Below are 56,451 nucleotides of genomic sequence, written 5' to 3' on the forward strand. Positions count from 1 at the left end.
ATCCAGGCGCGGGCAGTTGCGCGGAATTCGGCCTCTTGCGGGGTGTCGTCGAAGTTCATGGTGCTGTTCTCTCTGTCATTCCGGGGCGCGCGCAGCGCGAACCCGGAATCTCGATGCTATTCACTCATCTCCGGATTCCGGGTTCGCCGCGTTGCGGCGCCCCGGAATGACGACAACATCAAGCCGCGTTCTTCTTGCGCATGCGGTCGATCAGCTGGTCTTCCCAATAGGACAGGCTGCCGAGGGCCAGCGCCATCGCGTTCGCCCGGCGGTAGTACATGTGGCAGTCGAACTCCCAGGTGAAACCCATGCCGCCGTGCACCTGGATGTTGTTCTTGGCGCAGTGCTGGAACGCCTGCGTGGCGCTGATGCGCGCGGCGGCGGCGGCTTCCGGCAATTCGGATGCATTGGTCGAAAGCGCCCAGGCGCCGTAATAGCTGTTGGAGCGCGCCAGCGTCGCCGAGACGTACATGTCGGCGAGCATGTGCTTCACCGCCTGGAACGAGCCGATCTGGCGGCCGAAGGCGATGCGGTCGAGAGCGTAGTCGCGGCCCATCTCCAGCGCGCGGTCGGAGCCGCCAACCTGCTCGAAGGCGCACAGCACGGCGGCACGGTCGAGCACCTGGGTGAGGATGCTCCAGCCCTCGCCGGCAGCGCCCAGCGGCTCGGCCTTGCAGTCCTTGAAAGTGATCTCCGCCTGGCCACGCGTCGGATCGAGGTTGGTCAGGCCTTTCACCTCGACGCCGCCGCCCTTGAGATCGACCAGGAATAGCGAGATGTCGCTCTCACGCCCGCTCGAACCCGTGCGAGCTGCAACGACGGCGAAGTCGGCGATCGCGCCATCGGCCACAGGCTTCTTGACGCCGTTAAGCACGCCATTCGCAGCAGCGAGCTTGATGGCCTTCGGCGACGGATTGCCCTTGCCCTCGAACAGCGCCAGCGTCCCGATCGCCTCGCCCGAGGCAATTGCCGGCAGCCATTTTTTCTTCTGCGCGTCGCTGCCGGCGATCAGCAGCGCTTCGGCGGCGAGATAGACGGTCGAGGAGAACGGCACCGGCGCGTTGGCCCGGCCCATCTCTTCCGCGATCACGCAAAGCTCGAGATGGCCGGCGCCGGCACCGCCGAATTCCTCGGGGATTGCGACGCCGAGAAATCCCATTTCGGCGAGCCCCTTCCACAGCTCCTTGTCGTAGGGCGCCTTGCCGTCGAGCACGACGCGCACCGCCTTGGGCGGGCATTTTTCGGTGAGGAATTTGCGCGCCTGATCGCGAAGCTGCTTCTGGTCGTCGGAGAAGTCGAAGTTCATGGCGGGCTACCTTTGTTTATTCGTTGTCATTTATTGCCGTCATTCCGGGGCGCGCGGAGCGCGAGCCCGGAATCCATATCCACCAGCCGGGGTTATGGATTCCGGGCCTGCGCCTCTCGGCGCATCCCGGAATGACGAATGGAGAGAGGAGTGTTTCATCGCAGCACGACCACATCCTGATCCGGCTTGTCCGCATAGAGCCGCTCCACCAGCGCGGCGCGGCGCTCCAGGCCGGCGCGCTGGTTGATGTAGCCCTTGTCGGTCAGCTCATTGCCGTCGATCGAAGGCGGCTCGACCATCAGCATGGCGCGCGCGATGATGCGGCTGCTGGCGCCTTCGCACTCCTTATTGTGCGTCTCCAGACCGCGCCTGAAGCAGGCGATCACCTCGGGATGCTTCACGGCATCCTCAAAGCTGAGATCGGGATTGCCGACGAGCTGGCGGCAGGCATGCAGGTTCGGCCAGGCGAGCAGGCCGATGAAGGCGCGATCCTGCCCCGCGACCAGCGCGTCATGCACGACAGGCGTCGTGGCTGCGATGGTGTCGGTGCGGAGCGAGCCGACATGGACGAAGGTCCCAGTCGTGAGCTTGAAGTCTTCGACGACGCGCCCGGCAAAGATGATGCCCTTCACCGGATCGGCATCGTCGACAAAAATGCCGGCATCGCCGATGCAGTAGAAGCCTTCCTCGTCGAACATCTTCCTGGTCAGCTCCGGCTGGCCGAAATAGCCGGGCGTGACGTTGACACCGCGCAGACGCAGCTCGTATTTCGAGCCGCACGGCACCATCTTCAATTCGACGCCGGGGAACGGCAGGCCGATCAGGCCAACGCGCTCGGTGTCCCAATAGGTGCCGGTCGAGGTCGGCGCAGTCTCGGTCGAGCCCCAGCCGGTGTAGAACACGATCCGTTCGCCGGTGGTCTTCACCGCGAGGTCCTGCATGCGGTCGTAGAGATCATCAGGCAGCCGCGCGCCGCCATAGGCCATGATCGACAGGTTCTTGAAGAAGGAGCGGCAGAGCGCATCGTCCTTCTCCATGGCAGCGGCAAGCGCGGCGTAGCCGGCCGGCACGTTGGCGTAATAGGTCGGCGAGATCTCGCGCAGATTGCGCAGCGTCTCCTCGAACTGGCCCGGCATCGGCCGGCCGTCGTCGATATAGAGCGTGCCGCCATCGACCAGGATGGGATGGAACGCCGCATTGCCGCCCATCGTGTGGTTCCACGGCATCCAGTCCAGCATGGTCGATATCGGACCGCCCGGATCGCGCGGCCGCACCTGCATCATCATCGCCGCATTGGCGCACATCATCGCTTGCGTGTTGATGACGGCTTTTGGCATGCCGGTCGAACCTGACGTGAACAGCAGCTTGCCGACGGTGTCGGGCGTGATCCTGGCAATCGACTCCTCGACGGCGGCGGTCACCGGCGTTGCCGCAAGCTCGGCAAAGCTGACGCTCTTGATACCCTCGCAGGGCCGCAAGACGTGAACGACGGTGACGCCGGTGAGGTCGATCGCCCTCAGTGCCTTCTCGAAGGTCGGGCCGTCCTGCACCATCACCACGGCCGGCTTGATCAGGTCGAACAAATATTTCAGCTTGACGTGATCGTGGCTCATCAACGAATAGGCCGGCGACACGGGAGCCGCCGGAACGCGCGTCTGCATCGCGGCCTGCGTCATCAGCGCATGCTCGATCGAGTTGCCGGACAGGATCGTGACCGGGCGGCCATCGAGACCGAGATTGAGCAGGCCTTGCGTCAGTGCATCCACGGTGCGCTTGGCTTCGCCGTAAGAGACCTTCCGCCATTCGCGGTTCGGTCCGCCGCGCTGGGCGAGCCAGATGCGCTCGGGTGCTTGCGTCGCCCATTTCGCCAGCGAGGCCGGGATGTGCTTCTCGTAAGGTTGCAGCGGAATGCGCGACTTCAGCACCACCGTGCCGTCGCCGCGGCGCTCGACGTCGATGTCGCGTGCCAGCCACTCGACCTTGCGAAAGGCGGGCTTCGTCATCACCGCCGCCGCGCTGCCACTCATTTTGCGTCTCCCGGAATTACTGTCCTTTGCGGATCTTCGTCGTTCAGCGCCTGATATAGACAGGCTTTCGCTTCTCAAGGAAGGCCCTGATGCCTTCCGAAAATTCCTCGGATCGGCTGCACAGGACCTGATTGCGGTCCTCCATCGCGATCGCGGCTTCCAGCGATCCGGCATCGACGCTCATGTTGAGACATTCTTTCGAGAGGCGAAGCCCCACGGGCGAGGCCGTGATCATCGCATCGATGTAAGGCTCGGCAGCGTCATCGAGCTTGTCTTCGTCTACGACCTCTGAGACGAGACCGACCGCGAGCGCCCGCTCGGCGCCGATGAAGCGTCCCGTGAGGATCAGCTCGGAGGCGACGGAGACACCGACGAGGCGCGGCAGGAAATAGCTGGTGCCGATGTCGCAGCCGCCGAGGCCGAGCTTGATGAAGGCGCAGTTCATCCGCGCCGATTTCGTCGCGACCCGGATGTCGGAGGCGAGCGCCAGCGCAAAGCCGCCGCCCGCCGCCGCGCCCTGCACCAGCGCCAGGATCGGCTGCGGACAGCGCCGCATCAGCATCACGATGTCGGCAATGCGGCGCTGCGAGTCCAGCGACTCGGTGACGCCGGGCGGCTCCTGCTGCCCGGCACGGCGCGCCATCGCGGCCTTGAGATCGAGGCCCGCGCAAAAATTCTTGCCGGCGCCCTTCAGCACCACCACGCGCGTATCGCGGTTGCGCTGCAGCCCCTGGAAGTAGGCGTTGAGCGCATCGATCAGCGCTGGATCGAGCGCGTTGAGGCTGTCAGGACGATTGAGCGTCACCCGGTCGACGCCGTCGTTGTGCTCGATCAGCAGCGGTTGGGACATGCGCGATCTCCTTCATCCGCAACGATGGTGCCGATTGCTGCGCCCTCTCCGCTTGTGGGAGAGGGCATGTACGTCGCTCGACGCGCATTCGCTCGGGTGAGGGGTCTGCCTCCACAGATGAGATCGCGGAGCGAACCCCTCATCCGTCGCGCTACGCGCGCCACCTTCTCCCACAAGGGGAGAAGGGAAGAGAGCTCTACCGCGGCGCCATGCGGATGGCGCCGTCGAGGCGGATGGTCTCGCCGTTGAGCATCGGGTTCTCGACGATGTGCACCGCGAGCATGCCGTATTCATTGGCGTCGCCGAGACGCGCGGGATGCGGCACCTGGGCGCCAAGGCTCTTGCGAGCCTCTTCGTTCAGGCCCATCAGCAGCGGCGTCAGGAACAGGCCGGGCGCGATGGTGTTGACGCGGATCTTCTGGCTGGCGAGGTCGCGCGCGGCAGGCAGCGTGAGGCCGACGACGCCGCCCTTGGAGGCCGCATAGGCGATCTGGCCGATCTGGCCTTCATAGGCGGCAACAGAAGCGGTGTTGACGATGACGCCGCGCTCTTCGCCGATCGGCTCGGCGGTGACGAGGCGCTCGGCAAACAGCCGCAGGCAATTGAAGGTGCCGATCAGGTTGACGTTGATGATGCGCGCGAACTTTTCCAGCGGATAAACGCCGTCGCGGCCGACGATGCGCTGCGAGCCGCCGATGCCGGCGCAGTTCATCAGCACGCGGGCAACGCCATGCGCGGCTTCCGCCTTGGCGATCGCCGCCTTGATCTGCTCCTCGCTGGTGACGTCGGCATGCAGCGCGACGCCCTTCACCTCGGCCGCGACCTTCTCTGCGTTTTCCTTGCTCTGGTCGATCACGCCGATCTTGGCGCCCTTGGCGGCCATGGCGCGGGCGGTCGCGGCACCAAGGCCCGAACCACCGCCGGTGATGAGAACGGCTACGTCTTTCAGCTGCATCGCAAATACCTTTCCTTGGGCGTTTCTTCTCTAGACTTGAAGAGTCGGCCGGATCATCCGGCCGCGGCGGCTTCCCCGGCTTGCGTGAGGATGCCGCCGCAGATCAGCGTTTCCATGTGCTTGATGTATTGCCGGCAGACTTCGTCGGTGACCGGGCCGACGCCGGTCGCGCGAGACATCGCGTGCCGGCCGAAGAACAGATGATCGCAGGCGCCGATCAGGCTGGTGTAGAACAGCACCGGATCGGTCTGGCGGAATTCGCCGCGGCTGACGCCTTCGGCGAGCAGGCGGCGGTGAAAATCCAGCAGCGGGGCGACGAAGAATTTCGAGACTTCGTCGGCAGAGCCGGCAACGCTCTCGTGCAGGAGATAGTGGATCAGCCGGTTCATGTAGGGGAACCGGTGATAGGCCCGGATGATGCCGCCGATATGCAGCTTCAGCTTCGCGGTCGGCGTGATCGGCTGCGCCAGCAGATATTCGAGGTTGGACAGCTCCGTTCCCGCATCGCGCTCGAGCAGCGCCAGCAGCAGGCCGTCCTTGTTGCCGAAATGATATTTGACCAGCGCGGCGTTGGCGCCCGACTTCTGGGCGATGTCGGAGAGCGAAATCTCGATCGAGGAACGTTCGATCATCAGCTCGCTTGCGGCCACGAGCAATTTCTCTGCCGTGGAATTCTTTCCGCTGGGGAGCTTGGTCGGTACGCTGGTAGCCACGGAGTTCCCTGTTCTCGCCGCTTGAAGCGGGGCGCAGATAAGCCCAAGCAGCGCCTCATCACAAGAGTTAATTGATCGATTGACTAAATGACGTTGCACCCTTTTAATCCGCCCCGACAACCCAACCCGATCCAGAAAAATCCAGGGAGAAACCGAAATGGCCGAGGCTTACATCGTCGCCGCTGCGCGCACCGCCGGCGGGCGCAAGGGGGGCCGCCTCGCCGGCTGGCATCCGGCCGATCTCGCCGCAAAAGTGCTGGACGAGCTGGTCGATCGCGCCAAGGTCGACCCGGCCTTGGTCGAGGACGTGATCATGGGCTGCGTGATGCAGGTCGGCGAACAGTCCAACAATGTCGCGCGCAATGCGATCATGGCCTCGAAGCTGCCGGAGAGCGTGCCGGGCACCTCGATCGACCGCCAGTGCGGCTCCTCGCAGCAGGCGTTGCACTTCGCAGCCCAAGCCGTGATGTCCGGCACGATGGACGTCGTGATCGCGGCCGGCGTGGAATCGATGACGCGCGTGCCGATGGGCCTGTCATCGCAGCTCCCGGCCAAGAACGGCTTTGGCAATTACAAGAGCCCGGGCATCGAGGCGAGGTATCCGAACATCGTGTTCAGCCAGTTCACCGGCGCCGAGATGATGGCCGAGAAGTACGGCTTGTCGAAGAATGAGCTCGACGAATACTCCTTCAACAGCCACCAGCGCGCGATCGCGGCGACGCAAGCCGGTCACTTCAAGAAGGAGATCGTGCCGCTCGAGATCACGCGCGCCGACGGCTCCAAGGATACCCACCACATCGACGAGGGCATCCGCTTCGACGCCACGCTCGAAGGCATCAAGGGCGTCAAGCTGATCGCCGAGAACGGCAAGCTTTCCGCGGCCAGCGCCAGCCAGATCTGCGACGGCGCTTCCGGCGTCATGGTGGTGAACGAGCGCGGCCTGAAGCAGCTCGGCGTCAAGCCGCTCGCGCGCATCCATCACATGACCATGACCGGCGGCGATCCCGTGATCATGCTCGACGCGCCGCTACACGCCACCAAGCGCGCGCTGGAGAAGGCCGGCATGACGATCGGCGACATCGACCTGTTCGAGGTCAACGAGGCCTTCGCCTCGGTGCCGACCGCGTGGCTCAAGACCACCGGCGCCGATCCGGAGCGTCTCAACGTCAATGGCGGGGCCATCGCGCTCGGCCATCCGCTCGGCGGCTCCGGCACCAAGCTGATGACCACGCTTATCCACGCGCTGCACCAGCGCGGCAAGCGCTACGGCCTGCAGACCATGTGCGAAGGCGGCGGCATGGCCAATGTGACGATCGTGGAGCGGCTGTAAGCTGCTTCGACACAGACGGTGTCGTCCCGGACAAGCGCGCCTAAAGCGCGCGCCGATCCGGGATCCATAGCCACAGAAGGCTGTGGTTATGCCGCGCTGGAGCTCGATCTCGTTTCAACAACCGACGCCTGTGGTTATGGATCCGGGCCTTCGCCGGGATGACACCTTTCTTGTTGAGAGACCTACGCTCATGACCCACCCCTCCATCCACGCCCGCACCACGCCGAACAAGATCGCTTACCAGATGGCGGGCACCGGCAAGGCGATCACCTATCGCGAACTCGACGAGCTCTCGAACCAGGGCGCACACCTGTTCCGCTCGCTCGGCCTGAAGGCCGGCGATCACATTGCACTGTTGATGGAGAACCGGCTTGCCTTCATGGAGCTCTGCTGGGCCGCGCAGCGCAGCGGGCTCTATTACACCGCGATCAGCCGCTATCTGAAGCAGGACGAGATCGACTACATCATCGCCGATTGCGGCGCCAAGGTCGTGATCACCACGCCGAAATGCGCCGACCAGATCAAGGCCCTGATCAAGGGCACGCCCGGCGAGCCGGTCTTCTACATGATGGACGAACCGCTGCCCGGCTTCCGCTCCTACGACAAGGAAGCCGCCGCGCAGCCGACGACGCCGATCTCCGACGAGGTCGCCGGCTACGACATGCTGTATTCGTCCGGCACCACCGGCCGGCCCAAGGGAATCAAGAAGGCGTTCGAGGGCAACAAGATCGACGTGCCGAACGCCTTCCTGCGCGTGCTCTGCGCCGACATGTGCGGCATGAATGCGGCGAGCACGTATCTCTCGCCAGCGCCGCTCTATCACGCGGCGCCCCTGCGCTTCAACATGATGGCGATCGTGCTCGGCGGCACCTCCATCATCATGGAGCATTTCGACGCCGAAGAATTCTTGAAGCTGGTCGAAAAGTATGAGGTCACGCAGTCGCAGCTCGTGCCGACCATGTTCGTGCGGATGCTTAAGCTGCCGGCCGAGGTGCGCTACCGGTACAACGTCTCGACGCTCAAGGGCGCAATCCACGCCGCAGCCCCCTGCCCGGTCGACGTCAAAGCCAAAATGATCGAATGGTGGGGACCGATCCTGATCGAGTATTACGCCGGCTCGGAAGGCAACGGCGTCACCGTCTGCAACTCGCAGCAATGGCTGGAGCATCGCGGCAGCGTCGGCCGCGCCGTGGTCGGCAAGATCAAGATTCTCGACGAAAACGACGAGGAGCAACCGACCGGCGAAATCGGCACGGTCTATTTCGCCGACGCGCCTGCTTTCGCCTATCACAACGACCCCGAGAAGACGAAGAAGGCCTACAACGCCAAGGGCTGGTCGACGCTCGGTGACGTCGGCTATCTCGACAAGGACGGCTTCCTGTTTCTCACCGACCGCAAGTCCTACATGATCATCTCCGGCGGGGTGAACATCTACCCGCAGGAGACCGAGGACGTGCTCATCACCCACCCCGATGTCGCCGACGTCGCCGTGTTCGGCGTGCCGAACGAGGAGATGGGCGAGGAGGTGAAGGCGGTGGTGCAGCCGCACGACATGACGCGTGCGGGCAAGGCGCTGGAAGCCGACCTGATCGCGTTCTGCAAGGGTCGCCTCTCCGCGATCAAGTGCCCGCGTTCGATCGATTTCGAGGCGGAGCTGCCGCGCACGCCGACGGGCAAGCTGGTGAAGCGGCACTTGCGCGACAGGTATTGGCCAAAGACAACAGCGAAGATCTAGCACTCTCTCTTCCCCTCCCCCTCCAAGGGAGGGTGGCGGCATCCTCAATCAAACAGGCTCGGCGTGTGGTTCACCAGCGCGCCTTCGATCTCGAGCATCTTCAGTTTGGTGACGACGCCGCCATTGGCCGAGAAGCCGCCGGGCTTGTTGCCGGCCGCCAGCACGCGATGGCAGGGCACGACGATCGGGCACGGGTTGCGGCCGAGCGCCTGCCCGACGTCGCGCGACAGCTGGACGCCGCCGAGCTGCTTGGCGATGTCGCCATAGGTGATGGTCTTGCCGGGCGGGATGGTACGGGCGATCTCGTAGACGCCGCGGTTGAAATCGGGCACGCCGTCGAGATCGAGCGGGATGTCGGTGAGGTCATCCGGCTCGCCTGCGAGCAGATTCGTGATGCGGTCGATCGCCTGCTGCACCTCGGCGGTCGGCTCGGCTTCGCTGGCATCAGCGTGGCGCTGGCTGATGCGGGTGCGGATCTTCTGCTCGCCGCCCATCGGCAGCTGCGTGCCGTTGATGCCGCGCGGGCCCCAGGCGACGGCGCAGAGGCCGATCCTGGTATCGAACAGTGCAAAATGCTGGTCGGTCATGGCTTGGTTCCTGGCTGCGTCCTCAACGCATGCCCCCAATGTGAACTCTGACCAAATCTAGGCTTGGAAATAGTTGCGATCCACCCGGTTTCCGGGAATCTTGCACAGGAGTTCCAATTTCTCGCGAGCCCGGAATGCAACGCCTCCACGTCAACGGATACGACATGGCCTATATAGACGTGGGTGAAGACCGAGGCCGCCCCCCGTTGGTCTGCGTGCACGGCTCGCTCAATGACTTCCGCATCTGGGGCTGCGTGCTCGGGCCGCTGACGCAGCGGCATCGGGTGATCGCCGTCAGCCTGCGCCATTTCTTCCCCGACCGCTGGGACGGCGTCGGCGATACCTATTCGATCGCCCAGCATGTCCGGGACGTCATCGCCTTCATCGAGAAGCTCGACGTCGGCCCGGTCGATCTGATGGGCCATTCCCGCGGCGGACACATCTGCTTTCGCGTGGCGCAGGCGCGCCCCGATCTGTTGCGGCGGCTGATCCTGGCCGAGCCCGGCGGAGAGCTCGATGCGAGCCTCGATCCCGATTATGCCGGCGGTCCCTCGCCGCTCTTGGCGCGATTCACGGCCTCGGCGGAGAAGATCGCGGCGGGCGATGTCGACGGCGGCCTCGCCGTGTTCGTCGACACGCTGGAGGGCGCCGGCACCTGGCCGCGGCTGCCGGCGATGGTGAAGCAGAATCTGCGCGACAACGCCATGACGTTGATCGGCCAGGTCCGCGACAACCGCCCGCCCTTCTCGAAGGCGGATGCGGAATCGATTCTGATGCCGACGCTGTTCATCCTGGGCGCGCGGACCAAGGGCCTGCTGCCGAAGGTGCTGCATGCGCTGGCCGCGCACGTGCCCTACTCCAAGACGGCGATCATCCCGAACGCGACGCATCCGATGTTCGAGCAGGCGCCGCAAAAATACTCCGAAGTCGTTCTGGACTTTCTGGCGAGCTGATCATGCAGAGCTTTCGCGTCAACGGTTACAACATGGCCTATCTCGAAGTCGGGGATGGTCCGCCGCTGGTCTGCGTGCATGGCACGCTCGGGGATTTCCGCACCTGGTATTCGGTGCTCGGCCCGCTGTCGAAGAGCCATCGGGTGATCTCGGTCAGCCTGCGGCATTTCTTTCCCGAGCATTGGGACGCCGTCGGCGACGACTACAGGATGGCGCAGCACGTCGCCGACGTGATCGCCTTCATCGACCAGGTCAGGCCCGCACCCGTCGACCTGATGGGCCATTCGCGCGGCGGCCACATCGCGTTCCGCGTCGCACAGGCACGACCTGATCTGTTGCGCAAACTGGTGCTGGCCGAGCCCGGTGGCGATCTCGACGCCAGCCTGCCGGTGCCTGAAGGCACGCCGGCGCACCCGCCGCTCGCGGCACGCACGGCGCGCTCGGTCGAGATGATCCGCGCCGGCGACATCGAGGGCGCGCTGCAGAATTTCTACGAGGGCATCGAAGGCGACGGCTCCTGGCGCCGCGTGCCGGCGGCGGCCAAGCAGCAATTGCGCGACAATACGCTCACCTTCCTCGGCCAGATCAACGAGCAGCGCCGGCCCTACACGCTCGCGGATGCGCAGGCGATCAGGACGCCGACACTCCTGGTCGGCGGCGGCGCGACGACGGGAAGCCTGTCGGTGATGTGGCGCGTGCTCGCGGAGCACATCGCAGGAGCCAGGACGGCGGTGATCGCGAATGCCGGCCACTGGATGTTCGAGCAGGCGCCGCTGGAGTATGGCGAGGTGGTGAACGCGTTCCTGGCGGAATAGGTGAGTGTAAGGAACGCACCGTCGTTGATCCCCCTCGCCCCGCTTGTGGGGAGAGGGTGGGGTGAGGGGAAGCCTCCGCGCAGACGGGGAGAGTGAAACTCGCGGAAGCTCTCCCTCACCCGGGATTTGCTACGCAAATTCCGGCCTCTCCCCGCACGCGGGGAGAGGCGAAGAGACTCACACCTTCCACACGCCGACCGGCATCTTGATCGTCGCGTTGAGGCGGTTCCAGACGTTGATGGTCGCGATCGAGAGGATCAGCGTTGCAAGCTCGCGCTCGTCGAAATGCTTGGCGGCCTTATTCCAGATCGTGTCGGACACCGGATCCTCACGGTCGGCGAGACGGGTGACCGCCTCGGTCAGAGCCAGCGCGGCGCGCTCGGCTTCGGTGAAATAAGGCGCGTCGCGCCAGGCCGAGACGGCGAACAGGCGCTCGTCGGTCTCGCCGGCCTTGCGGGCGATCTTCGGGTGCATGTCGACGCAGACGCTGCAACCATTGATCTGGCTGGCGCGCAGGTGCACCAGTTCCAGGAGCTTTTCCGGCAGGCCCTTTTTGGTCAAATTGCCGAGAGATTGCAGAACATTCATGGCCTCGGGCAGGACCATGACGGGGTGATTCATGCGGGCGTGCATCGTTGTCGTCTCCATCTGTCGAATTTCGAAGGTTCCGGTCACATTGGCCGGATTGGCTTCGTCATGGGCATGACGGATCGCGATGAGGGAATGTGACTGATGACCCAAAAAAACTTTGAAGAAGATTTTCTCAGCCAGCAGTTCGAGGCCAACAGGGATCATCTACGCGCGGTCGCTTACCGGATGCTGGGTTCCCGCGGCGAGATCGACGATGCCGTGCAGGAGGCCTGGCTGCGGCTCAGCCGGAGCGATACGTCCGATGTCGCGAATCTGCGGGGCTGGCTGACCACCGTGGTCGCGCGCATCTGCCTCGACATGCTGCGCGCACGAAAGTCGCGCCGGGAGGACCCGATGGGCCCGCATGTACCGGAGCCGGTCGACGAGACGCGGGAGCGCGAAGCGGAGATGGCCGATTCCGTCGGCGCGGCACTCCTGATCGTGCTGGAAACATTGCAGCCGGCCGAGCGGCTCGCCTTCGTGCTGCATGACATGTTCGCAGTGCCCTTCGAAGAGATCGCGCCGATCGTCGGGCGCTCCGTCGATGCCTCGCGCCAGCTTGCCAGCCGTGCGCGGCGGCGCGTGCAGGGCGCGCCGGTGCCCGAGACGGACCTGTCGCGTCAACGCAAGATCGTCGATGCCTTCCTCGCGGCTTCGCGCGAAGGCAATTTCGAGGGACTGCTTGCCGTGCTCGATCCCGATGTCGTCTTTCGCGCCGACCAGGCCGCGGTGCGGCTCGGTACGCTGCCGGAGATCCGCGGCGCGGATGCGGTCGCGAAGCTCTACAAGGGCCGCGCCCAGGCCGCGCGCACGGCACTGGTCGATGGCGAGATCGGTGTTGCGGTCATCCTCGGCGGGCAATTGCGCATCGCGCTGCGCGTGACCTTCAGCGGCGACCGGATCGCGGCGATCGAGGCGGTGGCCGATGCAGAAGCGATCGCGGCGATCGAGGTGGAGGTGCTGGAGCGCTAGGCCGGCCGGATGCTGATCGAGCGGGGCAAGAAGAGGTAGGCGCCCAGCCGGGTAAAAGCCGTTAGCGCGAAAACAACCCCATGCACAGTAGGCGGCCCCAGCGATATCAATGGCTTAGATCCCCCCCCGAAAACAGCCACTGACGCCGCGTCGGGCCGCGCTTGACCGCTTCGGCCTCCCGGAGTACCTTCGAATATGGAATTCCGTATTCCATCTAAGTGCTGTTGGAGCCGCCGGCGTGATCCCTCTCGACCCGCTCCCGAACCTGATCGACCAGGTCTACGCACGGATCCTGGAGGCGATCTCCGATCGCACGTTGCAGCCCGGCCAGCGCATCCGGCAGAACGAGCTCGCCGACAAGCTCGGCGTGTCGCGCCAGCCGGTGTCGCATGCGCTGCATCTGCTGCATCGGCAGGGCCTCGTCGCCGAAAGCGGCCGGCGCGGCTTTGAGGTCACCCAGCTCGATCCCGCGCGCATCCGCCAGCTCTACGAGGTGCGCGGCGCCATCGATGCGCTCGCCGCGAGGCTCGCCGCGATGCGCGCCGCAAGCGACGCGGCAGGACGCGCGCGGCTCGAGGCGGCGCTCGCCGCCGGGCGCCGCATCGATCGCAAGACGCCGCTTGCCGAGCTCATCGTGCTCGACGTCGATTTTCATCGCGCGATCTATCAGCTCGCCGGCAATCCCGTGATCGAGGAGACGATCGCGCCGCAATGGCCGCATATGCGCCGCTCGATGGCGACCGTGCTGTCGGAGCTCGATTATCGCGACAGCGCCTGGGCCGAGCATGCCGATATCGCAGCTCACATTCTCGCAGGCGACGCGAAGGCCGCCGAACGCGCCGCGCTGGCGCATGCGCAGACGGCGGGACGGATGACCGAGGAGAGGTTGCGGGCGACGGACGAGGCGGCGGCGTAGCTAAACGCTGTCATTCCGGGGCACGCGAAGCGTGAACCCGGAATCCATTGGGCCACAGAGACTGCGGATAGATGGATTCCGGGTTCGATGCTGCGCATCGCCCCGGAATGACAAGAACAAAACAACGGGAGGACGACCCATGAGACTGTCTCAGGAGCAATTGGAGTTCTTCCACCGCGAGGGCTGGCTGTTCCTGCCCGAATTGTTCAGCCAGGAGGAGGTCGATCTGCTCGCGCGCGAGGCGGTCGGCATTTACGACGCCAACCGGCCGGAGGTCTGGCGCGAGAAGAGCGGCGCGCCGCGCACGGCGTTTGCCGCGCACCTTTACAACGAGGCCTTCCGCATTCTGGGCGCGCATCCGCGCATGATCGACCCGGTCGAGCAATTGTTCGGCGAGCCTGTCTACATGCACCAGTTCAAGATCAACGCGAAATCGGCCTTCACCGGCGACGTCTGGCAATGGCACCAGGATTACGGCACCTGGAAGCGCGACGACGGCATGCCGGAGCCGCGCGCGATGAACATCGCGATCTTCCTCGACGAGGTGATGCCGATCAACGGCCCCCTGATGCTGGTGCCGCGCAGCCAGAATGCCGGCGATCTCGAAGCCTCGCATGACCTTGCCACCACGTCCTACCCGCTGTGGACGCTGGACGAGGACACCGTGACGCGCCTCGTCAAGCAGGGCGGCATCGTGGCGCCCACGGGCAAGCCGGGCGGCATGCTGATGTTCCACGGCAATCTCGTGCACGGCTCGGCCGGCAACATCACGCCCTTCCCGCGCAAGATCGTGTACCTGACGCTGAACGCGGTCTCGAACTATATCCGCACCCCCACGCGGCCCGAATACATCGCCCACCGCGATTTCGCGCCGATCAAGACGGTGGACGACGACGCCCTGCTGCGCCTTGCCCGTGCGCCGCGGCAGGCGGCGGAGTAAGCTGTCATTCCGGGGCGCGACGAAGTCGCGAGCCCGGAATCCATTTATCCGCGTCCTTTGCGGCCCGATGGATTCCGGGCTCGACGCTCCCGGGGCGCGCTTCGCGCGCTCCCGTCGCGTCGCCCCGGAATGACTGAACCTGATCGTTCGCGTCGTCCCGACCGCGATAGCACTCTTGGATGTTTCCCATGAACCTCTTCCGCCTCCTCCAGGCCCGCGCGTCCGCCGGTAAGCCTGTCCGCGTCGCGCTGATCGGCGCGGGCAAATTCGGCTCGATGTTTCTCGCGCAGGTGCCGCACACGCCGGGGCTGGAGGTGCCCATCATCGTCGACATCGACCGCGACCGCGCGCGCGAGGCCTGCCGCACGGTCGGCTGGGATGCGGCGCGGATCGCCGCGACTGTCTTCACCGATGACAGCGCACGCGCCATTGCCGGCGGCGCAATGGACGTGGTGGTGGAAGCGACCGGCAACCCGGCCGTCGGCATCAGGCACGCGCGCGCGGCGATCGCGGCGGGCAAGCATATCGTGATGGTCAATGTCGAGGCCGACGTGCTGGCGGGCCCGCTGCTCGCCGAGGAGGCGCGCAAGGCGGGCGTGGTCTATTCGCTCGCCTATGGCGACCAGCCGGCATTGACGGCGGAGATGGTCGACTGGGCCCGCGCCACCGGCTTTCGCGTCGTCGCCGCCGGCAAGGGTACGAAATATCTGCCGGCCTATCACGACGTGACGCCGGACGGCGTCTGGCAGCATTACGGCCTGACCGCCGGCGAAGCACAGTCGGCCGGCATGAACCCGCAGATGTTCAACTCCTTCCTCGACGGCACCAAGTCGGCGATCGAGATGGCCGCGATCGCCAATGCCTGCGGCCTCGACGTGCCGGCGGAGGGACTGCTGTTTCCGCCCTGCGGCGTCGACGATCTGCCGCACATCATGCGGCCGCGTTCGCGTGGCGGCGTGCTGGAGCGCTCCGGCGTGGTGGAAGTCGTCTCCTCGCTCGAACGCGATGGACGGCCGGTGTTTCGCGACCTGCGCTGGGGTGTCTATGTCGTGCTGGAGGCTCCGAACGACTATGCCGCCGACTGCTTCAAGCAGTACGGCCTCAAGACCGATTCCAGCGGACGCTTTGCTGCGATGTACAAGCCCTATCACCTGATCGGGCTCGAGCTGAACATCTCGGTGCTGTCGGCCGCGTTGCGGGGCGAGCCGACCGGCCAGCCCCACGGCTTCCGCGGCGACGTCGCAGCGGTGGCCAAGCGGGCGTTGCGCGCCGGCGAAATGCTCGACGGCGAAGGCGGCTACACCGTGTGGGGCAAGCTGGTGCCGGCGGCCGCGAGCCTCAAGGCCGGCGCGCTGCCGATCGGGCTCGCCCATCGCGTGAAGCTGAAACATGACGTTGCGCATGGCACGGTGGTGCGCTGGGACGACGTCGAGTTCGACGCCGGCAACGAGACGATCAGGACGCGAAAGACGATGGAAGCGGCGTTCGCGAAAGAGGGTTAAGGCGTGTTGGATTGAAGGACCTGCGCCGCTAGCTCCCTCACCTCTCCCGTTCGCGGGAGAGGCATAGGCCGCCTGCTTCGCCGGCGTTCGCACTTGCGAGGGCGGCACGAGGCTTGATTCTCGCGAGCCTCCCGGTCATCCTCGCTAGCGGAACCGCAACGCACGGGATCCACAAAGAGCCCTCAAGGGCCAGCGGAAACACCCACATCGTCACAACACCCCGTCGGTTATCGGCGAAGCAAGGACGACAGAAGATCGTTCCCCTTGTCGAGGAATCGGCGCAATGGAGGGCTACGCATGAAACGTCGTGATTTCTTGAAAGTGACAAGCGCTGGGCTAGCGGCAAGCACGGCCGTTGCCGCACCGGCGATCGCTCAGTCGGCGCCGGAGGTGAAATGGCGGCTCGCCGCGAGCTGGCCCAAGGCGCTCGACACGCTCTATGGCGGCTGTGAATATTTCTGCAAGCGCGTCGCCGAAGTCACCGACAACAAATTCCAGATCCAACCGTTCGCAGCCGGCGAGATCGTCCCGGGCCTGCAGGTGCTCGACGCCGTGTCGAACGGCACCGTCGAGATGGGCAACACGGCGTTGTATTACTATTGGGGCAAGAATCCTGCCTTCACCTTCGGCACGTCGCTGCCGTTCGGGCTGAACACGCGCGCGCATATTTCCTGGCTGCTGTTCGGCGGCGGCACCGAGTTGCTCAACGGCCTCCTGAAGGAATACAACACGGTCGGCATTCCAACCGGCTCGACCGGCGCCCAGATGGGCGGATGGTTCCGGAAGGAGATCAAGTCGATGGAGGATTTCAAGGGATTGAAATTCCGCGTCGGCGGCTTCGCCGGCACGATCATCGCCAAGGTCGGCGGCGTGCCGCAGCAGATCGCGGGCGGCGACATCTATCCGGCGCTGGAGAAGGGAACGATCGACGCGGCCGAATGGGTCGGGCCCTATGACGACGAGAAGCTCGGCTTCGTGAAGGTCGCGAAATTCTACTACTATCCGGGCTGGTGGGAAGGCACCGGCCAGGGCCACAACATCATGAATCTCGACAAGTGGAACGCGCTGCCCAAGCACTACCAGGCCGCGATCGAGATGGCCTCGCGCGATACCTTCACGTGGGTCACCGGGAAATACGACTACGTCAACCCGCCGGCGCTGAAGCGCCTGCTGGTGGCCGGTGCGATCCTGAAGCCGTTCCCGCAGGAGGTGCTGGAGGCCTGCTACGCCGCCGCGAACGAGATCTACGCGGATCTCTCCAAGACCAACCCGCACTTCGCCAAGATGTACACGAGCCTGTCCGCGTTCCGGAACGAATCGCTCGCCTGGATGCAGGTCGCCGAGCTCAGCTACGACAGCTTCATGATGCGGATGCGCACGCGGACGTGAGGCGCCGAACGGCGAAAGACGTCAGGAACGACGAAAGCCCCGGAGATGTCTCCGGGGCTTTCGGTTTTCGATGCATCCACGCGCGACGTGGCGGCTAGACCAACCCGCCCGCATCCGCGACGCGGCGCTGGTGATAGTCGGTGTCGCCGAAGGTGTTCTCGATCATGGTCAGGCGCTTGAAGTAGTGGCCGATCTTCGCCTCCATGGTCATGCCGATGCCGCCGTGGAGCTGGATCGACTGCTGGCCGACGAATTTCAGCGACTTGCCGATCTGCACCTTGGCCGCGGCGATCGCGTTGGAGCGCTCTTTGGCGTTCTCGAAGTCGTTCGCCATGGTTGCGAACATCGACATCGAGCGTGCCTGCTCGGCGGCGACGAACATGTCGGACGCACGGTGCTGGAGCGACTGGAACGAGCCGATCGCGACGCCGAACTGCTTGCGCGTCTTGATGTACTCGACCGTGGTCTTGAGCGACTCGTCCATCAGGCCGACCGCCTCGGCGCAAAGCGCGACGCGAGCTTCGTCAACGACGCGTTCGATCAGCGCGAGTGCATCCTCGGGATTGCCGATCGCGGCATCCGCGCCCACCTCGACACCGGTGAAGGTGATGTCGGCCGCGTGCAGGCCGTCCTGGGTCGGGTACGATTTCTTCGTGACGCCCTTGGCGTTCGCCGGGACCAGGAACACGCCGATCCCGGTCTTGTCGCGGCGGTCACCCTTGGTGCGGGCGGTCACGAGAAGCGTGGCGGCGTTCTCGCCGTTGAGCACGACGAACTTTTCGCCGTCGATGATCCAGCCGTCGGCCTTCTTCTTCGCGGTCGTCGAGACGTCGAACAGATCGTAGCGCGAATTCTTCTCGAGCTGGGCAAACGCAAGCGTCTTGCTGCCGTCGATGATCCCGGGCACATGCGCAGCCTTCTGCGCATCCGAGCCGGCGTGACGCAGGAAGCCGCCGCCGATCACGACGGTTGCGAGATAGGGCTCGAGCACCAGCGCCTTGCCGAGCGCTTCCATCACGATCATGGTCTCGACGCCGCCGCCGCCGAAGCCGCCATCGGCCTCCGCGAACGGCAGGCCGAGCAGGCCCTGCTCGGCGAGCTTGCCCCAGACGGCCTGACTCCAGCCGCCCTTCTCCTTCATGTACTTCTTGCGGCTCTCGAAATCGTAGGAATCGGTCAGCAGGCCGTCGATGCTTTCCTTGAGAAGCCGCTGCTCTTCGGACAGATCAAAATCCATTTCTTTGGTTCCTCGTACCCGGAATTTTTGCTTCGTCATTCCGGGACACGCGCGATAGCGCGGGGACCCGGAATCCAGAAATTGTGGCGCGAGATTCCGGGTTCGCGCTGGCGCGCGCCCCGGAATGACGTTTAGAGCCCCAGCACCGCCTTGGCGATGATGTTGCGCTGGATCTCGTTGGAGCCGCCGTAGATCGAGACCTTGCGGTTGTTGAAGTAGCTCGGCGCGATCTGGGCGGTCCACTCCATCGCTTCGTTGGAGCCGTCGTCGCCGTGCACGTCGTAGGGAGCGGCGAACGGGCCGATCACTTCCATGAGCAGCTCGGTGGTGGTCTGCTGGATCTCGGAGCCCTTGATCTTCAGCACCGAGGAGGCCGGATTGGGCTTGCCCTTGCCGTGCTTGCCCTCGTCGGCGACGACGCGGAGCTGCGTCAGCTCGAGCGCCTTCAGCTCGATCTCGCAGGCCGCCAGCTTCTCGCGGAAGGCCGCGTCCTGGATGATCGGCTTGCCGCCGGATTCGACCTTGGAGGCAAGATCGCGGATCCGGCGCAGCCGCTCCTTGGAGACGCCGACGCGCGCGATGCCGGTGCGCTCGTTGCCGAGCAGGAATTTCGCGTAATCCCAGCCCTTGTTCTCCTCGCCGATCAGGTTCTCGTAGGGCACCTCGACGTCGTCGAAGAACACCTCGTTGACCTCGACGCCGCCGTCGATGGTCTGGATCGGGCGCACGGTGACGCCCTTCGACTTCATCGAGAACACGATGAAGGAGATGCCCATCTGCTTCTTGGCGGTCGCGTCGGTGCGGCAGAGGCAGAAGATCATGTCGGCGTGCTGGGCCAGCGTCGTCCAGGTCTTCTGGCCGTTGATGATCCATTTGTCGCCCTTGCGCTCGGCCTTCGTCTTCAGCGAGGCGAGATCGGAGCCGGAGCCGGGCTCGGAGAAGCCCTGGCACCACCAATCGTCAACGTTGGCGATGCGCGGCAGGTACTTTTTCTTCTGCTCCTCGTTGCCGAAGGTGTAGATGACGGGGCCGACCATGCTGACGCCGAAGGCGAGCGGCTGCGGCGCCGGATAGGACTGCAGCTCCTCGTTGAAGATGTAGTGCTGCACGGACGTCCACCCCGTGCCGCCATATTGCTTCGGCCAGTGGCTGACGCCCCAACCCTTCTTGTTGAGGATGCGCCACCACGTCACCATCTCGTCCTTCGAGAGGTGGCGGCCCTCGACCAGCTTGCGCCGCGTATCCGGCGGCACGTTGTCGCGGAAGAATGACCGCACTTCCTCGCGAAACGCCTGCTCTTCCTTCGTGAATGCGAGATCCATCGGATCCTCCTGTTTCCCCGTCGTCCTGGCGACAGCCAGGACCCATTACCACCGGCCTTCGTTTTGCGAAGGCAACTGCTGTCTGTCCGCCAAACTCCTGCTGCGGAGTATGGGTCCTGGCTTTCGCCAGGACGACAGAAAATTACTGCAACACCTCGAACAACCCGGCCGCGCCCATGCCGCCGCCGACGCACATGGTGACGACCGCGTACTTGGCCTTGCGGCGGCGGCCTTCGATCAGGGCGTGGCCGGTCAGGCGCGCGCCGGACATGCCGTAGGGATGGCCGACCGCGATCGCACCGCCATCGACGTTGATCTTCTCGGGGTCGATGCCGAGCTTGTCGCGGCAATACAGCACCTGCACCGCGAAGGCTTCGTTGAGCTCCCAGAGGCCGATGTCGTCGACGGTAAGGCCGTGGCGCTTCAGCAGGCGCGGTACGGCGAAGACCGGGCCGATGCCCATCTCGTCCGGCTCGCAGCCGGCGGAGACGAAGCCGCGGAAGATGCCGAGCGGCTTGAGCCCGCGCTTTGAGGCTTCCTTGTCGCTCATGATGACGGAGGCGCTGGCGCCATCCGAGAGCTGGCTGGCGTTGCCGGCGGTGACGGAAAAGCCTTCGCCGCGCACGGGCTTGAGGCCGGCGAGACCTTCAGCCGTGGTCTCGGGGCGCGGGCCTTCGTCCTGCGACAAGGTCACCTCCTTGAACGAGACCGCGCCGGTCGCCTTGTCGGTGACCGCCATCTGCGTGGTGATCGGCGCGAGCTCATCCTTGAACTTGCCGCCCTGCTGAGCGGCCGCGGTGCGGCGCTGGCTCTCCAGCGAATATTCGTCCTGCTTCTCGCGCGAGATGCCGTAGCGCTTGGCGACGATTTCGGCCGTGTCGATCATCGGCATGTAGACCTCGCCCTTGATCTTGAGCAGCGCCGGGTCCTGGGCGTGAAAACCGTTCATCTTGTCGTTCTGCACGAGGCTGATCGACTCGCCGCCGCCGCCGACTGCGATCTCGACGCCGTCGAAGATCACCGAGCGTGCGGCGAGCGCGATGGCCTGGAGGCCCGAGGCGCACTGCCGGTCGATGGTGGTGCCGGCGACGGTGACGGGCAGGCCGGCGCGGAGCAGCGCCTTGCGTGCGATGTTGCCACCGGTCGCGCCCTGCTGAAGGGCGGCGCCCATCACGACGTCCTCAATCTCTTTCGGATCGACCTTGGCGCGGGCAACGGCTTCGCCGATGGCGTGGCCGAGCAGCGTGGCGCCCTCGGTGGCGTTGAGCATGCCGCGATAGGCCTTGCCGATCGGGGTGCGGGCGGTGGAAACGATGACGGCGTCGGTCAAGAACGACCTCCTGATGCGGTTTTAGTGGATTGTGACGGTTTCTGCTGCTGGCGCAATTCGTGACGCGACAGTTTTCCGACCGGCGTGCGCGGCAGATCGTCGACGAACTCGACCTCTACAGGCATCTCGTGCTTGCCGACTTTGCCGGCGAGCTGCGCCCGCAGCTCGTCGAGCGAGAACGGCTTTGCGCCGGCTTTGAGCTTGATGAAGGCCTTGGCGGCCTCGCCGCGGTACTGGTCGGGGATGCCGAGCACGATCACCTCGTGCACGCCCGGAAGGGTGTAGATCGCCTGCTCGATCATCTGCGGATAGACGTTGAAGCCGCCGGAGATGATCATGTCCTTCTTGCGGTCGACCAGGAAGAAATAGCCGTCGGTATCGACATAGCCGATGTCGCCGGTGAGGAAGCGGCCGTCAATGAAAGCCTCCGCGGATCCCTCGGGCTTGTTCCAATAGCCCCTGGTGACGTTCGGGCCCTTGATGCGAATCTCGCCGACCTCGCCCGGCGGCAGCACGTTTGTCGGATCGTCCAGCGACACGACGTCGAGCTCGATGCCGGGCAGCATCAGGCCGATCGAGCCGGGCTTGTCGGGGCCCGTGGGCGGATGGCCGGTGCCGGGCGAGCAGGTCTCGGTCATGCCCCAGCCGCTGCGCAGCTTCTTGCCGACCTTGCGCTCGAAAAAGTTCGCGATCTCCACCGGCAGCGGCGCGCCGCCGGAGCCGATCGTCGCAAGCGAGGAGAAATCGCGCTTGTCCAGATCAGGAAGCGCTGCGATCGCGATCCACATCGTCGGCACGCCCGGGAAATAGGTGGCGCGCTTGACCTCGATGTCGCGCATGACAGCTTCGACGTCGAAGCGCTGGTGGATCGAGATCAGATTGCCGCGGCGGAGCGAGGACAACAGCACGACTGTGAGCGCGTAGATGTGGAACAGCGGCAGCACGCAGATCACGCGCTCGACGACGTCACCACGGGTCGCGCGCGATGGCTTGCCCCAGACGTCGTAGATCGACACCGCCGACGTCAGATTACCGTGTGTGAGCATCGCGCCCTTGGGCAGGCCGGTGGTGCCGCCGGTATATTGCAGCAGGGCGACGTCGTCGGCGGTGACTTGCGGCCACTCTGCCGGTGCGGCGGCGCCTTCGACGAAGGTCTTGAAGGTGACGATGCGGGGATCAGCGGGGATCGCGGCCTGGGGCGTGCCGACCTTGCCCCAATTGTCGTCTTCGCAGACGACGAGGCGGTCGATCAGGCCCTTCTCCAAAAATTTCAGCGCCGTCGGCAGCAGCGCGGCGAGGTTGGAGGTGACGAGCAGGCGCGAGCCGGAGTCGGACACCTTGTGCGTCAGCGCGATCTCGCCGTCGAGCGGCGACAGATGCGCGACGCGGGCGCCGGCCTTCAGCGCGCCGAAGAAATTGACGGGGTGATCGGGCGTGTTGCCGAGGAACAGCGCGACGGAGGCGCTCTTGCCGCAGCCGGCGCGGAGGAACGCCGCCGCGGCACGCTCGGCCATCGCGGCGAGCTCGGTGTAGGTGATCGGACGTTCGCGAAATTCCAGCGCGGTGCGCGGGCCGTAATCGGCGGCGGCTTTCGACAGCAGGTCGGGGAGCGTGCCCTGGACGATGGTGTCGTCCCAACGCACGCCCTCGGGATAAAACTGTTCGCCGGGATGGGTCATTTACTACATCACACTCAGTGGTCATTCCGGGGCGCGACAAAGTCGCGAACCCGGAATCCATCGAGCAGCATACTCGAAGGCGAAATGGATTCCGGGTCTGGCCCTTCGGGCCATCCCGGAATGACGAGAGGATAGCCAGCGGCCATCACGCCGCCTTCGACGCCGCCGCCAGCGAGGCGAAGGTCTTGCCCTCCGCCGCGAGCTTCTTCAGCAGCGGCGCGGGCTCGAGGCTGGGGTCGTTGGTTTCCTTGGCGTAGAACGACAGGCGATCGGCGATGTGCTTGAGGCCGACGGTGTCGGCCCAGAACATCGGGCCGCCGCGATAGATCGGCCAGCCATAGCCATAGAGCCAGACCACGTCGATGTCGGAGGGGCGCGCCGCGATGCCTTCCTCGAGGATCTTTGCGCCCTCGTTGATCATCGGATACATCATGCGCTCGAGGATCTCCTCGTCGCTGACGGCGCGCTTCTTGCGGCCGAGACGCAGCAAGGTCTCGTCGATCAGCTTCTCGACCTCCGGATCGGGCAGCGCCGAGCGGGAGCCGGCTTCGTACTTGTAGTAGCCCTTGCCGGTCTTCTGGCCGAAGCGTCCGGCTTCGCAGAGCGCGTCCGCGATCTCGGACTTGATGCCGCGGTCCTTGCGCGAGCGCCAGCCGATGTCGAGACCGGCGAGGTCACCCATCGCGAACGGCCCCATCGGCATGCCGAACTTGGTGACGACCGCGTCGACCTGCTGCGGCAAGGCGCCTTCGAACAGCAGCTTCTCGGACTGCTTGCCGCGCTGTGCCAGCATGCGGTTGCCGACGAAGCCGTCGCAGACGCCGACCACGGCCGGCACCTTCGCGATCTTGCGCGCGATGGTGACGGCGGTCACCAGCGCATCCGGCGCGGTCTTGTCGGCGCGGACGATCTCGCACAGCTTCATGACGTTGGCCGGCGAGAAGAAGTGCATGCCGAGCACGTCCTGCGGACGCTTGGTCGACTTCGCGATCTCATCGATGTTGAGATACGAGGTGTTGGAGGCGAGCACGGCGCCGGGCTTCGCAAACTGGTCGAGCTTGCCGAACACTTCCTTCTTGACCGCCATGGTCTCGAACACGGCCTCGATGACGAGGTCGGCATCGCCGACATTCTCGATGCCGACGACGCCGGTGATCAGCGCCATGCGCTTGGCGGGCGCGTCCGCCGGGATGCCGCCGCGCGCGGCGGTCGCCTCCCAGTTCTTCTGCATGATGCCGAGGCCGCGCTTGAGCTGCTCCTCGCCGGTCTCGATCAGGGTGACGGGAACCCCGGCATTGGCAAACGACATCGCGATGCCGCCGCCCATGGTGCCGGCGCCGAGAATGGCAACACGGTTGACGGGGCGCGACTTGGTGCCCTCAGGCACGCCGGCGATCTTGGCGGCCTCACGCTCGGCGAAGAAGGCGTAGCGCTGCGCCTTGGACTGGTCGCTGGCGACCAGCTTGAGGAAGCCCTCGCGCTCCTTCTTCAGGCCCTCGTCGAACGGAAAATCGATGGCGTAGCCGACCGCGTCGGCGGCCGCGAACGGCGCCTCCAGCCCGCGCGACTTCTTGGTCATGGCGGCGACCGCATTGGTGAAGATCGAGCGGTCGGCCTTGGCGGCCGCGAGCTTGGAATCGTCGTCGCGCAGGCGGCGCAGCGGACGCTTCTCGGCCAGCAATTTGCGGACGAAGGCTTCGCCGCCGGAGGCCGGGCCCTCGACGATCTCCTCGATCAGGCCGTTCTTGAGCGCTTCCGCCGCACCGATCGGATCGCCGCCGACGATCATCTTGACGGCGAGCTCGGGGCCGACCGCGCGCGGCAGGCGCTGGGTGCCGCCGGCGCCGGGCAGCAGGCCCAGCTTCACCTCGGGCAGGCCGAGCTTGGCCTCCTTCACCGCAACGCGGAAATGACAGGCCAGCGCGACCTCGAGGCCGCCGCCGAGCGCGGTACCGTGAATTGCGGCAACGACCGGCTTCGGCGAGTTCTCGATCTCGGACAGCACGTCGTTGAGGGCGGGCGCCTTCGGCGGCTTGCCGAATTCGGTGATATCGGCACCGGCGATGAAGGTGCGGCCGGCGCAGGTCAGCACGATGCCCTTGATCGCGGGATCGGCGACCGCGGCCCTGATGCACTCCAAAATGCCACCGCGGACTGCGGCACTCAGCGCATTGACCGGAGGGCTGTCGACCGTGACGATCCCGACTTCGTCATGACGCTCAAGCTTGACCACTTCGCTCACGGTTTCCCTCCTTGGTGGGGATTTACTTTTGTTCGATTTCGCGGTGCGGAATTTAATTCCGCATCTTGACGGCAGGGTTATTTTGAAGCACGGACGTTGTCAACGACTCCGCGCAAGAAGCAGATCAGGGATGAAGCGTACAGGAAAGAAGACTGCGACCGATCGGAATTTCGTCGTCGCGCTTTCCCGCGGACTTGATGTATTGCGCGCATTCCAACCCAGCGACGGCCTTCTCGGCAACCAGGAGATCGCGGCCCGCACCAATCTGCCCAAGCCGACCGTTTCGCGCCTGACCTACACGTTGACGAAGCTCGGTTATCTGACGCCGGTTCCCCGTTTCGAGAAGTACCAGCTCGCGCCGGCCGCGATGGCGCTCGGCTATGCGGCGTTATCCAATCTCGGCGTTCGGCATTTGTCCGAACCGTTTCGCGAGGAAGTGATGCGCGCGACCGGCGGCGCGGTCGCGATCGGGGGCCGCGACCGTCACAGCATGATCTATTTCGGGCAGAGCCGCGGCAGCGAGACGGTCGGCGTTCAACTTGACGTCGGCTCCCGCGTGCCGATTGCAACCAGCGCCATGGGCCGCGCCTATTTCTGGGCGCTGGCTGACGAAGATCGCGCCGAGCTGTCGCGCGTCCTGCGCGAACATTACGGCAGCCGGTGGCCGAAGATGCGCGATGGCCTCGAACGTTCCGGCGAGACCGTCGCGAAATACGGCTTTGCGATTTCCGTCGGCGACTGGCACGACGACATCGGCGCCGCCGGCGTCGCGCTCAAGCTCAACGATGGAACCGGACCTTACGCATTCAATTGCGGCGCACCCGCATTCCGCTTCACGGAAGAGCGTTTGATCAACGACATTGGACCGCGTCTCTTAGCGATGGTAAGGAACATCGAAGCGGCACTCGGGGGTCTGATGCCGCATTCCAAAAAAGAAGTCAGCAAAAAGCTGAAATCAGGAGGAAAAGTTGCGCGTGTGGCCGAGGGGTTCAGATAGCCTTTGTCATGATCGGGAGCGGTTCGCATCGCCCCGTCGCCCACTGAAATTTGTGGGCGAGACGAGATGACGCAGGCACAGCTCGCGCAGGGGACATCGCCCCTGCTCGCGGTTCGCGACGTCAGCGTCGTGTTCGGCGGCATCATCGCGCTCAACGGTGTGTCCTTCGACATGCACAAGGGCCAGATCCTCGGATTGATCGGCCCCAACGGCGCCGGCAAGACGACGCTCTTCAACTGCCTCTCGCGGCTCTACCAGCCGTCGTCCGGCGACATCCTGATGGAGGGCGCGAGCATCCTGTCGCGGCCGCCGCACCGGATCGCCGAGATCGGCATCGGCCGCACCTTCCAGAACGTGGCGCTGTTTCCGAACCTCTCGGTGATGGACAACGTCCGCGTCGGCGCCCATTCGAAGACCTCCAGCGACATCATCAGCGACTCCCTGAGACTGGCCTGGGTCCGGCGCAGCGAGAACGACGTGAACAAGAAGGTGTACGAGATCCTCGCCTATCTCGACCTCGAGGAGGTCGCGCACACCGTCGTGTCCGGCCTGCCCTTCGGCACGCAGAAGCGCGTCGAGCTGGCGCGCGCACTGGCGGCCGATCCGAAGATCCTGCTGCTCGACGAGCCGGCCGGCGGCCTCAATCACGAGGAAGTCTACGTGCTTGGCGACCTCATCCGCCGCATCCGCGACGACCGCCACATGACCGTGCTGCTGGTGGAGCATCACATGGGCCTCGTGATGTCGATCGCCGACCACGTCGTCGCGCTCAATTTCGGCAAGAAGCTCGCGGAAGGCACCCCCGCCCAGGTGCAGGCGGACCCCGACGTCATCAAGGCCTATCTCGGGAGCAAGGACCAATGACGACACTGCTCAACGTCAAGGACCTGCGCGCCTATTACGGCCAGGTCCAGGCGCTCCATGGCCTGTCCTTCTCGCTCAACGAGGGCTCGCTGACGACGCTGCTGGGCGCCAACGGCGCCGGCAAGACCACCACGTTGCGCGCGATCTGCAACATGGTGCGCTCGACCGGCGGAATCGAGTTCGACGGCAAGCCGCTCAACAACCGCTCCACCGAGAGCATCGTGCGGTTCGGCATCGCCCATGTGCCGCAGGGCCGCGGCACCTTCACCAACATGACGGTGGAGGAGAACCTCCAGCTGGGAGCGATCACCCGCAAGGACGGCGCCGGCATCGTCTCCGACATCGAGCGCATGTATGCGCATTTCCCGGTGCTCAAGCAGCGCCACACCCAGCAGGCCGGCACCCTCTCGGGCGGCGAGCAGCAGATGCTCGCGGTCGCCCGCGCCCTGATGCTGCGGCCGCGCCTGATGCTGCTGGACGAGCCGTCCTTCGGCCTCGCCCCTCTCGTCGTGCGCGACCTGTTCGGCATCCTCGGCAAGATCAACCGCGAGGACAAGGTGTCGATCCTGGTGGTCGAGCAGAACGCCCAGCTCGCGCTCGAACTCGCCGACCAGGCCTACGTGATCGAGACCGGCCGCATCGTGATGTCGGGCAACGCCAAGGACATCGCGAACAACGAAGAAATCCGCAAATCCTATCTGGGTTACTGAGGAGCCGGCACGATGGAGCTTTTCACCAATCAAGTGCTGGCCGGCATCGCCACGGGCGCGATCTATGCCTGCATGGCGCTCGCCGTGGTCATGATCTACCAGGCCATCGACCATCTCAACTTCGCGCAGGGCGAGATGGCGATGTTCTCGACCTTCATCTCCTGGCAGCTGATGCAGTGGGGCATCCCCTACTGGGCCGCTTTCGTCATCACGCTGGCGCTCTCCTTCGTCGGCGGCATCGCGATCGAGCGCATCCTGTTCAAGCCGCTGGCGAAGGCGCCCGTGCTGACCAACGTCGCCGGCTTCATCGCGCTGTTCGCGATCATCAACTCCTCGGCCGGCCTGATCTGGGACTTCACCATCAAGCAATATCCGACCCCGTTCGGCTCTTCGCCGTTCCTCGGCAGCCAGCTGATCTCGACCCACCAGGCCGGCATGATCGGCGTCACCGTGCTGCTGCTGCTCGGCCTGTATTTCTTCTTCCAGTACACGCGGATCGGCCTTGCCATGCGCGCGGCCGCCTCGGTGCCTGAATCGGCGCGCCTCGTCGGCATCAACACGAGCTGGATGATCGCGCTCGGCTGGGGCATGGCGTCCGCGATCGGCTCGATCGCCGGCATGCTGATCGCGCCCGTGGTGTTCCTCGAGCCCAACATGATGGGCGGCGTGCTGATCTACGGCTTTGCCGCCGCGGTGCTGGGCGGACTGACCAGCCCGTTCGGCGCCGTGGTCGGCGGCTTCCTGGTCGGCATCTTCGAGAACCTCGCCGGCACCTACATCCCCGGCGTCGGCAACGAGCTGAAACTCCCGATCGCGCTCGCGCTGATCATCTCCGTCCTGGTCGTCAAACCCGCTGGTCTGTTCGGCCGGCACATCGTCAAGCGAGTTTGATCATGAGCGCAGCAGAAGAAGTCGTCGCCGAAGGCCATCAGGCGGTCGAGGCCGTTCCGAAGCGCGCCATGACGCTGGGCACCGGCACCTCGCTGGTGGTGCTGGCTGCGCTGCTGATCGCACCCGTCTTCGTCAAGAACTTCATCATCTTCCAGATGACGATGCTCCTGATCTACGGGCTCGCGGTGCTGGCGCTGAACATCCTGACCGGCGGGTCGGGCCAGTTCTCGCTCGGCCAGAGCGCCTTCTACGCCGTCGGCGCCTATACGACGGCGGTGCTGATGGAGCACTTCAACATCAACTATGCGCTGACGCTGCCGGTCGCCGGCGTGGTCTGCTTCGGCTTCGGCTTCCTGTTCGGACAGCCGGCGCTGCGGCTCTCCGGCGTCTATCTGGCGCTCGCGACCTTCGCGCTCGCCACCGCCATGCCGCAGCTTCTGAAGCTGAACTTCCTCGAGCACTGGACCGGCGGCGTGCAGGGCCTCGTCGTCACCAAGCCCGACGCGCCGTTCGGCCTGCCGATGTCGCAGGACATGTGGCTGTACTACTTCACGCTGGTCGTCGTGATCGCGATCTACATCTTCTCGGTGAACCTGCTGCGCTCCCGTTCGGGCCGCGCCTTCATGGCGATCCGCGACAACGAGATCGCGGCCTCCGCCATGGGCGTGGACGTCGCGCTGTACAAGACCCTGGCCTTCGGCGTCTCCGCGGCCATCACCGGTATCGCCGGCTCGCTCGGCGCCATCGCGGTGCAGTTCGTGGCGCCCGACAGCTACACCATCACGCTCGCGATCTCGCTGTTCCTCGGCATGGTCGTCGGCGGCGTCGGCTGGCTGCCCGGCTCGATCGTCGGCGCCGCCTTCATCATCTTCGTGCCGAACATCGCGGAAGGCATCTCGAAGGGCCTCTCCGGCGCCGTGTTCGGCGTGCTCCTGTTCGCCGTCATCTACCTCGTGCCGCATGGCGCAAGGCAAATCGCAATCCTGGGCCAGCAACTCGCCGGAAGGCTCAGAAAGAACTGAAACCCTCTTAAGGAAGGAGACCAAATTGTTTCTTGGAAGAATAGTGCGAACCACCGCGCTCGTAACGGCGGTCGCGACCCTCAGCTCCGGCGCAGCACTTGCTCAGAAGAAATACGACACCGGCGCGTCCGATACCGAGATCAAGATCGGCAACATCATGCCGTACAGCGGTCCGGCGTCGGCCTATGGCATCATCGGCAAGACCGAAGAAGCCTATTTCAAGATGATCAACGACAAGGGCGGCATCAACGGCCGCAAGATCAACTTCGTCACCTATGACGACGGCTATTCGCCGCCGAAGGCCGTGGAGCAGGTCCGCAAGCTGGTCGAGAGCGACGAGGTGCTGGCCGTGTTCAACCCGCTCGGCACGCCCTCGAACAGCGCGATCCAGAAATACCTGAACGCCAAGAAGATCCCGCAGCTGTTCGTCGCCACCGGCGCCACCAAGTGGAACGACCCGAAGAACTTCCCCTGGACCATGGGCTGGCAGCCCTCCTACCAGAGCGAAGCGCAGATCTACGCGAAATGGCTGACGAAGGAAAAGCCCGACGCCAAGGTCGCGATCCTCTACCAGAACGACGATTTCGGCAAAGACTACCTCAAGGGCACCAAGGACGGGCTCGGCGCCAAGGCGGCGTCGACCATCATCATGGAGGAGAGCTACGAGGTATCCGAGCCGTCGATCGACGGTCACATCGTCAAGATCAAGGCCGCCAATCCCGACGTGCTGCTGATCTATGCGACCCCGAAGTTCGCGGCCCAGACCATCAAGAAGACCGCCGAGCTCAACTGGAAGCCGCTCCAGATCCTGACCAACGTGTCGATCTCGGTCGGCAGCGTGATGAAGCCGGCCGGCTTCGAGAACGCGCAGGGCGTGCTGTCGGCGGCCTATGCCAAGGACTCGACGGATCCGCAGTGGGCCAACGACCCCGGCATGAAGAAGTGGAACGAGTTCGTCGACAAGTACATGCCGGGTGCCGACAAGTCCGACACCAGCATGGTCTACGGCTATGGTGCCGCGTCGACCCTGGCCAAGGCGCTGGAAATGTGCGGTGACGATCTCACCCGCGCCAACCTGATGAAGCAGGCGGCGAGCCTGAAGGACTTCACGCCGGACACCCTGCTGCCTGGGGTCAAGATCAACACCAGCGCCACCGACTTCGCTCCGATCGCGCAGCTCCAGATGCAGCGCTTCAAGGGCGAGAGGTGGGAACTGTTCGGCGAGATCATCAGCGGCGACGTCGCCTCCGAGTGACACGCTGACGCAATAGGCCGACCGTAAAGAAGCCCCCGCGGGCGACCGCGGGGGCTTTTTGTTGACGGCGGGCGTCAATCTTGTTCAATGCGGCGCTGATCCAGCCCGGGGTAGGAGAACAATGACTGCCGTTCGTTTTCAGGTTGCGGCCCTCGCAGCCGCACTCGCGTTGTGCACTGCGATGACTGGCCCGGTGCTGGCGCAAAAGAAATACGACAGCGGCGCTTCCGATACCGAGATCAAGATCGGCAACATCATGCCCTATAGCGGGCCGGCCTCCGCCTATGCCGTGATCGGCAAGACCGAGGAAGCCTATTTCAACAAGATCAATGCCGAGGGCGGCATCAACGGCCGCAAGATCAAGTTCATCTCCTATGACGACGGCTATTCGCCGCCGAAGACGGTGGAGCAGGCGCGCAAGCTGGTCGAGAGCGACGGGGTGCTCCTGATCTTCGGCTCGCTCGGCACCTCGACCAACGGCGCGATCCGCAAATACATGAACGAGAAAAAGGTGCCGCAATTGTTCGTGGCGAGCGGCGCCTCGAAGTGGAACGATCCCAGGCAATATCCCTGGACCATGGGCTGGCAGCCGAGCTACGCGAGCGAGGCGCGCATCTATGCCAAATACGTCATGAAGGAGAAGCCGGACGCGAAGATCGCAGTGCTCTACCAGAACGACGATTTCGGCAAGGACTATCTGAAGGGGCTGAAGGGCGGCCTGGGGGCCAAGGCGTCGATGATCGTGCTGGAGGAGGCTTACGACACCTCGGAGCCGGCCGTCGACGAGCACGTCGTGAAGCTGAAGGCCTCGGGCGCCGACGTCTTCATCAGCATCACCACACCGAAATTCGCAGCCCAGGCGATCAAGAAGGCGGCCGAGATCAACTGGCATCCGATGCAGATCATCTCCAACGTCTCGGCCTCGGTCGGCGGCGTGCTGGAGCCGGCGGGAATCGAGATCTCGCAAGGCATTCTCTCGGCCAGCTACACCAAGGACGGCTCGGACCCGCAATGGAACGCCGATGAGGGCATGAAGAAGTTCTATAACTTCCTCGCGCAATTCGATCCCAAGGCGAACAAGCTCGATGCCGGCGTGGTGTTCGGCTATGCCGCCGCCCAGACCATGGTGAAGGTGCTGCACATGTGCGGCGACGACCTCACCCGCGAGAACGTCATGAAGCAGGCCGCTTCCTTGAAGGATTTCGAGCCGGACACGCTGCTGCCCGGCATCAGGATCAACACCGCGCCGGACAATTTCGCCCCGATCGAACAGCTCCAGATGATGCGGTTCAAGGGCAAGAAATGGGAGCTGTTCGGCGACATCATCTCGAGCGATACGGGACATTAGCTGGATCAACTCAAAATCGATATACTCGCGTTAAACAACTCAAGGCAGTCGCGCTGTCTCGCACTCGCACACGAGACCGCGCCCGTCCCTGACTACTAAAGAAGCAGCCCCTGCGACGCCGTCGCGGGGGCTTTCTGTTGAAGGCACAGGACAAATCGTATTGAATTGCGGCGGCGTCGCCAAAAACAATCAAGACAAGAAACGGGACGCACACACACCAAGAAAATAGGGAGATAGGAATGCCCGCTGTCACCGGCAAACTTGCGGCCGCGTCACTGGCGCTTGCGCTCGTTGCGGCCTCGGCCTCCACTGCATCGGCCCAGAAGAAATACGATACCGGCGCGACCGACACCGAGATCAAGATCGGCAACATCATGCCCTACAGCGGACCGGCCTCCGCCTACGGCATCATCGGGCGAACCGAAGCCGCCTATTTCAAGAAGATCAACGAAGAGGGCGGGATCAACGGCCGCAAGATCAACTACATCAGCTATGACGACGCCTATTCGCCGCCGAAGACGGTCGAGCAGGCGCGCAAGCTGGTCGAGAGCGACGAGGTGCTGTTCATCTTCAACTCGCTCGGCACGCCGCCCAACTCGGCGATCCAGAAGTACATGAATTCGAAGAAGGTGCCGCAGCTGTTCGTCGCCACCGGTGCCACCAAGTGGAACGATCCGCAGAACTTCCCCTGGACCATGGGCTGGCAGCCCAACTACCAGAGCGAGACGCAGATCTACGCGAAGTGGCTCTTGAAGAACAAGCCGGACGCCAAGATCGCCGTGCTCTACCAGAACGACGATTACGGCAAGGACTACCTCAAGGGCCTGAAGGACGGCCTGGGAGCCAAGGCTGCCTCGATGATCGTGATCGAGGAGAGCTACGAGACCTCCGAGCCGACCATCGACAACCACATCGTCAAGCTGAAATCGACCGGCGCCGACGTGTTCATGAACATCACGACGCCGAAATTCGCGGCGCAGGCGATCAAGAAGAATTCCGAGATCGGCTGGAAGCCGCTGCACTTCCTCAACAACGTCTCCGCCTCCGTCGGCAGCGTGATGAAGCCCGCCGGCTTCGAGAACGGCCAGGACATCATCTCGGCCGACTATCTCAAGGACGTGTCCGATCCGGCATGGAACAATGACGCGGGCATGAAGGAATTTCTCGCCTTCATGACCAAGTACTTCCCGGAAGGCGACAAGCTCGACAAGGGCACTATCGTCGGCTTCGCCGTGGCGCAGACGGTGGTTCAGGTCCTCAAGCAGTGCGGTGACAATCTCACGCGCGAGAACATCATGAAGGAAGCCGCCAACCTGAAGAACTTCCGCACCGAGGCGCTGCTGCCCGGCATCCAGATCAACACCGGGCCGAACGACTTCGCGCCGATCAGCCAGCTCCAGCTCGAAAAGTTCAAGGGCGAACGCTGGGAGCTGTTCGGCGACGTGATCAGCGCCGACGCCGGCGGCTAGCCGTCCAGCAACATCGAGTTGCGCGAAAGGCCCCCCGCGAGACCATCGCGGGGGGCCTTTTTGTCGCGCGGCGATTATGATCACGCGATTGCACAATCGAATGATAGTAAACCCTGCTTACGCTTTCGCGCATGATACGGTAGGCAGGTGAACGGCGAATTCGTCGCCATCGCTTCAGTCTGCTCAAGGCCATCGTCATGACCGACCGACGTCCCCTGCTCCGCGCGCTCTACGACGCCGCCGTTGCCGCCGCGCATCCGAGTACAATTCTGGCGCCGCATCTGCGGCCGGCCCCAAAAGGACGCGTGATCTGCCTCGCCGCCGGCAAGGGCGCCGGCGCGATGGCCGCGGCCGCCGAGCGGCATTATCTCGACACGCTGAAGCTCGCGCCGGAGCGGCTGGTTGGCATCGCCACCACGCGCCACGGCTACGGCGTGCCGACACGCCGCATCCGCGTGGTCGAAGCCGGCCATCCCGTGCCCGATGAAGCCGGCCTCAAGGGCGCGGCCGACACGCTCGCGCTCGCGGGCGAGGCCGGGCCCGACGACCTACTTCTGGTCCTGCTCACCGGCGGTGGCTCGGCGAACTGGATCGCGCCGGTGGACGGCATCAGTTTCGCGCAGAAGCAGGCGGTCAACAAGGCGCTGCTGCGTTCGGGCGCGCCGATCGGCGAGATGAACGTCGTGCGCAAGCATCTGTCGCGCATCAAGGGCGGGCGGCTGGCGCGCGCCGGCAGGAACGCCGCCGAGATCGTCACGCTCGCGATCTCCGACGTGCCGCATGACGATCCCTCCGCGATCGCCTCCGGCCCTACCGTGCCCGATCCGACCACGCTGGCGGATGCGCGCGCGATCGTGACCAGGTACAAGCTCGATATCGACGATGCCGTGCGCCGCGCGCTCGACAATCCCGATAACGAAAGCTGCAAGCCGGATGATGCCGCCTTTGCGCGCGTATCATTCGAATTGATCGCGCGGCCCAAGCAGTCGCTCGACGCCGCGGTGAAGCTCGCGAAAGAGGCCGGCTACGAGACGATTGATCTCGGCGCCGATCTCGAAGGCGAGGCCCGCGAGGTCGCGGCCCATCATGCCGGACTCGCGTTGCAGGCGCGTGCGCAGGGCAAGCGCATCGCGATCCTCTCCGGCGGCGAGCTCACGGTCACCGTGCGCGGCCAGGGGCGCGGCGGTCCGAACCAGGAATACGCGCTGGCGCTCGCCGGCCTCTTGAAGGACACGGCCGGCATCTCCGCGCTCGCGGGCGACACCGACGGCGCCGACGGCGGCGCCGGCCACCCTACCGACCCCGCAGGCGCGCTGATCGACGCGGCCACGTTTGCGAAGATGAAGGCGCTGGCACTCCAGCCGCAGGCCTATCTCGACAACAACGACGCGACGACGTTCTTCGAGGCGACCGGCGATCTGCTGATGCCCGGCCCGACGCTGACCAACGTGAACGACATCCGGGTGATTTTGGTGGATTGAACGAGCGCTTCTCGCTCCGCTGCGTTCCCTCCCCCACAAGGGCAGGGCTATCGTATGTGGTGTGCATAATGCGGCGGCATCGGCACTCGGCTCCCTCTCCCGCTTGCGGGGGAGGGCTGGGGTGGGGGTGTCTCCGCGTCGGGATTGCCTGGGATTGCAGAGAACGTCCCTGCGTGGCGAGAGCCCTCACCCGCCGCGCTCGGGACGATGCTTCGCATCGCCCGGGGCGCGTCGGCCTCTCCCGCAAGCGGGAGAGGCGGAGCAAACCCGCGGACAATCCTCGTGAAATTCACATGCGATGGCCCTGCCCCGCAAGGGGGGAGGGAGCGGAGAGAGCGTGCGGTTAAGCCCAGCTCAAAACTCGTTGGCGATCTTCGAGAGCATCTCGATCAGGGCTTCGCGGTTGGCCTGGCCGAGCAGGTCGTTCAGCCGCGCCTCGTGCTTGGTGGCGACGAGCTTTTTCGCCCGCGTCAGCACAGCCTTGCCCTTGTCGGTCAGGACCAGGATATGCGAGCGGCGATCGTTGGTGGAACGGATCCGCGCACAAAGGTCGCGGCTTTCGAGATTGTCGAGCATGGCCACGAAATTCGGGCGCAGGATGCCGAGGGTGGAGGCGATCTCGGTCTGGTTACGCCCCGGGTTCTTCTCGACCAGCAGCAGCACCGAGAACTGCGCGGGGGTGAGCTGGAGCGAGGCCATGCAGCGCAGGAAGTTCTCGAACACCTTGAGCTGCGCACGCTTCAGCACATAGCCGAGCTGTTCGGAGAGCTCGCCGAGCTGGAGGGCATCGGTAGAGCCCTGGCCCTGGGCCTCGGCCGCGTCCTTGCGGCCCTTGGCCGAGTCAGCCGGTTTTTCTGAAGACTTTTCAGCGGTTTTGGAAACGGTCATCGCCTCGTGCTCGTAATCCCGCTAAATTCGGGGCGGGTCGCCCGCCACCCTTGAAGTTATATTTGATAATTGTTATGCACCATATCAAATATCGTCAGCGTATTTCAATGGCTGTGAGGGACCATCCACCGCGATTGCGGAGACCGGTCCTTAATCTTTGAGGGGGAGCGTCCGGTCTTGAACACCACTATCATGCTGTTCCTGGTGCAGGACGGCATCACCAATGGCGCGATCTATGCGCTGCTCGGCCTCGCGCTGGTGCTGGTGTTCGCCGTTACCCGCGTGATCCTCATTCCCCAGGGCGAGTTCGTCACCTATGGCGCGCTGACCTATGCCTCGCTGGCCGCGGGCCAGATGCCGGGCACGGCAAAGCTCGCGCTCGCCCTCGGCATCGGCGCCTTCGTCTTCGACCTGTTCGTGGCCCGCAAGGCGCTGCATGGCCGGCTGATCCTGCGCAGCGTCCTCACCAATATCGTGCTGCCGGCCATCGTGCTGGCGCTGACGATCTACTTCGCCGCCCAGAAGCCGCCGGTGGCGGTCTGCATCGCGCTGTCGCTGGTGATCGTGGCGATGATCGGCCTGTATCTCTACCGCATCGCGTTCCAGCCGCTGGCGCACACCTCGGTGCTGGTGCTGCTGATCGCCTCCGTGGGCGTCCACCTCGCGCTGCAGGGGATGGGCCTGCTGTTCTTCGGCGCCGAGGGCCAGCGCGGGCCTGCCGTGCTGTCCGGCTCTTTCACCGCCGGCGCGCTGCGCTTCACCGGCCAGAGCATCACCGTCTACGCCATCACCATCGCCTTCATCGTCGGGCTCTGGCTGTTCTTCGGCCTGACGCTCTACGGCAAGGCGCTGCGCGCGACCGCCGTGAACCGGCTAGGGGCGCGGCTCGCCGGCATCCGCACCACGCTGTCAGGGCAGATCGCCTTCCTGCTGGCGTCCGTCATCGGCGCGCTGTCGGGCATCATGATCGTGCCGATCACGACGCTCTATTACGACAGCGGCTTCCTGATCGGGCTGAAGGGTTTCGTTGCCGCGATCATCGGCGGCCTCGTCAGCTATCCCCTCACCGCCGTCGCCGCGCTGGTCGTCGGCATCGTCGAGGCGTTCTCGTCCTTCTATGCCTCCAACTACAAGGAAGTGATCGTCTTCATGCTGCTGATCCCCGTGCTGCTGCTGCGCTCGCTCGCCGCGCCCGCGGTCGAGGAAGAGAAGGACTGAGGCTAAGATGCAGAGCCGGCTCCCCATCCTCGTCTTCGCGCTTGTCATGGCGGCGATCCCGTTTGTCCCGGGCATGCCGCCGTTCTGGATCGTGCTGCTCGACAATATCGGCCTTGCCGCCCTGGTCGCGATGGGCCTCGTGCTGCTGACGGGCGTCGGCGGCCTGACCTCGTTCGGACAAGCCGCCTTCGTCGGCTTTGGCGCCTACACCACCGCGGTGCTGTCGACGAGCTACGGCCTGTCGCCCTGGCTGACGCTGCCGTTGTCGCTCGTGGTCAGCGGATCGCTGGCGGTGCTGCTTGGCCTCGTCACCGTCCGCCTCTCCGGCCACTATCTGCCGCTCGGCACGCTCGCCTGGGGGCTCGGCCTGTTCTATCTCTTCAGCAAGCTGGAGTTTTTGGGCCGCAACGACGGCATCTCGGCGATCCCGCCGCTGTCGATCGGCGCGTTCAAGATGCTCTCGCCCGGCTCGATCTACTACGCGATCTGGGTCGCCGTGATCCTCTCGGCCCTGCTCACGATGAACCTGCTGGACTCCCGCACCGGCCGCGCCATCCGCGCGCTCAGGCGCGGCCATGTCGCCGCCGAGGCGTTCGGCGTGCACACGCCGCGGGCAAAGCTGCTGGTGTTCATCCACGCCGCGGTGCTCGCCGGTCTCTCCGGCTGGCTCTATGCCCACCTTCAGCGCGCAGTGAACCCGACGCCGTTCGGCGCACAGGCCGGCATCGAATATCTCTTCATCGCGGTGGTCGGCGGCGCCGGCTATGTCTGGGGCGGCGTGCTGGGCGCGGCGATCGTCGTAGTCCTGAAAGAGGTGCTGCAAAGCTATCTGCCGCTGCTCCTGCCGGGTTCCGGCCAGGTCGAGACCATCGTGTTCGGCATCATGCTGGTGGCGCTGCTCCAGCTCGCGCCCGGCGGCGTCTGGCCCTGGCTGATGTCGTTCCTGCCCGAGCCTACCCGCGGCAGGAAGCCGGACACCTCGCTGAAGCTGGAGCAGCGCACCCGCGCGCCCGGCGAGGCCAGCGTCCTGCTCCAGGTCGAGAAGGCACGCAAGCAATTCGGCGGCGTGATCGCGGTCAACAACGTTTCCTTCGAGGTCCAGGCCCGCGAGATCGTCGCGCTGATCGGGCCGAACGGCGCCGGCAAGAGCACGACGTTCAACCTGATCACCGGCGTGCTGTCGGCGACCTCAGGCTCGATCTCGGTGCTCGGCAAGAGGCTCGACAACGCGCCGCCGCAGGAGATCGTCAAGCTCGGCATCTCCCGCACCTTCCAGCACGTGAAGTTGGTCCCCGACATGACGGTGCTGGAGAACGTCGCGATCGGCGCACATCTGCGCGGCCATTCGGGGCCGATCTCCTCCATGCTGCGGCTCGACCGCGCCGACGAGGCAAAGCTGCTCGCCGAGGCCGCCCGCCAGATCGAGCGCGTCGGGCTTGCCGACCAGATGCACCAGCTCGCAGGTTCGCTCTCGCTCGGCCAGCAGCGCATCGTCGAGATCGCGCGCGCGCTGTGCGTCGATCCGATGCTGCTGCTGCTCGACGAGCCGGCCGCCGGCCTGCGCCACATGGAGAAGCAGCAGCTTGCCAGGCTGCTGCGCGAATTGCGCGACGGCGGCATGAGCGTGCTGCTGGTCGAGCACGACATGGGCTTTGTCATGAACCTCGCCGACCGCATCGTCGTGCTCGATTTCGGCACCAAGATCGCGGAGGGCACGCCCGCCACGATCAAGACCAATCCCGAAGTGATCAAGGCCTATCTCGGAGTGGCGGCATGAGCGCGCTGTTGTCCGTCACCGACGCGCATGTCGCCTATGGCAAGGTCGAGGCGGTGCGTTCGGTCTCGCTCGAGGTCGGGGCGAACCAGATCGTCACCATCGTCGGCGCCAACGGCGCCGGCAAGACCACGCTGCTGTCCGCCATCATGGGCATCCTGCCGCTAAAAGGCCGCGTCGCCTTCGCAGGGCAGGACCTCGCCCGGCTCGACATCGAGGACCGCGTCGCGATGGGCCTCGGCCTCGTCCCGGAGCACCGCGAATTGTTCGTGACCATGAATGTCGAGGACAATCTCGAGCTCGGGGCCTTCCGCATCGAGCGGAGCAAGTCGAAGGCCTCGATGGAGCGGGTCTACACGCTGTTCCCGCGGCTGAAGGAGCGGCGCAAGCAGCTCGCCGGCACGCTCTCCGGCGGCGAGCAGCAGATGCTCGCGATGGGCCGCGCGCTGATGGGCGAGCCGAAGCTCCTGATGCTGGACGAGCCGAGCCTCGGTCTCGCCCCGATCATCGTCGCCGACATCTTCCGCATCGTCACCGAGCTGCGCACCGCCGGCGTCTCGGTGCTGCTGGTCGAGCAGAACGCGCAGGCCGCGCTCAAGATCGCGGACCAAGCCTATGTGATGGAGCTCGGCGAGTTCGTGCTCAGCGGCAAGGCCAGCGACATCGCCGCGAACGAACGCGTTGCGGCGAGCTATCTCGGCTTCCAGCACGAAGGCGCGAGCGTTCTGTAGGTCCGAGGCGTCGCCACGAACTCAACTGTCATCGTCCGCGAAGGCGGACGATCCAGTACTCCGAGAAGACTGTGGTCGAATCGATAGGTCGCGGCGTACTGGATGCCCCGCCTCCGCGGGGCAGGACACCGAAGAATACGACGAGATTCGCACCTAGATGCTCGCCACCTTCTCACCCCTCAACGCCGCCACCTCCGCTTCCAACTCGGCGATCCGCTGATCCCTCGCCGCCAGCGCGGCCGCGACATCCGTCGCATCGAACTTCTGCGGAATGTGCTGCGGGCAGTTGGTGTCCCAGGCCGCGATCTTGAACAGGATCACCTGCTCCGGCCGCGCGCGATATCCCTTCGGCATCAGCGACGTCGTCAGCGCATCGTCGTCCTCCACCACGCGCGCCTCTCCCCAGATCTTCACCCGGCGGCGGTGGGCGTAGTCCATCACGAAGATGTAGGCCTTGGGATTTTCGGACAGGTTGCCTTGCGTGATGTACTGCCGGTTGCCGGCGTAGTCCGTGAAAGCCAGCGTCTGCTTATCCAGCACCTTCAAAAACCCCTTCGGGCCGCCGCGGTGCTGGATGTAGGGCTGGCCATCGGCCGAGGCGGTGGCGAAATAAAAGCTGTTGGCGTCGGCCAGGAACCCCGCGAGGTTCTCATCGACCTCGGTGCGCCAGCCGCGCTGCTCGGCATGGGCATAGCCTTCGCGCGATCCCTTTCGGGTCTGGATCGATTTCACCGCCGGCGTGAACGCCACGTCGCTGGCGTAGGTGAGGGTTGCCGTCATCGGAACATCTCCTGGAATCCCGGCGCATTTCTGCGTCTTTCGGCGATTAAAATGGACCTTTCGGCGTCTAAAACAATCCGCCGGCTTGACACTTCATCATTGCAATATATGCAATAATGCCATGGACCGCCTGGAAGCCATGCACGTCTTCATCACCGTCGCCGATCTGCGCGGCTTTGCGCCGGCGGCGCGCAAGCTGCACCTGTCGCCCTCGGCGGTGACGCGGCTGATCGCGGCGCTGGAAGAGCATCTCGGCGCCCGGCTGTTGCAGCGGACCACGCGGCAGGTGACGCTGACCGATGTCGGCACACGCTATCTGGAGCGCGCGCGGCGCATTCTCGCCGATGTCGAGGAGGCCGACGGCTCGGCGCGGGAAGAGCGTAACCGGCCGAGCGGGCGGCTGGTGGTGTCGGCACCGGTCGGCTTCGGCCGGCTGCATGTCGGGCCGGTCATGACCGCCTATCTGAAGCGCTATCCCGAGGTTGCCGGCGAATTGCGGCTGTCCGACCATCTCGTCAATCTCGTGGAAGACGCGGTCGATGTGGCGGTGCGGATCGGCCATCTCGCCGATTCGTCCCTCGTCGCGCGCCAGGTCGGCGAGATGCGGCGGATCGTGGTGGCCGCGCCCGGCTATCTGAAGCGCCATGGCGAGCCGAAGACGCCGGAAGCGCTCGCCTCGCACCAGACCATCCAGTTCGGACCATCCGCCAGCTGGCATTTCATGCAGGACGGCCGCGACATCGAGGTGACGACGAACCCGCGTTTCACCAGCAATAGCGCTGACGCCGCCCTGCAATATGCCGAGGCCGGCGGCGGCGTCACGCGGGTGCTGGCCTATCAGGCCGCCGAGGGCTTGAAGCGCGGCCGGCTGAAGATCGTGCTGGCGAAATACGAGCAGCCGGCGCTGCCCATCCATGTCGTCTACCCGACCTCGCGCCTGCTCTCGGCCAAGGTGCGCGCGTTCGTCGATCTCGTGGTGGAGACGGCGGAGTGGCGGTTTGGGTGAAGGCGGTCATTCCGGGGCTCGCAAAGCGAGAACCCGGAATCTCGAGATTCCGGGTTCGATGCTTTCGCATCGCCCCGGAATGACAGCTAGCCCTTCTTCGGCACCACCCGAAACGTCCCGCTGGCCCGCGCTATCACGACGTCGTCGGCCTTGACCAGGCACTGCGCGAAACAGATCGTGCTGCCGGTCTTGATCGCCTCGCCCTCGACCGCGAGCCATTGGCCGATTTCGGCGGCGCCGACAAAGTCGACCGACAGCGAGATCGTGACGAAGGACGTCGTCCAGCCGGTCGCCTGTGCGCAGCTGTAACCCATGGCGGCATCGGCGAGCGCCGCGATCAGTCCGCCATGGATGAGCCCGCGCGCGTTGGTGTGCGGCTTGGCCAGGCGCAGGCCGATGATCACGGCCTTGTCGGCCTTCTTCGAGTAGAGCGGCTCCCAGGGATCGGTGAGCGGGGCTTTGCGGAAATGCGGCTCGAAGCCGGCGGGAATGTCGGTGGCGGTCATGGCTGTCTCGCGTTGCTGGTTGCCAGCATTGAACGCGATGGGCGTGGCGGACGCATCACCTACAAAGTTTTAAACGGAATTTGCGCGGGTGTTTGAAACGGGCGGCGGCGTTGCGAGGAATGCAACGCCCGTAGGGTGGGCAAAGGCGCAACGCGCCGTGCCCACCATCTCTCCACAAACACAGAGCTGGTGGGCACGCTTCGCTTTGCCCACCCTACGGCACTTCTCTAAAACGGCAGCCCCACATAATTCTCCGACAGCGACGACATCGCGGCCTGCGACTGCGTGACGTAGTCGAGTTCGGCGAGCTGGATGCGGGCGCCGATGGCGCCGGTGTCGGGGAATTTGTGCAGCATCGAGGTCATCCACCAGGAGAAGCGCACCGCCTTCCAGACGCGCGCCAGTGCCTTGGCGGAATAGGCGTCGATGCCGGCGCTGGACTTCTCGTCGTAGAATTCGCGCAGCGCGCTCGACAGATAATGCGCGTCGCTGGCCGCAAGGTTCAGTCCCTTGGCGCCGGTCGGCGGCACGATGTGGGCGGCGTCGCCGCACAGGAACATCCTGCCGAAGCGCATCGGCTCGGCGACGAAGCTGCGCAAGGGGGCGATGCTCTTCTCGATCGAGGGACCGGTGACGAGGCTGTCGGCGGCCTCCTGGTCGAGCCGACGCTTCAATTCGTCCCAGAAGCGGTCGTCGGGCCACTGGTCGACATGGTCGTCCAGCGAGCACTGCACATAGTAGCGGCTGCGCTTCATCGAGCGCATGGTGCAGAGCGCAAAGCCGAGGGCATGGTTGGAGTAGATCAGCTCGTGGCTGACCGGCGGCGTCTCGGAGAGAATGCCGAGCCAGCCGAACGGATAGACCCGCTCGAACTCCTCGATCGCCGAGGCCGGAACGCTGGCGCGGCTGACGCCATGAAAACCGTCGCAGCCGGCGATGAAATCGCAGTCGAGCGTGTGGGTGACGCCGTCCCTGACCCAGGTTACGCGCGGGTGACTGCCGTCGAAATCATGCGGTCGCACGTCCTTGGCCTCGTAGACCGTATCGAGGCCGGCCGCCTTGCGCGCGTTCATCAGGTCGAGCGTGACCTCGGTCTGGCCGTAGATCATGACCGTCTTGCCGGTCGCGGCCTTCATGTCGATGCGATGACGGCGGCCGGAAAAGGCCAGCTCAATGCCCTCATGCACCAGGCCTTCGGCATGCGCCCGCACGCCGGCACCGACCTGGTCGAGCAGCGCGACGGTTCCCTCCTCCAGAAGACCGGCGCGGATGCGGCCGAGCACGTAGTCCGGGCTCTGCCGCTCCAGGATGAAATTGTCGATGCCGTAATTGTGCAGCAGTTGCCCAAGCAACAATCCAGCCGGCCCGGCCCCGATGATTGCGACTTTTGTCCGCAATACTTGCTCCTCCCGATCCTGTAGGCTTTCGTCGCGGCTCGCTTGTCGCGATGATCCGCGCAAGTTAATTATATCATATAACGGTTGGGCAAAAGGGGAGTGCTGGTCGCACTAGCAGCGACAAATCCATGCAACATGGCTGACGTACAGGACGCGACAACGTGCGCGCCAATTCCGGCTTGAACGCGCCGGCCAATTAGATAACATGTTAAATAACGAGACCGGGCCATCGAAGCCCGCCGTCGAAAACAGGGAGAGACGTGTGATGAGGAAAGCCTGTCTGGCTTTGTTGCTCGCAGCAAGTGTGACGCCGGCGTTGGCGCAGGACAAGACCTTCGACTTGAAGATCTCGCACTGGGTGCCGGCATCGCACCCGCTGCAAAAATCGCTGGAAGACTGGGTGACCGCGGTGAACAAGGATTCCGGCGGCACCATTACGGGCAAGGTGTTTCCGGCCCAGCAGCTCGGCAAGGCGTTCGATCATTACGACATGGCGCGCGATGGCATCGCCGATGTCACCTATGTCAATCCCGGCTATCAACCCGGCCGCTTCCCGATCGTCGGCGCCGGCGAATTGCCGTTCCTGATCTCGGATGCCAAGGGCGGCTCGATGGGGCTCGACGCCTGGTATCGCAAATATGCCGAGAAGGAGATGAAGGACGTCAAATACTGCCTCGCCTTCGTCCACTCGCCCTCCTCCTTCCATTCCAAAACCAAGAAGATCGTGGTGCCCGAGGACGTGAAGGGGCTGAAGATCCGTCCCGCGCACGCCACCATGGCGAACTTCGTCACCTCGCTCGGCGGCACCAATGTGCAGTCCTCCGCGCCCGAAGTGCGCGACATCATCGAGCGCGGCGTCGCCGACGGCGTCACTTTCCCATGGGGTTCCCTCGTGCTGTTCGGCATCGACAAGGTGACCAAGTACGACATGGAGGCGCCGCTCTACACCACGACCTTCGTGTTCGTGATCAACAAGGACAAGTACAATGCAATGTCCGACAAGCAGAAGGCCGCAATCGACAAGAACTGCTCGGTCGAGATGGCCGGCGTGGTCGGCGAGCACTGGGGCAAGTTCGAGGACGCCGGCGTCGACAAGGTGAAGGCGGAAGAGGGGCACGAGGTCTACAAGCTGACACAAGAGCAGACCGCGGCCTGGAAGAAGGCGGCCGAGCCGCTGGTCAAGACCTGGGGCGACGGCGCCAAGAAAGCGGGCGCCGATCCGGACGCCGCGCTGGCGGATTTGAAGGCCTCGCTGAAGAAGTACAACGCGCTGGCGGAGTAGCGCTTCGTTGAAACAGATGCGGCGGCGAGAGACATCTCGCCGCCGTCATTCTGCAAGTGCGCTGTTAGGAGCGCACGACGCTTCCTCCCCCTCTCCCCGCCTGCGGGGAGAGGGTTGGGGTGAGGGGGAGTCTCCGCGGGGACGGTGAAAGTTGGACTCGCGGAGAGCCCCCCTCACCCGGAATCGGCGCTTGCGCGCGCATTCCGGCCTCTCCCCGCAAGCGGGGAGAGGCGAACGACCGCCTTCTGAGCCGAGAGCGAGAATGACATCACACAGGACACACCCATGAAGCGCGCCTGGATGGATCGCTTTATCGACACGATCGAATGGATCGCGGCCGGCTTCGTCGGCCTCGTCGCGCTCGACATCTTCGTGTCGGTTCTGCTGCGCAACACGCTGAACTATTCGATCCCCGACAGCTTCGACATCGGCCGCATGCTGCTCGGCATCCTGATCTTCTGGGGCATCGCCGCGACCTCCTATCGCGGCACCCACATCACGGTCGACCTGGTCTGGGGCAATGTCGAGCCGCGCTATCAGCGCTGGATCGACGTGTTCGCCACCCTGGTGCTGCTGTTCGTCGTCACGGTGCAGACCTGGACCCTGTTCGACAAGGTGCGCGGCACCTACAACGACAATGTCCAGACCTTCGACATGCACATGCCGACCTGGCCGTTCTTCGCGATCGCCTGGATCGGCGACGTCTCCGCCGTGCTGCTGATCGCGATCCGCACCTACCGGCTGATCTTCCATCCCGAAGAGATGCACGACCCCAAGCTGAAGGCGACGGAGTAATCATGAGCACCGATGCCGTCGCCGTAATCGGCTTCGTTTCCCTGTTTGCGTTGATGCTGCTGCGCGTGCCCGTCGGCATGGCCATGGGGCTCGTCGGCGTCTCCGGCTTCTCCTATCTGGTCGGCGCCACGCCGGCGCTGAAACTGGTCGGCCAGACCTCGATGCGCACGGTCACCGACTACACGTTCGGCGTCATCCCGATGTTCCTGCTGATGGGCTCCTTCGTCAGCAATTCCGGCATGAGCCGCGAGCTGTTCCGCGCCGCCAACGGCTTTGTCGGACATTTGCGCGGCGGGCTCGGCATCGCCACCGTCGGCGCCTGCGGCGGTTTTGCCGCGATCTGCGGCTCCTCGGTTGCGACCGCCGCGACCTTCTCCGCCGTCGCCTACCCCGAGATGCGCCGCTTCGGCTATCCGCAGTCGTTCGCGACCGGCGTGATCGCGGCCGGCGGCACGCTCGGCGCGATGCTGCCGCCCTCCACCGTGCTGGCGGTCTACGGCATCATCACCGAGCAGGACATCGGAAAACTCTTCATCGCCGGCATCATTCCGGGCCTGCTGGCGATGACCATGTACATGATCACGATCGCCCTGATCGGATACTTCCGGCCGGACTTCCTGCCCAAGGGCAAGGTGCTGCCGTGGCGCGAGCGCTTTGCCGGCCTGAAGGAGATCTGGGCCCCGGTCCTGCTGTTCGTCTTCGTCATCGGCGGCCTTTACGGCTTGCCCTTCCTGCCGCGCTTCACGCCGACGGAAGCCGGCGGCGTCGGGGCCGCCGGCGCCTTCATCATCGGCGTCGTCACCGGCCGGCTCGACCGCGAGAAGATTTTGGCCTCGCTGCTCCAGGCGACGCGCACCGCCGCCGCGGTGTTCACCGTGCTGATCGGTGCGCTGATCTTCGGCTATTTCCTCACGGTGACGCAGACGCCGCAGAAGGTGACGGAATTCCTGACCGGCCTCGGCCTTGGCCCCTACGGCGTGCTGGCACTGATCATGGTGATGTATCTCGTGCTCGGCTGCCTGATGGACGCCATGGCGATGATCATCCTCACCGTGCCGATCATCTTCCCCGTCATCATGCATCTCGGCTTCGACCCGATCTGGTTCGGCGTCATCATCGTGATGACCGTCGAGCTCGGCCTGATCCACCCGCCGGTCGGCATGAACGTCTTCGTCATAAAAAGCGTGGTGAAGGACGTCTCGTTCTCCACCATCTTCAAGGGCGTGATCCCGTTCGTGGCGACGGATCTGGTGCGGCTGGTGATCCTGATCGCCTTCCCGCTGCTGGCGACGTGGCTGCCGACGCGGATGATGGCGCACTGATGATGGATTGAATGCGGGCTCTCGCCGCAACGGCGGTGATCTCCCTCGCCCCGCTTGCGGGGAGAGGGCTGGGGTGAGGGGGAGTCTCCACGGGGACGGTGACAGTCGGACTCGCGGAGACTCCCCCTCACCCGGAATCCGCGCTACGCGCGCATTCCGGCCTCTCCCCCAGGCGGGGAGAAGCGAAGACACCGGCGCCTTCTGACCGTGTGACCGTTGGAGTGACACATGACCCCCACCCTCGACACCAAATACGTCTTCACCATCACCGCCCGCATCGGCGACGTCGTCACCGCCGGCGAGACCGGCGTCGGCGTGCGCCGCATCATTCCGATCATCGGCGGCGAGGTGAAGGGCGCGGTCACCGGCAAGGTGCTGCCGTTCGGCGCCGACTTCCAGACCATCCGTCCCAACGAGCTGATCGACCTCGAAGCGAAATACGCCTTCGAGACCGCCGACGGCGCCATCGTCTATATCGAGAACAAGGGCATCCGCTTCGGCCCGGTCGAGCTGCTGCAAAAGCTCAAGCGCGGCGAGCCGGTCGATCCGAAACTGATCTATTTCCGGACCGTGCCGCGATTCGAGACCGGGCATGAAAAGTATCGCTGGCTGATGGAGCACATTTTTGTAGCTTCAGCCGCACGCCACGCGGACCGCGTCGTGATCGACGTCCATCAGGTGATGTGAGGAATCGGTCTTTGACCCAGGGCGAACCTGGTTCAGAATGTGATCTGCACCAAGTTGTGCAGACCACGGGAGTCCCACCATGTCTCTTATGGCTTCCAGCGAACCAGTCCCCCAACACACCTTCGACTCCGCCGAAATGGGCGCCATCGCTCATCTCTACCGCGGCGAGGTCTATCGATCGACGATCTGGCGAACGCGGCTCGACAACACGACCAATTGGGCGATCGTCACGATGGGCATCGCGCTGTCGACGACATTTTCGAGCCCGGAGGCTTCGCCTCTACCACTCGTGCTTGTCGGACTGCTCCTTGCCGTGTTCCTTGGTATGGAGGCGCGGCGTTATCGCTATTTCAATGTCTGGCGTGCCCGGGCTCGTTGGCTGGAGAGGAATTTCTATGCGCCAATCTTCACCGGTGAAGCGCACGACGATAGCTGGAAGGCCGTTCTCGCGCGCGACTACACTGCGCCCCGCCATCACATTTCATTTGTCCGCGCTACCGGACGGCGGTTGCGTCGCAACTACGTCTGGATATTCGCCATCCAGGCGACAGCCTATTACGGCAAGATTGCAATCCATCCGACGCCTGCAATGACCTTGACGGAACTTATCGATCGCGCCGCCGTCGGACCGATTCCCGGCTGGGTCGTTCTGATCGTAGGCTTTGCCTACAATTTCGGGTGGCTGGCGTTTGCGCTCGGCACGATGTGGCTCGACCGACGCGAGCACGGGACCAAGGGCGACCGGGTGGCGATGGGCTGATGACATCGGCGGCTACCCGTTCCCCGGGGGAGCCGAGACGAGCGTAGCTGCCCCGACGCCAGGGAGGGCCTCCCTTGTTGACTCCTTGTAAATTCGTTATACAACATAACTATTCTGATAAGGACGCAAATGACACAGGGAAACGCCGAGACCGCTGACGCGGGTGCCTCCGGGCTGTTGAGGATCGAGCGGGCGGACAGGGTTCTGACCGTGGGCCTGAACCGGCCGGCCAAGCGCAATGCGCTCAATGACGGCATCATCCTGGAAATCGGCGAGTGCTTTGCGTCCCTGCCCGAGGATATTGGCGCGGTCGTCATCCACGGCATCGGCGACCATTTCTCGTCCGGCCTCGACCTGTCCGAACTGACGGAGCACGACGCGACCGGCGGGCTGCTCCATTCGCAGATGTGGCACCGGGTGTTCGACCGCATCCAGTATAGCCGCGTGCCCGTGATCGCCGCGCTCCGGGGTGCCGTGATCGGCGGCGGGCTGGAGCTCGCCTGCGCCGCCCATATTCGCGTCGCCGAGCCCTCGACCTATTTCGCGCTGCCGGAGGGGCAGCGCGGAATCTTCGTCGGCGGCGGCGGCTCGGTGCGGCTGCCGCGGCTGATCGGCGTTGCCAGGATGATGGACATGATGCTGACCGGCCGCGTCTATAGCGCGACCGAAGGCGCTTCCTACGGCTTTGCGCAATATCTGACCGAAGCCGGCAACGGGCTCGGCAAGGCGCTGGAGCTTGCGACCAAGATCGCCTCCAACGCGCCGCTGACGAATTTCGCCGTGCTCCAGGCGCTGCCAATGATCGCGGAAGCCAATCCGCAGACCGGCCTGTTGATGGAATCGCTGATGGCCACCGTCGCCCAGAGCGACAAGGAGGCAAAGCGCAGGATCCGCGAATTCCTCGAGCACAAGACCGCCAAGGTGAAGCCAAAGTCATGAGTGCACAGCCGTCCTCTTCCGGCACGGAGCGCGGCGCAAGCACTTTCCCGCTGCGGCCGATTTCGTTCGGCGATCCCGTCGTCAATATCGAACGGCGCGAGGACGGGACGATCTACCTGCGGCCGAAGCAGCCGCTCGGCGACTATCCCGTCCGCATCACCGACCGCCTGCATCATTGGGCGACGACGACGCCGGACCGCGTCTTCATGGCGGAGCGCGAAGGCGGCCGCGGCTGGCGCAAGATCACCTATGCCGAGCTGCTCACCGCGAGCCGGCACATCGCCTCGGCGCTGATCCAGCGCGGCTTGTCGGCGGACCGGCCGGTGGTCATCCTCTCCGGCAATTCGATCGACCATGCGCTTTTGGCTTTCGGCGCGTTCTATGCCGGCGTTCCATTCTGCCCGGTATCGCCGGCCTATTCGCTGGTGTCGAAGGATTACGGCAAGCTCTCCTATCTGATGAAGCTCTTGACGCCCGGCCTCGTCTTCGCCGAGGACGCCGACAAGTTCTCAGATGCGCTCGCTGCCAATGTTTCGCTCGGCACCGAGATCGCCGCCTCCTACGGCCATGTGGCGGGCCGCGACGTCACGCTGCTCGCCGACCTCATGGCGACGCCGATCCGCGGCGATCTCGACGGCGTCCACGGCAAGATCGGCCCCGATACGATCGCGAAATTCCTGCTGACGTCGGGCTCGACCGGCAATCCCAAGGCCGTCATCAACACCCAGCGCATGATCTGCGCCAACCAGGTGATGCTGCGCGAGACCCTGGCCTTCCTCAAGGACGAGCCGCCCGTCATCATCGACTGGCTGCCCTGGAATCACACCTTTGGCGGCAACCACAATATCGGCCTGACGCTCTACAATGGCGGCTCGATGTATCTGGACGCCGGCAAGCCGATGCCCGGCGGCATCGAGGAAACCGTGCGCAATCTCCAGGAGATTTCGCCGACCGTCTATTTCAACGTGCCGAAGGGCTATGAGTCGCTGCTGCCCTATCTGCGCGACGACCAGGGCCTGCGCGCGAAATTCTTCGACCGGCTGCATGCGATGTTCTTCTCGGGCGCGGCGCTGTCGCCATTCGTCTGGGACAGCCTCGACGAGCTCGCGGTGAAGGAAAAAGGCTATCGCGTGCCGATGCTGACCGGCCTTGGCGCGACCGAGACCGCGCCGTTCTTCATGTCGGTCAATCCGCGCACCAGCCGCTCCGGCCATGTCGGCCTCCCCGTCTCCGGCAACGACGCCAAGCTGGTGCCGAACAACGGCAAGCTCGAGGTCCGCGCCAAGGGGCCGAACGTGATGCCCGGCTACTGGCGCCAGGCGGACATCACCGCAAAATCCTTCGACGAGGAAGGATTCTACAAGTTGGGCGACGCGCTCAAGCCTGCCGATCCCGATGATCTCAACGCCGGCTTCGATTTCGACGGCCGCGTCAGCGAGGACTTCAAGCTCGCGAGCGGTACCTGGGTCAGTGTCGGCCCCTTGCGCGCGCGCTTCGTTGCGGCCTGCGCACCGCTGGTGCGCGACGTCGTCATCGCCGGCATCAACCGCGACGAGGTCTCCGCGCTGGTCGTGCTCGACCTCGACGGCTGTAGGCTGGTCAACCCGACGCTGCCGGCCGACGACCTCGTCGTCGCGACGCGCGACCGGCTGGTGCGCGAGGCCTTTCGCGAGCGCCTGACCCGTTTCCTCGGCTCGGCTACCGGTTCCTCGACGCGGATCACGCGCGCGATCCTGATGGACACGCCGCTCTCGATCGACAAGGGCGAGGTCACCGACAAGGGTTCGATCAACCAGCGCGCGGTGCTGGAGCATCGCGGCGCGCTGATCGACGAGCTCTACGCTGCCAATCCATCGGACCGTGTGATATCGGTCGGCTAAGAAATCATCGCTACAGGAGGACGCCATGTTGTTGAAGGATCAGGCAGCCATCGTCACCGGCGGCGCATCGGGGCTGGGCGCGGCGACCGCGCGAAAACTGGCGGCGCAGGGCGCCAAGGTCGCGGTGTGCGACCTCAATGCCAAGCTCGCCGAAACCGTCGCCGCCGAGATCAAGGGCGTGGCGGTGACCTGCGACGTCTCCGACGCCGCTTCCGCTGAAGCTGCGATCGCGCAGGCGACCAAGGCCCACGGCCCCGCGCGCGTGCTGGTCAACTGCGCCGGCATCGGCGTGGCAAAACGCGTCGTCGGCCGCGACGGCCCTATGGCGCTCGCCGATTTCGACAAGGTGATCAAGGTCAACCTGATCGGCACCTTCAACATGCTCCGCCTCGCCGCAACCGAGATGTCCAAGCTCGAGCCGCAGGCGACCGGCGAGCGCGGCGTCATCATCAACACCGCCTCCGTGGCCGCCTATGACGGCCAGATCGGCCAGTCGGCCTATTCGGCCTCGAAGGGCGGCATCGTCGGCATGACGTTGCCGATCGCGCGCGAGCTCGCACAGTTCGGCATCCGCGTGCTGACGATCGCGCCCGGCCTATTCCTCACCCCGCTGCTCGCGAACCTGCCGCAGGAAGCCCAGGATTCGCTCGCGGCCGCGATCCCCTTCCCGCGCCGGCTCGGCAATGCCGACGAGTTCGCCGCGCTCGCGCTGCACATGGTCGAGAATTCGTACCTCAACGGCGAGGTGGTGCGCCTCGACGGCTCGCTGCGCATGGCGCCGAAGTAAATTCATGAGCGATATTGCAGCAGCGTCCTCGACCTTACCTCTCCCATTGGGAGAGGTCGGCCCGCAGCGCCGGGTGAGGGGCTTTGCACTATCGAGAGACCGAAACCCCTCACCCGAATTGCTGCGCAATTCGACCTCTCCCTACGGGAGAGGTGAGAACCGGCCCCAACGAGTACCAACCACATGTTCGTGAACCGGCGCGACGTACAGATCCAATGGGGCGATTGCGACCCCGCCAACATCGTCTATTACCCGCGCTATTTCAGCATGTTCGACGATTCGACCTCGGTCCTGTTTGAGAAGGCCGGCTTCTCGAAGCAGGACCTGGTCCACAAATACGGCCTGGTCGGTATCCCCATGGTCGACACACGGGCCAAGTTCTACATCCCCTCGACCCATGGCGACTGGATCACCATCGAGACGAAGATCGAGAGTATCAAGCGCTCGAGCTTCGAGGTGAAGCACAATGTCTACAAGGCCGCCGATCTCGCCATCGAGGCATTCGAGACCCGCGTCCTGGTCGGCCGCGACCCGGCCAATCCGGAGAAGCTGAAATCGGCACCGTTTCCGGCGGAAATGGTGACCAAGTTCACGGGAAGTTAGATCGGGGAGCTAAATCGCCGCATCACCAAAAGAGGGGGCTGAATTACCCCCCGATTTCTGCTTTCAAAGAAACACGTCAAGGGAGGAACAATAGATGAAACGCTTTTACCTGACCGCCGCGATCGCCGCGGCGACGCTTGCCCTGCCGGCCCTGCCCGCGCTGGCGCAGACCAGCGAAATCACCATCGGCATCACCACCACCACGACCGGCCCGGGCGCCGCCCTCGGCATTCCCGAGCGCAATGCGCTGGAATTCGTGCCGAAGGAGATCGGCGGCGTGCCGCTGAAGGTGATCGTGCTCGACGACGGCGGCGATCCCACCACCGCGACCACCAACGCCCGCCGCTTCGTCACCGAATCCAAGGCCGACATCATCATGGGCTCGGCGCTGACGCCGCCGACCATCGCGGTCTCCAACGTCGCCAACGAAGCCGGCATTCCGCATTTCGGCCTCGCGCCGTTCCCGATCACGCCCGAGCGCATGAAGTGGTCGGTGGCGATGCCGCAGCCGATCCCGATCGTGGGCAAGGTGCTGTACGACCACATGAAGTCGAAGGGTGTGAAGACCCTCGGCTATATCGGCTACTCCGATTCCTACGGCGACCTCTGGTTCAACGACCTGAAGGCGCAGGCCGTGCCGATGGGCATGACCATCGTGGACGAGGAGCGCTTCGCCCGTCCCGATACGTCGGTGACCGGACAGGTGCTCAAGCTCGTCGCCGCCAATCCCGACGCGATCCTGGTCGGCGCCTCCGGCACCGCGGCCGCGCTGCCGCAGACCGAGCTGCGCGAGCGTGGCTACCAGGGCCTGATCTACCAGACCCATGGCGCCGCCAGCATGGACTTCATCCGCATCGCCGGCAAAGCGGCCGAAGGCGTGCTGATGGCCTCGGGCCCCGTCATGGACCCCGAGGACCAGCCGGACGAAGCCGCCACCAAGAAGCCGGGCCTCGCGCTCAACTCGGCCTATGAAGGCAAGTACGGCCCGAACAGCCGCAGCCAGTTCGCCGGCCATTCCTATGACGCCTTCGAGATCCTGAAGCGAGTCATCCCGACCGCGCTGAAGACGGCCAAGCCCGGCACGCCGGAATTCCGCGAAGCGATCCGCCAGGCGCTGCTGTCGGAGAAGGAATTGGCGGCGAGCCAGGGCGTCTACAACTTCACCGAAAAGGACCGCTACGGCCTCGACGAGCGCTCGCGCATCCTGCTCACGGTGAAGAACGGCAAGTACACGCTGGTGAAGTAAGCGCTGCGACAGTTTCGAGACGACGAGAGCTGGCCCGATGGGCCGGCTCTTTTCTTTTGGCTTCCTTGAGGCGACGCTAAGCCGCCTGCCGCAGCGGGGTCCAGGCGAACTCCGGATAGTAATTGTCCATCATGCGGTCGACATAGGCGGTGAGGTTCGGGAAGCCCTCGGCCCGCTGCCGCAAACCGGATTCGAAGAACGGCGTCAGGATTCCGGCGAGTGCGCCGAAGGCGGTGGCATCGACACCGCAGGGCTTGTTGCCCATCAGATAAGCCTTGTCGCCGAGCTGCACCGAAAGCGCGAACAGCGAGCGCACCGCGAGATCGACGTCGTCGTCCGGTGCGTGGCGGCCGAGCCCGGAGAGCAGATAGTTCTCGGCGACACGGAATTGCGCATCCTCGCGCAATTTTTCGCGATTGTGTTCCGGCGCGCCGTCGAAGAAATGCGACGGGCCCTTGGCGAAGTTGATCGGATCGACCCAGCGCGCGCCGACCAGCGCCCAATAGACGTGATGCTCGATCATGCGCTCGAATGCCCAGGCCTGTGCGCGCTCCTGCAACGAGAGCCCGGCGTCGAAATCGAAGCCGTAGCGGCGCTCGATATGGGCGCGGATGAAGGTGGAATCGGCCACCGCCTCGCCGCCGTCGTCGATGAACGGCAGCTGCCCCTTGGGGGAGGCGGGCGGCATCGCGCGCTCCTTCCGGTAGGGCAGTCCCGCCATCTTGAGCTGCACCTCCGTCTTGGTGACGAAGGGGCTGATTTCCGGCAGGCCGAAGCCGGTGCCAAAGCCGTAAAGCGTGATCATAAAGCTCTCCTGAACCACCGAAAGAGTTGACGGAACCTAACCGCGGGCTGCTGCCACCATGGTGGCAGCAGCCGTGATATCTTCTGCGAAACGGGCCCCTCGCCAGGCGCGGCCCATGATGTGGCGGACCAGCGCGTCCGCAGCCTGGATCAGCGAGCGTGTCACCATGGTCGCGAGCGCAACGCGGAGGTCGACGACGGTGAGATCGAAAAACATGAGCCGGCTGAAGGCCAAAGCGTGCAGCACGGCCTGCGCCCGCCACAGCGGACCGGCCGGGCTGAAATGGGTTGGGATGATCATGGACAAATCCTCTTCAGTCGATGTGTTGTCCCGGTATAGACCCCCCCTGCTGCCAACATCCTGTCAGCATCCACGCGCCGGATTTTGAGCGGGCTGCGGTCAGGAATTTGGAAAGAGAATTGTCATGAGACGCGCCGACCGGCTGTTTCAGATCATCCAGGTGCTGAGGCGCACGCGTAAGCCGCTGACGGCGGATGCGATTGCGGCCGAGCTCGAGACCTCCAAGCGCACGATCTATCGCGACATCGCGACACTGATCGGCCAGCGCGTGCCGATCCGCGGCGAAGCCGGCATGGGCTACATCCTGGAAAAGGGTTTCGACCTGCCACCCCTGATGCTGACACCCGACGAGATCGAGGCGGCGGTGCTGGGCGCGCAATGGGTCGCGGGCCATGCCGATTCCACACTGGCGCGCGCGGCCGAAGATCTGATGGCGAAGATCGCCGACACCGTGCCTGAGCGCCTGCGCCCCTTCGTGCTGGAGCCCGCGAGCCGCGCACGGCCGAGCTGGAACAGGGAGCCGGACCGCCTCGACATGGCGCGCACGCGCACCCAGATCCACGAAGGCAAGAAGATCATGCTGCGCTATCGCGACGAGCAGGGCCGCCCCAGCGAGCGAATGATCTGGCCGATCTCGGTCGGCTATCTCGAAGCCGTGCGCCTGCTCGCGGCCTGGTGCGAGCTGCGCAGCGACTTCCGCAGCTTCCGCACCGACCGCGTTGTGGAGGCGACCTATCTCGACGAGAAATATCCGGAGCGGCGCGACGTGCTGCGCGCAAAATGGCGGCAGAGCCTGGTCTGGGGCCCGCCAAAGGACACGTGACGACGATGGAAGAGCCATCCCCCATCGACCTGTCGAGCTGCTGCCAGAGCTGCGGCGCCTGCTGCGGCTATTCGGAGAACTGGCCCCGCTTCTCGATCGAGAGCGACGAGGAGCTTGCGGCGATCCCGGAGGTGCTCGTCAATGCGCGGCAGTCCGGCATGCGCTGCGAAGGCGATCGCTGCTCGGCGTTGCGTGGGGAGATCGGGAAAGAGACCGCCTGCGGCATCTACGCCGTGCGGCCGGAAGTCTGTCGCACCTGCATGCCGGGCGATGCCGAATGCGCAATGGCGCGGCGGAAGTTCGGGCTGCCGATGATCGCGAACCCTTAAGCGGGGACAGCTTCGCTGATCTCGTCGTCGAGCTCGTCATCGAGCGGTGCAAGCACCGAGAGCGGCTTGGTCGACAGCGTGATCGGCTTGCGGCCACCCGACAGCGACGGCGAGGATTTGGCGACG

54 protein-coding genes (2 of these 54 running past the window's edge) are annotated in these 56,451 nt (G+C 64.8%); 34 read left to right on the plus strand and 20 right to left on the minus strand.

The genetic code is table 11. From position 1 onward, the window contains the following. From ACE10W_RS36660 to ACE10W_RS36685, 6 genes are all read right to left on the minus strand, one after another. A protein-coding gene (locus ACE10W_RS36660; RefSeq protein ID WP_304548820.1) for an acyl-CoA dehydrogenase crosses the window boundary here: on the minus strand, nt 1-59 show its start. Its footprint begins 1,186 nt before the window's first position; the window shows 59 of its 1,245 coding nt (coding positions 1-59); it begins with the start codon at nt 57-59; its stop codon lies beyond the left edge, outside the window. Between the two features lie 119 nt (nt 60-178). Beyond that, entirely contained in the window at nt 179-1,306 is a 1,128-nt protein-coding gene (locus ACE10W_RS36665; RefSeq protein ID WP_011090525.1) for an acyl-CoA dehydrogenase family protein, read from the minus strand. Nucleotides 1,307-1,461: 155 nt separating this feature from the next. Next, entirely contained in the window at nt 1,462-3,333 is a 1,872-nt protein-coding gene (locus tag ACE10W_RS36670; protein WP_028173816.1) for an AMP-binding protein, read from the minus strand. Nucleotides 3,334-3,376: 43 nt separating this feature from the next. Next, nucleotides 3,377-4,183, minus strand: a complete 807-nt coding sequence (locus tag ACE10W_RS36675; protein ID WP_028173815.1) for an enoyl-CoA hydratase/isomerase family protein — start codon at nt 4,181-4,183, stop codon at nt 3,377-3,379. Between the two features lie 196 nt (nt 4,184-4,379). Beyond that, nucleotides 4,380-5,138 (minus strand): SDR family NAD(P)-dependent oxidoreductase, encoded by a 759-nt coding sequence (locus tag ACE10W_RS36680; RefSeq protein WP_161536833.1) that lies wholly within the window; start codon nt 5,136-5,138, stop codon nt 4,380-4,382. A 53-nt stretch (nt 5,139-5,191) separates the two neighbouring features. Further along, nucleotides 5,192-5,794, minus strand: coding sequence for a TetR family transcriptional regulator (locus tag ACE10W_RS36685; protein ID WP_304553920.1), 603 nt, complete (start codon nt 5,792-5,794; stop codon nt 5,192-5,194). 214 nt (nt 5,795-6,008) lie between these two features. Between ACE10W_RS36685 and ACE10W_RS36690 the strand changes: the two genes are divergently transcribed. Then, nucleotides 6,009-7,181 (plus strand): acetyl-CoA C-acetyltransferase, encoded by a 1,173-nt coding sequence (locus ACE10W_RS36690; RefSeq protein WP_161536834.1) that lies wholly within the window; start codon nt 6,009-6,011, stop codon nt 7,179-7,181. 190 nt (nt 7,182-7,371) lie between these two features. Continuing rightward, entirely contained in the window at nt 7,372-8,916 is a 1,545-nt protein-coding gene (locus ACE10W_RS36695; RefSeq protein ID WP_304548824.1) for an acyl-CoA synthetase, read from the plus strand. A 44-nt stretch (nt 8,917-8,960) separates the two neighbouring features. On the opposite strand, the gene ACE10W_RS36700 is transcribed toward ACE10W_RS36695, so the two are convergent. Then, nucleotides 8,961-9,503, minus strand: a complete 543-nt coding sequence (locus tag ACE10W_RS36700; protein WP_011090532.1) for a methylated-DNA--[protein]-cysteine S-methyltransferase — start codon at nt 9,501-9,503, stop codon at nt 8,961-8,963. 134 nt (nt 9,504-9,637) lie between these two features. On the opposite strand from ACE10W_RS36700, the gene ACE10W_RS36705 reads away from it, so the two are divergent. Next, nucleotides 9,638-10,456, plus strand: coding sequence for an alpha/beta fold hydrolase (locus ACE10W_RS36705; protein WP_304548827.1), 819 nt, complete (start codon nt 9,638-9,640; stop codon nt 10,454-10,456). Between the two features lie 2 nt (nt 10,457-10,458). Continuing rightward, entirely contained in the window at nt 10,459-11,271 is an 813-nt protein-coding gene (locus ACE10W_RS36710) for an alpha/beta fold hydrolase (RefSeq protein WP_304548829.1), read from the plus strand. A gap of 177 nt (nt 11,272-11,448) precedes the next feature. Here ACE10W_RS36710 and ACE10W_RS36715 read toward each other — a convergent pair whose 3' ends face one another. Continuing rightward, the gene (locus ACE10W_RS36715) at nt 11,449-11,904 is read right to left on the minus strand and encodes a carboxymuconolactone decarboxylase family protein (RefSeq protein ID WP_304548831.1); all 456 of its coding nucleotides are present in this window, start codon (nt 11,902-11,904) and stop codon (nt 11,449-11,451) included. A 99-nt stretch (nt 11,905-12,003) separates the two neighbouring features. Between ACE10W_RS36715 and ACE10W_RS36720 the strand changes: the two genes are divergently transcribed. The 5 genes from ACE10W_RS36720 to ACE10W_RS36740 all read left to right on the plus strand — a co-directional run bounded on the left by ACE10W_RS36720 (nt 12,004) and on the right by ACE10W_RS36740 (nt 17,620). Beyond that, nucleotides 12,004-12,873 (plus strand): sigma-70 family RNA polymerase sigma factor, encoded by an 870-nt coding sequence (locus ACE10W_RS36720; protein WP_304548833.1) that lies wholly within the window; start codon nt 12,004-12,006, stop codon nt 12,871-12,873. A gap of 238 nt (nt 12,874-13,111) precedes the next feature. Further along, the gene (locus ACE10W_RS36725; protein ID WP_304548835.1) at nt 13,112-13,789 is read left to right on the plus strand and encodes a GntR family transcriptional regulator; all 678 of its coding nucleotides are present in this window, start codon (nt 13,112-13,114) and stop codon (nt 13,787-13,789) included. 139 nt (nt 13,790-13,928) lie between these two features. After that, the gene (locus tag ACE10W_RS36730; RefSeq protein ID WP_304548837.1) at nt 13,929-14,729 is read left to right on the plus strand and encodes a phytanoyl-CoA dioxygenase family protein; all 801 of its coding nucleotides are present in this window, start codon (nt 13,929-13,931) and stop codon (nt 14,727-14,729) included. A 188-nt stretch (nt 14,730-14,917) separates the two neighbouring features. After that, the gene (locus ACE10W_RS36735) at nt 14,918-16,231 is read left to right on the plus strand and encodes an NAD(P)H-dependent oxidoreductase (RefSeq protein ID WP_304548839.1); all 1,314 of its coding nucleotides are present in this window, start codon (nt 14,918-14,920) and stop codon (nt 16,229-16,231) included. 297 nt (nt 16,232-16,528) lie between these two features. Next, nucleotides 16,529-17,620: a TRAP transporter substrate-binding protein gene (locus ACE10W_RS36740; protein WP_304548841.1), complete on the plus strand. Its 1,092-nt coding sequence runs from the start codon at nt 16,529-16,531 to the stop codon at nt 17,618-17,620. A gap of 94 nt (nt 17,621-17,714) precedes the next feature. Here ACE10W_RS36740 and pimD read toward each other — a convergent pair whose 3' ends face one another. The 5 genes from pimD to ACE10W_RS36765 form a co-directional block, all read right to left on the minus strand. Continuing rightward, on the minus strand, nt 17,715-18,857 hold the full coding sequence (gene pimD, locus ACE10W_RS36745) for a pimeloyl-CoA dehydrogenase small subunit (RefSeq protein WP_304548843.1): 1,143 nt from the start codon (nt 18,855-18,857) through the stop codon (nt 17,715-17,717). Nucleotides 18,858-18,988: 131 nt separating this feature from the next. Beyond that, on the minus strand, nt 18,989-20,179 hold the full coding sequence (pimC, locus tag ACE10W_RS36750) for a pimeloyl-CoA dehydrogenase large subunit (protein WP_011090542.1): 1,191 nt from the start codon (nt 20,177-20,179) through the stop codon (nt 18,989-18,991). Between the two features lie 142 nt (nt 20,180-20,321). Further along, nucleotides 20,322-21,509 carry an acetyl-CoA C-acyltransferase gene (locus tag ACE10W_RS36755; RefSeq protein WP_304548845.1) on the minus strand — a complete coding sequence of 396 codons (1,188 nt, stop codon included), beginning with the start codon at nt 21,507-21,509 and terminating at the stop codon, nt 20,322-20,324. Then, the gene (gene pimA, locus ACE10W_RS36760; RefSeq protein ID WP_304548847.1) at nt 21,506-23,188 is read right to left on the minus strand and encodes a dicarboxylate--CoA ligase PimA; all 1,683 of its coding nucleotides are present in this window, start codon (nt 23,186-23,188) and stop codon (nt 21,506-21,508) included. Before pimA ends, ACE10W_RS36755 begins: the two co-directional genes overlap by 4 nt. A gap of 145 nt (nt 23,189-23,333) precedes the next feature. Then, on the minus strand, nt 23,334-25,430 hold the full coding sequence (locus ACE10W_RS36765; protein WP_304548850.1) for a 3-hydroxyacyl-CoA dehydrogenase NAD-binding domain-containing protein: 2,097 nt from the start codon (nt 25,428-25,430) through the stop codon (nt 23,334-23,336). Nucleotides 25,431-25,560: 130 nt separating this feature from the next. On the opposite strand from ACE10W_RS36765, the gene ACE10W_RS36770 reads away from it, so the two are divergent. The 9 genes from ACE10W_RS36770 to ACE10W_RS36810 all read left to right on the plus strand — a co-directional run bounded on the left by ACE10W_RS36770 (nt 25,561) and on the right by ACE10W_RS36810 (nt 35,467). Continuing rightward, a complete protein-coding gene (locus ACE10W_RS36770; RefSeq protein ID WP_028173799.1) occupies nt 25,561-26,427 on the plus strand; it encodes an IclR family transcriptional regulator in 867 nt (288 codons plus the stop codon). Nucleotides 26,428-26,493: 66 nt separating this feature from the next. Next, a complete protein-coding gene (locus ACE10W_RS36775; RefSeq protein WP_011090547.1) occupies nt 26,494-27,291 on the plus strand; it encodes an ABC transporter ATP-binding protein in 798 nt (265 codons plus the stop codon). Beyond that, a complete protein-coding gene (locus tag ACE10W_RS36780; RefSeq protein ID WP_011090548.1) occupies nt 27,288-28,001 on the plus strand; it encodes an ABC transporter ATP-binding protein in 714 nt (237 codons plus the stop codon). Before ACE10W_RS36775 ends, ACE10W_RS36780 begins: the two co-directional genes overlap by 4 nt. Nucleotides 28,002-28,013: 12 nt before the next feature. Further along, entirely contained in the window at nt 28,014-28,892 is an 879-nt protein-coding gene (locus ACE10W_RS36785; RefSeq protein ID WP_011090549.1) for a branched-chain amino acid ABC transporter permease, read from the plus strand. Nucleotides 28,893-28,894: 2 nt separating this feature from the next. Beyond that, nucleotides 28,895-29,914, plus strand: coding sequence for a branched-chain amino acid ABC transporter permease (locus ACE10W_RS36790; protein WP_011090550.1), 1,020 nt, complete (start codon nt 28,895-28,897; stop codon nt 29,912-29,914). 25 nt (nt 29,915-29,939) lie between these two features. Beyond that, complete coding sequence (locus ACE10W_RS36795) at nt 29,940-31,169, plus strand: ABC transporter substrate-binding protein (RefSeq protein WP_063921556.1); 1,230 nt, start codon at nt 29,940-29,942, stop codon at nt 31,167-31,169. A 121-nt stretch (nt 31,170-31,290) separates the two neighbouring features. After that, the gene (locus ACE10W_RS36800) at nt 31,291-32,517 is read left to right on the plus strand and encodes an ABC transporter substrate-binding protein (RefSeq protein ID WP_161536843.1); all 1,227 of its coding nucleotides are present in this window, start codon (nt 31,291-31,293) and stop codon (nt 32,515-32,517) included. A 239-nt stretch (nt 32,518-32,756) separates the two neighbouring features. Beyond that, nucleotides 32,757-33,986 carry an ABC transporter substrate-binding protein gene (locus ACE10W_RS36805; RefSeq protein ID WP_011090553.1) on the plus strand — a complete coding sequence of 410 codons (1,230 nt, stop codon included), beginning with the start codon at nt 32,757-32,759 and terminating at the stop codon, nt 33,984-33,986. A gap of 197 nt (nt 33,987-34,183) precedes the next feature. Continuing rightward, on the plus strand, nt 34,184-35,467 hold the full coding sequence (locus ACE10W_RS36810) for a glycerate kinase (RefSeq protein WP_304548853.1): 1,284 nt from the start codon (nt 34,184-34,186) through the stop codon (nt 35,465-35,467). Nucleotides 35,468-35,821: 354 nt separating this feature from the next. Here the strand turns inward: ACE10W_RS36810 and ACE10W_RS36815 are convergent, their stop codons facing one another. Beyond that, nucleotides 35,822-36,355 carry a MarR family winged helix-turn-helix transcriptional regulator gene (locus ACE10W_RS36815; protein WP_011090555.1) on the minus strand — a complete coding sequence of 178 codons (534 nt, stop codon included), beginning with the start codon at nt 36,353-36,355 and terminating at the stop codon, nt 35,822-35,824. Between the two features lie 177 nt (nt 36,356-36,532). On the opposite strand from ACE10W_RS36815, the gene ACE10W_RS36820 reads away from it, so the two are divergent. The 3 genes from ACE10W_RS36820 to ACE10W_RS36830 are packed head-to-tail and all read left to right on the plus strand — an operon-like array spanning nt 36,533 to nt 40,078. Next, complete coding sequence (locus tag ACE10W_RS36820) at nt 36,533-37,573, plus strand: branched-chain amino acid ABC transporter permease (RefSeq protein WP_161536845.1); 1,041 nt, start codon at nt 36,533-36,535, stop codon at nt 37,571-37,573. A gap of 7 nt (nt 37,574-37,580) precedes the next feature. After that, nucleotides 37,581-39,350, plus strand: coding sequence for an ATP-binding cassette domain-containing protein (locus ACE10W_RS36825; protein WP_011090557.1), 1,770 nt, complete (start codon nt 37,581-37,583; stop codon nt 39,348-39,350). After that, the gene (locus ACE10W_RS36830; protein ID WP_011090558.1) at nt 39,347-40,078 is read left to right on the plus strand and encodes an ABC transporter ATP-binding protein; all 732 of its coding nucleotides are present in this window, start codon (nt 39,347-39,349) and stop codon (nt 40,076-40,078) included. Before ACE10W_RS36825 ends, ACE10W_RS36830 begins: the two co-directional genes overlap by 4 nt. Nucleotides 40,079-40,231: 153 nt before the next feature. Here the strand turns inward: ACE10W_RS36830 and ACE10W_RS36835 are convergent, their stop codons facing one another. Then, nucleotides 40,232-40,858: a pyridoxamine 5'-phosphate oxidase family protein gene (locus ACE10W_RS36835; protein ID WP_304548856.1), complete on the minus strand. Its 627-nt coding sequence runs from the start codon at nt 40,856-40,858 to the stop codon at nt 40,232-40,234. Nucleotides 40,859-40,979: 121 nt separating this feature from the next. Here ACE10W_RS36835 and ACE10W_RS36840 point away from each other — a divergent pair, with 121 nt between their 5' ends. Then, nucleotides 40,980-41,864 (plus strand): LysR family transcriptional regulator, encoded by an 885-nt coding sequence (locus tag ACE10W_RS36840; protein ID WP_304548858.1) that lies wholly within the window; start codon nt 40,980-40,982, stop codon nt 41,862-41,864. An 86-nt stretch (nt 41,865-41,950) separates the two neighbouring features. Here the strand turns inward: ACE10W_RS36840 and ACE10W_RS36845 are convergent, their stop codons facing one another. Together ACE10W_RS36845 and pobA are read right to left on the minus strand one after the other, a co-directional pair. Next, entirely contained in the window at nt 41,951-42,370 is a 420-nt protein-coding gene (locus tag ACE10W_RS36845; protein ID WP_028173792.1) for a PaaI family thioesterase, read from the minus strand. Nucleotides 42,371-42,597: 227 nt separating this feature from the next. Continuing rightward, entirely contained in the window at nt 42,598-43,767 is a 1,170-nt protein-coding gene (pobA, locus tag ACE10W_RS36850; protein ID WP_304548862.1) for a 4-hydroxybenzoate 3-monooxygenase, read from the minus strand. Between the two features lie 265 nt (nt 43,768-44,032). Between pobA and ACE10W_RS36855 the strand changes: the two genes are divergently transcribed. From ACE10W_RS36855 to ACE10W_RS36900, 10 genes are all read left to right on the plus strand, one after another. After that, entirely contained in the window at nt 44,033-45,049 is a 1,017-nt protein-coding gene (locus ACE10W_RS36855; RefSeq protein ID WP_375762444.1) for a TRAP transporter substrate-binding protein, read from the plus strand. A 285-nt stretch (nt 45,050-45,334) separates the two neighbouring features. Continuing rightward, nucleotides 45,335-45,844 (plus strand): TRAP transporter small permease, encoded by a 510-nt coding sequence (locus ACE10W_RS36860; protein WP_011090564.1) that lies wholly within the window; start codon nt 45,335-45,337, stop codon nt 45,842-45,844. A 2-nt stretch (nt 45,845-45,846) separates the two neighbouring features. Beyond that, on the plus strand, nt 45,847-47,166 hold the full coding sequence (locus tag ACE10W_RS36865) for a TRAP transporter large permease (protein WP_304548868.1): 1,320 nt from the start codon (nt 45,847-45,849) through the stop codon (nt 47,164-47,166). A 228-nt stretch (nt 47,167-47,394) separates the two neighbouring features. Further along, nucleotides 47,395-47,853, plus strand: coding sequence for a DUF3237 domain-containing protein (locus tag ACE10W_RS36870; protein WP_304548870.1), 459 nt, complete (start codon nt 47,395-47,397; stop codon nt 47,851-47,853). Between the two features lie 79 nt (nt 47,854-47,932). Further along, complete coding sequence (locus ACE10W_RS36875) at nt 47,933-48,613, plus strand: DUF2270 domain-containing protein (protein ID WP_011090567.1); 681 nt, start codon at nt 47,933-47,935, stop codon at nt 48,611-48,613. 129 nt (nt 48,614-48,742) lie between these two features. Beyond that, on the plus strand, nt 48,743-49,552 hold the full coding sequence (locus ACE10W_RS36880; RefSeq protein WP_011090568.1) for a crotonase/enoyl-CoA hydratase family protein: 810 nt from the start codon (nt 48,743-48,745) through the stop codon (nt 49,550-49,552). Next, nucleotides 49,549-51,432: a feruloyl-CoA synthase gene (locus ACE10W_RS36885; protein WP_304548873.1), complete on the plus strand. Its 1,884-nt coding sequence runs from the start codon at nt 49,549-49,551 to the stop codon at nt 51,430-51,432. Before ACE10W_RS36880 ends, ACE10W_RS36885 begins: the two co-directional genes overlap by 4 nt. 25 nt (nt 51,433-51,457) lie before the next feature. Then, nucleotides 51,458-52,219 carry an SDR family NAD(P)-dependent oxidoreductase gene (locus ACE10W_RS36890; protein ID WP_011090570.1) on the plus strand — a complete coding sequence of 254 codons (762 nt, stop codon included), beginning with the start codon at nt 51,458-51,460 and terminating at the stop codon, nt 52,217-52,219. A 183-nt stretch (nt 52,220-52,402) separates the two neighbouring features. Continuing rightward, nucleotides 52,403-52,822: a thioesterase family protein gene (locus tag ACE10W_RS36895; protein WP_271552637.1), complete on the plus strand. Its 420-nt coding sequence runs from the start codon at nt 52,403-52,405 to the stop codon at nt 52,820-52,822. 94 nt (nt 52,823-52,916) lie between these two features. Then, nucleotides 52,917-54,068 carry an ABC transporter substrate-binding protein gene (locus ACE10W_RS36900; RefSeq protein WP_011090572.1) on the plus strand — a complete coding sequence of 384 codons (1,152 nt, stop codon included), beginning with the start codon at nt 52,917-52,919 and terminating at the stop codon, nt 54,066-54,068. A 76-nt stretch (nt 54,069-54,144) separates the two neighbouring features. Here ACE10W_RS36900 and ACE10W_RS36905 read toward each other — a convergent pair whose 3' ends face one another. Continuing rightward, complete coding sequence (locus tag ACE10W_RS36905; RefSeq protein ID WP_011090573.1) at nt 54,145-54,873, minus strand: glutathione S-transferase family protein; 729 nt, start codon at nt 54,871-54,873, stop codon at nt 54,145-54,147. Nucleotides 54,874-54,909: 36 nt separating this feature from the next. Further along, entirely contained in the window at nt 54,910-55,173 is a 264-nt protein-coding gene (locus ACE10W_RS36910; protein WP_011090574.1) for a hypothetical protein, read from the minus strand. A 124-nt stretch (nt 55,174-55,297) separates the two neighbouring features. On the opposite strand from ACE10W_RS36910, the gene ACE10W_RS36915 reads away from it, so the two are divergent. After that, nucleotides 55,298-55,996: a YafY family protein gene (locus ACE10W_RS36915; protein WP_011090575.1), complete on the plus strand. Its 699-nt coding sequence runs from the start codon at nt 55,298-55,300 to the stop codon at nt 55,994-55,996. A gap of 5 nt (nt 55,997-56,001) precedes the next feature. Then, entirely contained in the window at nt 56,002-56,325 is a 324-nt protein-coding gene (locus ACE10W_RS36920) for a YkgJ family cysteine cluster protein (RefSeq protein ID WP_304548879.1), read from the plus strand. On the opposite strand, the gene ACE10W_RS36925 is transcribed toward ACE10W_RS36920, so the two are convergent. Then, nucleotides 56,322-56,451, minus strand: partial view of a hypothetical protein gene (locus ACE10W_RS36925; RefSeq protein WP_028173785.1) — the 3' portion only. Its footprint extends 269 nt past the window's final position; 130 of the gene's 399 nt are visible here — the last part of the coding sequence; the start codon falls outside the window, past its right edge — the gene reads right to left on this strand; the stop codon is at nt 56,322-56,324. The genes ACE10W_RS36920 and ACE10W_RS36925 overlap by 4 nt on opposite strands.

It is taken from the genome of Bradyrhizobium sp. B025, from assembly GCF_042257955.1.
Taxonomy (GTDB): Bacteria; Pseudomonadota; Alphaproteobacteria; order Rhizobiales; family Xanthobacteraceae; genus Bradyrhizobium; species Bradyrhizobium diazoefficiens.

Excerpts from the sequence above, each read along its gene's own strand:
- ACE10W_RS36665 (WP_011090525.1), bottom strand. The coding sequence starts at position 1,306 with ATGAACTTCGACTTCTCCGACGACCAGAAGCAGCTTCGCGATCAGGCG.
- ACE10W_RS36670 (WP_028173816.1), bottom strand. The coding sequence starts at position 3,333 with ATGAGTGGCAGCGCGGCGGCGGTGATGACGAAGCCCGCCTTTCGCAAG.
- ACE10W_RS36675 (WP_028173815.1), bottom strand. The coding sequence starts at position 4,183 with ATGTCCCAACCGCTGCTGATCGAGCACAACGACGGCGTCGACCGGGTG.
- ACE10W_RS36680 (WP_161536833.1), bottom strand. The coding sequence starts at position 5,138 with ATGCAGCTGAAAGACGTAGCCGTTCTCATCACCGGCGGTGGTTCGGGC.
- ACE10W_RS36690 (WP_161536834.1), top strand. The coding sequence starts at position 6,009 with ATGGCCGAGGCTTACATCGTCGCCGCTGCGCGCACCGCCGGCGGGCGC.
- ACE10W_RS36695 (WP_304548824.1), top strand. The coding sequence starts at position 7,372 with ATGACCCACCCCTCCATCCACGCCCGCACCACGCCGAACAAGATCGCT.
- ACE10W_RS36700 (WP_011090532.1), bottom strand. The coding sequence starts at position 9,503 with ATGACCGACCAGCATTTTGCACTGTTCGATACCAGGATCGGCCTCTGC.
- ACE10W_RS36705 (WP_304548827.1), top strand. The coding sequence starts at position 9,638 with ATGCAACGCCTCCACGTCAACGGATACGACATGGCCTATATAGACGTG.
- ACE10W_RS36710 (WP_304548829.1), top strand. The coding sequence starts at position 10,459 with ATGCAGAGCTTTCGCGTCAACGGTTACAACATGGCCTATCTCGAAGTC.
- ACE10W_RS36715 (WP_304548831.1), bottom strand. The coding sequence starts at position 11,904 with ATGCACGCCCGCATGAATCACCCCGTCATGGTCCTGCCCGAGGCCATG.
- ACE10W_RS36720 (WP_304548833.1), top strand. The coding sequence starts at position 12,004 with ATGACCCAAAAAAACTTTGAAGAAGATTTTCTCAGCCAGCAGTTCGAG.
- ACE10W_RS36730 (WP_304548837.1), top strand. The coding sequence starts at position 13,929 with ATGAGACTGTCTCAGGAGCAATTGGAGTTCTTCCACCGCGAGGGCTGG.
- ACE10W_RS36735 (WP_304548839.1), top strand. The coding sequence starts at position 14,918 with ATGAACCTCTTCCGCCTCCTCCAGGCCCGCGCGTCCGCCGGTAAGCCT.
- ACE10W_RS36740 (WP_304548841.1), top strand. The coding sequence starts at position 16,529 with ATGAAACGTCGTGATTTCTTGAAAGTGACAAGCGCTGGGCTAGCGGCA.
- pimD (WP_304548843.1), bottom strand. The coding sequence starts at position 18,857 with ATGGATTTTGATCTGTCCGAAGAGCAGCGGCTTCTCAAGGAAAGCATC.
- pimC (WP_011090542.1), bottom strand. The coding sequence starts at position 20,179 with ATGGATCTCGCATTCACGAAGGAAGAGCAGGCGTTTCGCGAGGAAGTG.
- pimA (WP_304548847.1), bottom strand. The coding sequence starts at position 23,188 with ATGACCCATCCCGGCGAACAGTTTTATCCCGAGGGCGTGCGTTGGGAC.
- ACE10W_RS36770 (WP_028173799.1), top strand. The coding sequence starts at position 25,561 with ATGAAGCGTACAGGAAAGAAGACTGCGACCGATCGGAATTTCGTCGTC.
- ACE10W_RS36775 (WP_011090547.1), top strand. The coding sequence starts at position 26,494 with ATGACGCAGGCACAGCTCGCGCAGGGGACATCGCCCCTGCTCGCGGTT.
- ACE10W_RS36780 (WP_011090548.1), top strand. The coding sequence starts at position 27,288 with ATGACGACACTGCTCAACGTCAAGGACCTGCGCGCCTATTACGGCCAG.
- ACE10W_RS36785 (WP_011090549.1), top strand. The coding sequence starts at position 28,014 with ATGGAGCTTTTCACCAATCAAGTGCTGGCCGGCATCGCCACGGGCGCG.
- ACE10W_RS36790 (WP_011090550.1), top strand. The coding sequence starts at position 28,895 with ATGAGCGCAGCAGAAGAAGTCGTCGCCGAAGGCCATCAGGCGGTCGAG.
- ACE10W_RS36800 (WP_161536843.1), top strand. The coding sequence starts at position 31,291 with ATGACTGCCGTTCGTTTTCAGGTTGCGGCCCTCGCAGCCGCACTCGCG.
- ACE10W_RS36805 (WP_011090553.1), top strand. The coding sequence starts at position 32,757 with ATGCCCGCTGTCACCGGCAAACTTGCGGCCGCGTCACTGGCGCTTGCG.
- ACE10W_RS36810 (WP_304548853.1), top strand. The coding sequence starts at position 34,184 with ATGACCGACCGACGTCCCCTGCTCCGCGCGCTCTACGACGCCGCCGTT.
- ACE10W_RS36815 (WP_011090555.1), bottom strand. The coding sequence starts at position 36,355 with ATGACCGTTTCCAAAACCGCTGAAAAGTCTTCAGAAAAACCGGCTGAC.
- ACE10W_RS36825 (WP_011090557.1), top strand. The coding sequence starts at position 37,581 with ATGCAGAGCCGGCTCCCCATCCTCGTCTTCGCGCTTGTCATGGCGGCG.
- ACE10W_RS36830 (WP_011090558.1), top strand. The coding sequence starts at position 39,347 with ATGAGCGCGCTGTTGTCCGTCACCGACGCGCATGTCGCCTATGGCAAG.
- ACE10W_RS36835 (WP_304548856.1), bottom strand. The coding sequence starts at position 40,858 with ATGACGGCAACCCTCACCTACGCCAGCGACGTGGCGTTCACGCCGGCG.
- ACE10W_RS36840 (WP_304548858.1), top strand. The coding sequence starts at position 40,980 with ATGGACCGCCTGGAAGCCATGCACGTCTTCATCACCGTCGCCGATCTG.
- ACE10W_RS36845 (WP_028173792.1), bottom strand. The coding sequence starts at position 42,370 with ATGACCGCCACCGACATTCCCGCCGGCTTCGAGCCGCATTTCCGCAAA.
- ACE10W_RS36855 (WP_375762444.1), top strand. The coding sequence starts at position 44,033 with ATGAGGAAAGCCTGTCTGGCTTTGTTGCTCGCAGCAAGTGTGACGCCG.
- ACE10W_RS36860 (WP_011090564.1), top strand. The coding sequence starts at position 45,335 with ATGAAGCGCGCCTGGATGGATCGCTTTATCGACACGATCGAATGGATC.
- ACE10W_RS36865 (WP_304548868.1), top strand. The coding sequence starts at position 45,847 with ATGAGCACCGATGCCGTCGCCGTAATCGGCTTCGTTTCCCTGTTTGCG.
- ACE10W_RS36870 (WP_304548870.1), top strand. The coding sequence starts at position 47,395 with ATGACCCCCACCCTCGACACCAAATACGTCTTCACCATCACCGCCCGC.
- ACE10W_RS36875 (WP_011090567.1), top strand. The coding sequence starts at position 47,933 with ATGTCTCTTATGGCTTCCAGCGAACCAGTCCCCCAACACACCTTCGAC.
- ACE10W_RS36880 (WP_011090568.1), top strand. The coding sequence starts at position 48,743 with ATGACACAGGGAAACGCCGAGACCGCTGACGCGGGTGCCTCCGGGCTG.
- ACE10W_RS36885 (WP_304548873.1), top strand. The coding sequence starts at position 49,549 with ATGAGTGCACAGCCGTCCTCTTCCGGCACGGAGCGCGGCGCAAGCACT.
- ACE10W_RS36890 (WP_011090570.1), top strand. The coding sequence starts at position 51,458 with ATGTTGTTGAAGGATCAGGCAGCCATCGTCACCGGCGGCGCATCGGGG.
- ACE10W_RS36895 (WP_271552637.1), top strand. The coding sequence starts at position 52,403 with ATGTTCGTGAACCGGCGCGACGTACAGATCCAATGGGGCGATTGCGAC.
- ACE10W_RS36900 (WP_011090572.1), top strand. The coding sequence starts at position 52,917 with ATGAAACGCTTTTACCTGACCGCCGCGATCGCCGCGGCGACGCTTGCC.
- ACE10W_RS36905 (WP_011090573.1), bottom strand. The coding sequence starts at position 54,873 with ATGATCACGCTTTACGGCTTTGGCACCGGCTTCGGCCTGCCGGAAATC.
- ACE10W_RS36910 (WP_011090574.1), bottom strand. The coding sequence starts at position 55,173 with ATGATCATCCCAACCCATTTCAGCCCGGCCGGTCCGCTGTGGCGGGCG.
- ACE10W_RS36915 (WP_011090575.1), top strand. The coding sequence starts at position 55,298 with ATGAGACGCGCCGACCGGCTGTTTCAGATCATCCAGGTGCTGAGGCGC.
- ACE10W_RS36920 (WP_304548879.1), top strand. The coding sequence starts at position 56,002 with ATGGAAGAGCCATCCCCCATCGACCTGTCGAGCTGCTGCCAGAGCTGC.